Origin of the sequence: Microvirga solisilvae (assembly GCF_022808595.1) — a bacterium.
In the GTDB taxonomy this organism is placed as follows: domain Bacteria; phylum Pseudomonadota; class Alphaproteobacteria; order Rhizobiales; family Beijerinckiaceae; genus Microvirga; species Microvirga solisilvae.
In genome coordinates this window covers 165337-223007 of record NZ_JAKUCN010000004.1, presented here as the reverse complement: position 1 = coordinate 223007, position 57671 = coordinate 165337, and the positions used below count along the sequence as shown (strand labels likewise).

The window sequence follows — 57671 nt, the reverse complement described above, 5'->3', positions numbered from 1 at the left end:
GCTGTCCGCGCAGAATATCGAGAGCGGACAGACCGATCATGAGATGCTCGCTCACAGCGCGCTCGTAGAACGCATTCGCCGCGCCGGGCAGCTTGATCTCGCCGTGCAGCGGCTTGTCAGAGACGCAGAGCAGCGTGCCATAGGGAACGCGCAGACGATAACCCTGGGCCGCGATGGTGCCGCTTTCCATGTCCACCGCGATGGCGCGGGAGAGATTGATCTGGCGGCGCTCCTGGCTCCAGCGGAGCTCCCAGTTACGATCGTCGTAAGTCACAACCGTGCCGGTGCGCAGGCGGCGTTTGAGTTCATCGCCCTGCTCGCCGGTGACCTTCACGGCAGCGTCCTGCAACGCGACCTGGATTTCGGCGAGGGCCGGCACCGGAATGTCCGGCGGCACGGCGCCGTCGAGAATGCTATCGCGGCGAAGGTAACCATGCGCGAGAACGTAATCGCCGATGGATTGCGATTGGCGCAAGCCGCCGCAATGACCCACCATGAGCCAGCAATGCGGGCGCAGCACCGCAAGGTGATCGGTGATGTTCTTCGCATTCGACGGACCGACGCCGATATTCACGAGCGTGACGCCCTGCCCGTCTTTCCGCATCAGATGATAAGCCGGCATCTGGAATCGGTGCCACGGCGAGGACGCGATCAGCTCTTCGACCGCCGTCTCGCTCAAGCCCCGCTCGATGGTGATGCCGCCCGGCAGAACGAGCTTGCTGTAAGGCCCGCTCTCGTCTGCCAACTCCTTCACCGCCCAGCGGACGAACTGGTCGACATAGCGGTGATAGTTGGTCAACAGAATCCAAGGCTGGACCGAGCGCCAGTCGCTGCCGGTGTAATGCACGAGGCGGCGCAGAGAATAATCTACGCGCGCGGCGTCGAAGAGCGAGAGCGGACGTGGCCCGTCATCTTGAAAGATCCAGGTGCCGTCTGCAATCTCGTCGCCGACCTTCGCGAGAAGCGGCGTCGGGAAATGCTGCGCGAGCTCGGCGGCCGAATGCGCGCCGCGTCCCAGCTCATCGCCGCGTTCGAAAATGTAAGGGTAGGGAATTTCCTGATCGCTGACGCCGACCTCGATAGTGGCGCCGTAATCGCGCACGAGATAATTGAGCTGCTCAAGGAGATAGTTCTTGAAGAAGGCCGGTTGCGTGATCGTCGTCGCATGAATCCCAGGGCTCTGGAACTTGGCATAGGCGCGCTGTTTCACAGGCGGCACGGAGGTGGCCCGATAATCGACCCTCAGTTCGGGATAGCGGAAGCGCGAGCGCTCAAGGGGCGTGGGCGGAGTATGGGTCGCGAAGAAATGCTCAAGGGCATGACGCTGCGCGTCGACCGCGCTGTCATGGAGCTGGATCAGCCGCTCGACGGCTTCTTCAGGCGTTGCAACGGATTGGAAGGCTGGATTCAGATCAGTGGGCACGTGATAAGTCTCTTCTTATGTTTCGTGCCTCAAGGGTCATACACCTTTTTCGCAAAAAACCCAAATCGCCTGCATTTTCCTGCCCTCACCTCTTCCCTTGGCAAAAGCCATGGGGATCAGCTAAGTTCCCGATACGGTCGGAGGCGACCGGCAGCCCGCACCCTGAAAGGGGCATGGCGAATGCCTCCCTGTGATCTTACCCTGTCGTTTCAACGTCGGGCGAGGACGTCGGCAATGCGGGCACTGACGAAGACTTCGCCTCGATGAGGAACGACATGCGCGACCATCGCGATGCCAAAGCCATGGCCAAGACCCTGCGGGAGGCTTTGGCCGATAAAGACCTGCCCCTCTCCCACAGCGAAGCGCTTGAGATCGTCGCCCGGCAATTCGGGCTGGCGAACTGGAACATCCTGTCCGCGAAGATCGAAGAACCGACACGGGAAAGCGAGATCGTCTTCGAGCAGGCAATCCCCATCGTGCGGATCTTCGATGTGGCGAAGGCGCATGAATTCTATCTCGAATTCCTGGGCTTCACCGTCGATTGGGAACACCGCTACGGCGACAACTTCCCGCTCTACACGCAGATTTCGCGTGGTGGATTGCGGTTGCATCTGTCCGAACATGCGGGCGATGCAACGCCGGGCGGCAACATGGTCGTCTACATGAAAGGCATCCGCGCCTTTCACAAAGAACTTTCCGCGAAGAACTATCGCTACATGAAGCCTGGCCTGGAGGATGAAGGCGGACGCCTGGAAGTGGAAGTGACCGATCCGTTCAACAACCACATCCGCTTCATGGAGCTCAAAGGCTGATTAGCGCCTTCGCTCAACCGATTGGTAGTCGAGTATACATTCACCCACTTATGACCATAGGTAAGCGCACAGTAATAATCTTATGACACTTGCAGCAGAATGTGCCCATCGCTACTAGTACGTGTAATAGTACCTGAGGTGAATGATGGCTTATGGATATTTCAAACCAATCCCCAACTGGGAAGAGGTGATGCCAGCTGTGTTGAAGATGCTTTCACAAGGCAATTTCTCCACGGAAGACCTCGCCAATGGAATAGCTGACCAATTCCACCTCGACGATGAGCAGCGCAGTCGATTACTGCCGTCTGGCAGAGAGCGCACCGTCACCAATCGTGTGCGATGGGCAAGGTTTTGTCTTCTTCGAGCCGGATTACTGTCGCGCCCGTCCAGAGGCAAATACGTCATCAATGCAGCTGGAAAAGACCTTCTTAGCAGCGGCAAACCAATTACAGATTCGACCCTCCGGGAAATCAGCGAAGAGTACAGACTTTGGACTGAGCGTAGCTCGAACATTCAAGAGAGCACCGATGCCGGCGCCATGAATGTGAAGGAAGTGCCTTTAGATCCGTTGACGCCAGATGAACAAATTGACAGCGCCGTCCGAGAGCTCGAACTTGCAGTGCGAACTGAGCTTCTAGAGAGAGTAAAGGCTCAAAGTCCGCAGTTCTTCGAACAATTAGTTGTCAAACTTATGCTCGCAATGGGCTATGGTGCATCTTACGCAAGCGTGATGCAGCAAATCGGGCGTCCAGGGGACGGTGGAATCGACGGCGTGATCGATGTCGACATTCTTGGTCGCGATCGTCTTTACCTGCAAGCCAAGCGGTACACCTCGGGATCTGTAGGGCGTCCAGAGCTACAAATGTTCATTGGGGCATTAACAGGCAATGCCGCAAGAGATGGGGTATTCGTCACAACGTCCAGGTTTGCGCCGACTGCAACATCTTATTTGAGCACCGTGCCCTACAGAGTCGCCCTTATCGATGGAGAGAGACTTGCCGACCTGATGATCAAGTATGGTGTCGGAGTGAGAACAGAGCGAACGATTGACATGAAGCGGATCGACGAAGACTTCTTCACGACCGAAGAATGAAATGTCGTTCCCGCATTACTAAAAGTGGCGACCCATGAAGATAAAAGGCGCTCTCAGAGATAGCGCCTTTTTCATGTCAGCGCGTGAACTTCTTGTACTTGATCCGGTGCGGGATCGTGGAATCCGTGCCGAGGCGGCGCTTCTTGTCTTCCTCGTAATCGGCGAAGTTACCTTCGAACCATTCCACGTGGCTGTCGCCCTCGAAGGCGAGGATATGCGTGGCGATACGGTCGAGGAACCAGCGATCGTGCGAGATGATGACGGCGCAGCCCGCGTAATCCTCAAGCGCCTCTTCGAGAGCACGCAGGGTATCGACGTCGAGATCGTTGGTCGGCTCGTCGAGGAGCAGGACGTTCGCGCCCGACTTCAGGATCTTGGCGAGGTGCACGCGGTTGCGCTCACCGCCCGAGAGCACGCCCACCTTCTTCTGCTGGTCGGAGCCCTTGAAGTTGAATGCGCCACAATAGGCGCGGGCATTGATCTCGCGCTTGCCGAGATAGAGGATCTCGTTGCCGCCGGAGATTTCCTCATAGAGCGTCTTGTTGGGGTCGAGCGAGTCGCGGCTCTGGTCCACGTAGCCGAGCTTCACGCTCTCGCCGATGGTGATGGAGCCCTCATCCGGCTGCTCCTGGCCCGTGATCATGCGGAACAGGGTCGTCTTACCGGCGCCGTTCGGACCGATGATGCCGACGATGCCGCCGGGCGGGAGCTTGAACGACAAATCGTCGATAAGCAGCTTGTCGCCGAAGGCTTTCTTGAGCCCGTTGAACTCGATGACGTTGTTGCCGAGGCGCTCGGCAATCGGAATGATGATCTGAGCCGTCGTCGGGCCCTTCTCGTTGGCTTTGGCCACGAGTTCCTCATAGCGCTGGATACGGGCCTTCGACTTGGCCTGACGGGCCTTCGGAGAAGCCGACACCCATTCGCGCTCGCGCTCGATGGTACGCTGGTGAGCCGCGTCCTCACGGCCTTCCTGCTCGAGGCGCTTCTGCTTCTGCTCGAGCCAGGACGAGTAATTGCCCTCGTAGGGAATGCCGCGGCCGCGGTCGAGTTCGAGAATCCAGCCCGTCACGTTGTCGAGGAAGTAGCGGTCGTGGGTGACGATGAGGATCGCGCCCGGATAATTGCGCAGGTGGCCTTCGAGCCAGGCGGTGGTTTCGGCATCGAGGTGGTTGGTCGGCTCGTCGAGGAGCAGCAGCTCCGGCTGCTCCAAGAGCAACTTGCACATGGCCACGCGGCGGCGCTCACCACCCGAGAGCTTGTCCACCGGCCAATCGTCCGGCGGGCAGCGCAGCGCGTCCATGGCCTGATCGACCTGGGAATCGAGATCCCACAGGCCCTTGGCCTCGATCTCGTCCTGAAGGCGGGTCATCTCGTCCGCCGTCTCGTCCGAGTAGTTCATGGCGATCTCGTTATAGCGGTCGAGCAGCGCCTTCTTGGCGGCCACGCCCTCCATCACGTTCTCGCGGACATTCTTCGACGGGTCGAGCTGGGGCTCCTGCGGCAGGTAGCCGACGCGGGCGCCTTCGGCGACCCAGCCCTCACCGGTCCAGTCGGTATCGATGCCGGCCATGATGCGCAAAAGCGTGGACTTACCGGCGCCGTTGACGCCGAGCACGCCGATCTTGGCATCCGGGTAGAAGGAAAGGTGAATATTGTCCAAGACCTTCTTGCCGCCCGAATAGGTCTTGGTGAGGCCACGCATGTGGTAGATGAACTGACGGGACACGGGATAAAGCCCTGCTTTTTGAGATCGGTTGAATGGAGTTGGCCGTCAGTTAGCAGGGGCGGACGGCGGGAGCAAGGCGGGGAACGCCGCCCTGGCCGGTCAAAGCCCGAACGGATAGGTCTCCGGCATCCCCTTGCCATGAGCGTGGCTGAGCGGCCTCACGGCCCGGGTTTCATCGAACCAGACGAAGGCGTCGAACTGCTCGGCCATGATGGCCTCGAAGTAATGGCTGTAGAGTTCCGTGTCGGGCCGGTAGACCACGCCGATGGCGCGTTCCAGGCGTGGGCGGGACAAGGCGTCCTTCAGGTCGTCCTGGAAGTTCTCCCGCCAATCCGTGAGAAAGGCCTTCAGACCCGTATCGCGGAAGATCCGCTCGTGGCTGTCGGGCCGTGCCGGTAGAACGGTCTTCACCTGCATGGGCTCGTCCCAATCGTCGGCGGCGGCTACGGTGCCGCGATCCGTCCCGAAGCCGATCAGTACGGCCTCCTCGCGATAGGCCTTGCGGCAAAGCTCCCCGATATTGAACTCGCCCTGCCAGCCCATGGCGGTGGCGGCGGCATTGCCGATATGGGAATTGTGCGCCCAGATCACCGCCTTGGCATTGTCGCGCCGCGCCAGCAGGCTCTGGAGTGTGTCGAACATATGCCGGTCACGCAGGTTCCAGGACTCCGTCGCGCCCTCATACATGATGCGGTAGTAATGCTCCGCCGCGTGAACGATCTTGGCGTTCTGCACCGCGTCGAAGAATTGCTCGCTGCCGTCGTTTCCGAGATAGTCCATGCGCTTGTCGAGAATGTCCTGCAGCTGGTGCAGCAGCTTCTCGTCGCATGATTTCTTCTGGCCCGTGATGACGGCGCGGCCATAGCGCGCGGGATCGGATTGCCAGGGGCTCAGGCAGCCGTAACGTCCCCTCGCCTCTTTTGCTGCTTCCGGATCGACACGGTCGAGATACTCGATCACCGCGCGAATGGACGAGTTCAGGCTATAGACATCGAGCCCGCGAAACTCCGCGCGATCCTCATCGGAGCGATCCTTGTTGTAGGCACGCATCCAGTTGACGAAATCCGCCACCTCCTCGTTGCGCCACATCCAGGTGGGAAAGCGCTCGAACGCGGCATCGTCTGCATCAGGCACATGGCGATGGCGCACATAAGCATCGATGCGCGCAGCATCCGGCCAATCGGCCTCCACGGCCACGATGGTGAAGCCGTGCTTCTCGATCAGCCGCCGTGTGATCGCGGCGCGTGCCCGGTAAAATTCGGAGGTACCATGCGTCGCCTCGCCCAGCAGCACGACCTTGGCGTCGGCAAAGCGGTCGAACACCGCACCGAAGGCTTCTTCGTCATCGATGGGAGGCAGCGGCTCGCCGTGATCGCGCACCACGTCGATCGCCTCCTTGATGGAGGCATCGTTCTCGTTCTGCTTCCAGGAAAAGCGCGCCATCGCCGCACCTCGTCAAAGGGAGGGACCTCTCCCTTAACGATGGCTGGCGGCTCCCGTTCCTAAGATACTGCAGTCGCTTCCATGATCGCGGTGAAGGCTTCCTCGGCGGCGATCACGGTTGCCATCTGCACCGTATGCGCGAAACGGTAAGCGTCGCCGTAGATCGTCTCGTCGGGGAATTCCGTGATGAGGGTGAGCGGCACGGGATGGCGCGTCTCCGCCGTGATCAGGCATGGCACGCCGTTGATGATCTCATAGGGCTTGCCGCCCGAATGGATCGAGCAGATGTCGATCTGACGGCGATTGAACTCGGTCAGACCCGGAACGGCGGACAGGCCTTTCGTCACGGCCTCCACCAGCGAGCGCGCCGTGTCGGCCCATTCGGGATGATGGCGCATGATGATGAAGAAGCCTTTCGGAATCGACCAGAGTTCGAAGCCGCGCGGCAGATAACCGGTGAAGGGCCGCGTCCATTCATGCGCCGGATAACCGTGCAGATTGAGGTGCAGCTGCGCGCCGGACATGGCCAGCGCTTGGTGGCGCGCTCCGATTTCGAAGGGTGCATCCTCGCGCCCGAATTCGAGATCGTTGCCGCGCGAGGTGTAGCGCGCCGCGTGATGCATATGACGCGGGCTTCCTTCGCAGAGGCGGCCGTGCAGGGCATAACCGTCCGGGTTCTCGACCGGAATGAAGGCGACATTCGCCTCCGGGTTCGCCAGCAGACGGCGCACCGCTCTGAAGGCTCCGACCGGCGCGGAGGTTTCGTTGGCGTGCTGTCCGCTGGTGACGAGAACGGCAGGCCGCGAGCCGGAACGATAGATGCCACGGATCGGCCGTCCTTCGACGGAACGGCCTTCGAAGACCTCGCCGGACAAAGCCGCGAGTTCGCGATGAATCTGCGCGAGGCCGGGCGCGGCATCCGCCGTCTCCAGATCCTGCTCGGGACGAGCGGGATCAAGTGGCGGGCCGAAGCGGCGAAGCGCGACGCGCACATGGGCATCGCCCTCGCCCGAGCGAATATCCGGCACGATCTGTCCCGGCTGCAGGCCACGATCCTCGGGAGCGCGGCCCGAGCGGCGCTTGAAGAATTCGAGGATCGAGAAATAGAAATCCTCGTGCAGCGCCTCACGGGTGCTCATCACCTCGTCGCCGTAAGCGAGAGGTTGCTCGATGCCGGGGATCGTCACGTCGATGGCAAGCGTATCGACATAAGGCTCCTCGTCCGGCCATTCATGCGCGGCGAGCGCGACCATGACCTTGTGGAAGACGAGTTCGGCTTCCGTCTCCAGAGGCTCGTCGATGTCGGCTTCGCCATCGGCGCGGTCGGACATGATCAGCCAGCCCGTCGGCGAAAGATCGGTCTCTCCAAGATGGTTGACGCGCGTGCGATTGGGCGCGAACACGCTGTGCTCGGCGGTACGCCCATCCTCATAGGTGGCGCGTACGGTATAGGTGAGATCGGGCTCACCTGGCTCGAAGCTCGTCTCGACGCCGTCGTATAGCGCCACCAGCGGATAGGCTTCGGACAGGAAGCGCACGGGTGACGCTTCAGGATGCACCGGATAACGGATCGCGAGGCTCTTCAGTCCATCCGTCTCGATCTCTTCGAGGAAAGCATGGACGAGCGGCTTGTAGGCGCTGCGCAGGCGCGCGGTGACACCCACTTGCGCCAATTGCGCCTCGGCGGCACGGCGCGCGGCTTCGTCCTCGAACAGCCAGGCCTCCAGGCGCGTGCTGCGATGTTCTTCCTTGGCCCAGTCGCGCAGAAGGATATCGAGCGTGCGTGAAATGCGCTCGTCGAGCAAAGTCGTCATTTCGATGTCTGCCCCGTCGGATCGAGATAATCGCGCAGCCAATCGCCCAGAAGGTTCAGGCCGAGCACGGTGAACATGATGGCAAGCCCGGGGAATACGCTGACCCACCAGGCCGATTGCAGATAAGTGCGCCCATCCGCCAGCATGCCGCCCCAGCTCGGAATGAGCGGATCGACGCCCAGCCCGATGAAGGTGAGGCTGCTTTCCAAGAGAATGTTGTTGGCCACGTTCAACGTCATCAGAACGACGATGGGGCCGAGCACGTTGGGCAGGATATGCGTGAAGATGATGCGCAAATTGCCGACGCCGATGGCGCGCGCCGACAGGATGAACTCACGCTCGCGCAAGGCGAGCACGGAGCCGCGCACGAGGCGGGCATATTGCACCCATTGCGCGACGATCATGAAGAAGATCACCTTGTCGAGACCCGTGCCGAGAATGGCGAGGAACATGATGGCCACAAGAATGAAGGGCAGCGCGAGCTGGATATCGGCAAAGCGCATCAGCACCATTTCCGCGATGCCGCGATAATAGCCCGCCGCCAACCCCATCAGCGTACCCAGCGTCATCGCGCCGAGCATCGACAGCAGACCGACGGTCAGCGAGATCTTGCCGCCGACGATGACGCGGGCGAGCATATCGCGGCCGAGCGGGTCCGTGCCGAGAATGTGCGAGGCCTGCTGGAACGGCGGCACGAGGCGCGCCATCAAATCCATGCTCTCACCGCCATCGGGAAACAGGAGCGGCGACAACAGCACGGCAAGAGCCATGCCGCCCGCGAGCAGCGTGCCGAGAATGAGTTCGAACGACCGGAAGCGCCGGCGGCTTGAAGGAAGGGCTTGTGCCGTTGCCATGAGCCTCACTCCGTGCGGATGCGCGGATCGATGAGCCCGTAGGCGATGTCGATCACGATATTAATGAAAATGATGAACAGGGCGAGCACAGTGATCGTGCCCTGGAGCACGGGATAATCACGCGCGGCAATGGCGTCGAAGGCGAGCGTGCCCATGCCAGGCCAGTTGAACACCCGTTCCACGATGACGAGACCGCCGATGAGACCGCCGAATTGCAGGCCGATATAGGTGACGAGCGGGATCGCGGAATTGCGCAGGGCATGCTTGTAGAGCACCACCCAATCCTTGAGGCCCTTGGAGCGGGCCACCATGATGTATTGCTGCGAGAGCGTCTCAAGCATCGAGGTTCGCACCAGCCGCACATTGGTGGCGGTGAGGATGATCGCCATGGTGAGCGCGGGCATGATGAAGCTCTGCGGACCCTCCATTCCGCTCGGCGGCAGAAGGCCTAGCATGATGGAGAAGAACAGCACCATCATGATCGCAAGCCAGAAATTCGGGAACGACAAGCCGACGAGGGAGAGAATGCGGATCGTCTGATCCTGCCATTGGCCGCGCTTGACCGCCGCATAGACGCCGAGCGGGACGGACAGGACGATGGATGTGATGAGAGAGGCGAAGGCCAGCAGCAAGGTCGAGGGAAGCGCGCGGCCGATCAACTGCGACACGGGCGTTCCGCCCATGAAGCTTTTGCCGAAATCGCCAACGACGATGCCTTGAAGGAAGCTGAGATACTGGACGATGAAGGGCCGCTCGAGGCCGAGCGATTGGCGGATGTTCTGAAGGTCCTGCTCGGTGACGCTGCCCGCGCCGCCGACCATCATGACCGCTGGATCGCCCGACAGCCTGATCGCGAAGGATACGATCAAAGTCACGGCCAGGACCACGAAGACAGCTTGCAACAGCCGTTTGAGGATGAAGGCAGCCATTTCGTGATCCTGTTTCTTATTCTTCGTAAAGCTCGAACTTACTCAACCGTCACATTCGTGAAGCGGAAGCGCAGATCGGCAGGCGCGGTGAAGTTCTTCACGCGTTTGTTCAAGCCCACAATCGTGTTTTGGTTATAGAGCGGGATTTCGAGCGCCTGGTCGGCAACATAGCGCGCAACCTCCTGCAGGATCTTCTCACGCTCCTTCACGTCGTAGATCTTGCGCTGGCTCTCCAGAAGCTCGTCGAGCTTCTTGTCGTTGCCATAGGGGTTCCACTTCTCGCCCGAGTGATACATCAGGTAGGCGGTGTTGTCGTAGTCGAAGGTCCAGCCGCCCCAGGCATTGTGCCAGGCTTCGCCTGTCTTGCCGTTCGGGATGATGTCGTTGAGCAGCACCGCAGGCTCATAGGGTTGCACGGACGGCTTCAGGCCAAGAGCCTGGAAGAAGCCTGCTGCTGCCTGCGCGACTTCGCGGAAGGTGGCGTCGTTGCCGCGGAAGTCGATCTTGATCGGAGCGCCGGGCTGCACGCCCGCTTCCTGCAGGAGCTTCTTGGCGCCCGCGAGATCGAACGGAACCGGCTTCAGGTTCGGATCATAGCCGAAGGACAGCTCGGACTGGAAGCTCGCGATGGGCTTCGCGTGGCCGAGCAGCACGGCCTTGATGATCGCCTCGCGGTCGACAGCCATGTTGAGAGCCTTACGAACCTTCACGTCCTTGGTGATGCCGTCGCGGGTGTTGAGGCGAAGCGACACGACCGTCGGGCCGGTGATGCTGACGAGCTGCAGGTTGGAGGCCTGCTGCACGGTCGGCGTGAGGCCGAACGGAATGAGCGTCGCGAGATCGATGCGGCCAGCCTGCAGCTCGGCGATCTGCGTGTTCGCTTCGGCGATCATGCGGAAGACGACCTTGTCGAGCTTCGGCGCGCCGCCCCAATGCTCGGGGAATGCCTCGAGGGTCAGGTTGACCTTCGGGTTGTACTCCACGAACTTGAACGGGCCCGTGCCGACCGGATGGGTGTTGAAGTACTCGTCGCCCTTTTCCTGAATGTACTTCGGCGGCACGATCATGCCGCCATAGCCGGCGAGCTTGGTGAGCAGCACCGGATCAGGCTGCTTCATGATGAAGTCGACCGTGTAATCGTCAACCACATCCACCTTGGAGATAGAGTTGTAGTTCGACTGCTGCGGACCCTTCTTGCCCTCGTCGCCGAGAAGACGGTCGAAGGTGAACTTCACAGCCGCCGCATTGAAGGGCTCGCCGTTGTGGAACTTCACGTTCTGGCGCAGCTTGAAGCGGATGCGGCTGTTGTTGTCGAGGAACTCCCAGCTCGTGGCGAGGCCGGGCTGGAGCTTCATGTCGGGGCCGCGCGAGGTCAGGCCGTCATAGATGTTCGTGGCGGCGGATGCCCACGGCACGAGGAAGGTGTCGATCGGATCCCAGCTGCCGGGATCGATGGTGAGGCCCACCGTCAGCGTGCCGGCGGCCTGCGCGCTCGGCGCGGCGAAGGGCACTGCCATGGCAACGGCCATTCCCGCCGCCATGAAAAATTTCGAAAACTTCATGTCTCGTCTTCCCTCTTTGTGTTTGAGACTTACGCTGCGCCGCGAAGCGCATCGGCTTCCACGGCAACCCAATGCCCAGGCCCCACCTCGCGCATGCGATGGATGGCGGGCTCCTGCCCGACCGGGCGGACCGGGCTTGGAATTTCACCCTCGATCCGCATCTTCGCGCGCTCCCGCTGCGGATCGGCGATCGGCACGGCGGAGAGCAGCTTGCGCGTATAGGAATGCTGCGGGTTCTCGAAGATCGCTTGACGTGTTCCCAGCTCGACGATCTGGCCGAGATACATCACCGCCACGCGATGGCTGATCTTTTCCACCACGGCCATGTCGTGCGTGATGAAGAGATAGGAGAGATGCCGCCTCTCCTGCAGCTCCATGAGCAGGTTGACGATCTGCGCCTGGATCGACACATCGAGCGCCGACACGGATTCGTCCGCAATGATGAGGCGCGGATCGCTTGCGAGCGCACGCGCGATGCAGACGCGCTGACGCTGGCCGCCGGAGAACTCATGAGGATAGCGCTTGGCATGCTGCGGCTGCAGGCCCACATGCTCCAAAAGCTCATGCACGCGCTTCTCGATGGCCTTGCGGTCGCGGATCAGGCCATGCACCACGATGGGCTCCGCGATGCTGTATCCCACCGTATGGCGCGGATCGAGCGAGGCGAAGGGATCCTGGAAGATGTACTGGATTTCCTGACGCAGGCGGCGGCGATCACCATGGCTCATGGCGGCCATGTCGCGCCCATCGAAGCGCACCGTTCCGGAGGTGGGCTCGACAAGCTGCTGCAGCGTGCGGCCAATGGTGGATTTGCCGGAGCCTGATTCACCCACCAGTGCCAGGGTCTCGCCGGGATAGATGTCGAAGCTCACCTCTTCAACGGCGTGGACGCGATGCGTCACGCGGCCGAGGAAGGTCTTGCCCACATCGAAGCGGGTGGTCAGCTTATCGACCTGGAGAAGAGGCTTCGCGTAATCGGCGGTGTTCTGCACATGCGTCTCGCCGACCAATCTCGGTTCACCGCCATCCATCACCATGACGGGCGTGCGCTTGGGCAGAGGCTGGCCTTGCAGGCTGCCCAGGCGTGGCACAGCGGAGAGGAGCGCGCGGGTGTAGGGATGCTGGGGTGCTGCGAAAATGTCGCGCACGGGCGCCTGCTCCACCTTCTCGCCCTTCCACATCACCACCACGTCGTCGGCCATCTCGGCCACCACGCCCATGTCGTGCGTGATGAAGATGACGGCGGTGCCCATCTCCTGCTGAAGGTCGCGGATGATGTTGAGGATCTGCGCCTGGATCGTCACGTCGAGCGCAGTCGTCGGCTCGTCGGCAATGAGGAGCTTGGGATTGCATGCCAGAGCCATGGCGATCATCACACGCTGGCGCATACCGCCCGAGAGCTGATGCGGATAGCGGTCGAGCAGCCTTTCCGCATCGGGCAACCGCACCTTCTGCAGCAGCTCCTTCGCGCGCAGACGCGCATCACGGGCGTTCAGCCTCTCGTGCAGGACGAGGGTTTCGGCAATCTGGTTGCCGATAGTGAAGACCGGATTGAGCGACGTCATCGGCTCTTGGAAGATCATCGCGATGTCGTTGCCGCGAATACTCCGGAGCGTGTCGTCGGACGCCTTGGTCAGGTCGATCGCCTCGCCCTGGGCGGGGCGAAACATCACCTCGCCGCCGACGATCCGGCCGCCCGTGTAGTCGGTGAGCCGCATGATCGCCAGCGAGGTGACGGACTTTCCCGACCCGGACTCGCCGACGACGGCAAGGGTCTTGCCCGGCTCGACGTCGAAGCTGACGTCCTTGACCGCTTTGAACCCTGCCCCGAACTCGACCGAAAGCGAGCGAACCGACAGGAGAGGCTGATGAGAAGACTTCAGGTTAGGCGTGTTGTCCGACATCCATCCATGCCCATGGAAAAGCACCGACCTTCCCGAGCGGAAGGCCTGTACCTCTTTGATACCTGTCTTCCATCACAAGTCCAGACCTGACACGTCAAGCGCTTTAATTATGTGAAATCAGGCAGTTGTTTAGGAGCATAAGCTCAAGGCCGCGAAGAGCGCGAGTCCTTTCGTTACGAAGTTACCCATTCTCCACCGCGCATAAGAGGCTCAGCCCTTCCATCCTGGGTGATGCCGTCCACATCGACCTTATCGGAGCCGATCATCCAATCGATGTGGATCAGGCTCTTGTTGGCCCCACGGGAAGCAAGCTCCTCCTCGCTCATGTCGCCGCCGCCACGGACGCATTTGCTGTAGGCCTGGCCCAGCGCGATGTGGCTGGAGGCGTTCTCGTCAAAGAGAGTGTTGAAGAACAGCAGGCCGCTCTTCGATATCGGTGACGAGAACGGCACGAGCGCCACCTCGCCGAGACGCCGGGCGCCCTCGTCCGTGTCCAGCACCTTTCCAAGAACGGCCTCGCCCGTGCGGGCCTTGGCCTCGACGATGCGCCCGCCCTCGAACTTCACCTGGATGTCCTGGATCAGCGTGCCGTTATAGGAGAGCGGCTTGGTGCTGGTGACATAGCCATCCACGCGGTCCTTGTGCGGCGTGGTGAAGACTTCCTCGGTCGGGATGTTGGCGTTGAAGATAATGCTGTTCTTCGCCTTATTCGAACCGCCCGCCCATTGATGTCCATCAGCAAGGCCCACGCGCAGATCCGTGCCGGGGCCGGTAAAATGCAGCGTGGCATAGTTCTTCGCATTCAGCATGTCCCTGCGCGCGTGAAGGGCCGCGTTGTGCTTTTCCCAGGCCGCGATCGGATCGGGCGTGTCGGCGCGGGAGGCCGCGAAAATCGCTTTCCAAAGTTTTGCGACGGCCACATCTTCCGGATCGTTCGGGAACACGGTTCTAGCCCATGCGGGCGTTGCGGCGCCAACAAGCGTCCAGTTGATCACGGAATCCGCAATCAGGCTGAGCGCGGGCATATAGGCCTTCGAGCGCGCGCGGTTGGCGCGGGAGACCTTGTCCGGATCCTCCTTGGCGAGCAGCGACGGATCCTCGCCGACGACGGCAAGCCGCGCTGCGCCGTTCTTGAAGGCTGCCGCCATGCCGTCAAAGAGCCAGGCGGGGGCCGTGTCGAAGCTCTCGTCGTGGCCATGGCGATAGCGCATGAGGGTGGCCTCCTCGTCCGAGAACAACGTGGTCACGAGAGAGGCGCCGGCCTTGTAGGCGTGTTCCGTGATGCGGCGCACGAAGGCGACCGCATCGAGCGGAGCGGTGATGACGACCTCCTGTCCCTGCCTGAGGCCAAGCCCCACCCGCACCGTCACTTCCGCCAGGCGGTCGAGCAGCTGGTCGTGGGACATGGCATCGGAGGGCGTGCGGACTTGTTCGTTCATGGCGTCATCTCTCGCAAAAAGGGTTGGAGGCAGGCTACACGCCTGAGGCCACGGCGCAACCTTGCAGATGGAAGCTCACATATTTCCCATGCGCGGGGAGCCAAGGGCTTCGCGGTCGAATGCGACACTCTTGATGATGGCATGGACCGGCAGCCCCACCTTAAGGCCAAGCCGTTCCACGGATTTGCGCGTCACGCTCGCCACGATGCCGTCGCCGCCGCAATCGAGGGTCACATCCATGCTGGACGCATCCACCGGCTCGATGGCCGTGATCGTACCAGGAAGCACGTTGAGCGCGCTCATTCCGTCCGGCGGAGCAAGCGAGAGCATGATGTCCCTCGCCCGCAGGCGCACGCGCACAGGCGCGCCTAAAGGAAGATCGACGCGGGACACGGTGAGCGCACCGGCAGCAGCCTGCAGCACGGTCAGGCCATAAGCATCGTCGTGCCGGAGCACGCGCGTCTCGATCAGCGCGCCGGCCTCCGCAGGACCCATATGCTGAAAGAACCTCGTGTGGCGCAGGATCTCCGATGCCGGTCCCGAAGCCGTGACACGACCATCGTTGAGAACCACGACGGACGTGGCAAGCCGCGCAACCTCGGCGACGGAATGGCTCACGAGAACCATGGGCACGCCCGCTTCATCCCGCAGGCGCTCGATGTAAGGATAGATCTCGGTCTTCCTGTCTTCATCGAGCGAGGCGAGCGGTTCATCCATCAGCAGCAATTGCGGATCCGTGAGAAGGGCTCGACCGATGGCGACGCGTTGTCTTTCTCCACCGGAGAGCGTTGTAGGCCAACGATTCAGAAGATGCGCAATGCCCAGCATCTCGACGATGGCATCGAAACTCGACACGCGCTCGCGACGAGGCGTGAAGAAACGTCCGAACAACAAGTTCTGCCGCACGTTCAGATGCGGGAAGAGACGCGCCTCCTGAAAAACATAACCGATCCTGCGTCGGTGCCGCGGCACGAAGATGTTCTGCGCCGTGTCGATGAGGATGCGCTCCTTCACCGAGATGCGCCCAGCATCGGGACGAACGAGGCCGCCGATGATGTTGACGAGCGTGGTTTTGCCGGAGCCCGAGGGGCCGAACAAAGCGGTAAGGCGCCCATCCGATTGGAAGCGCGCCTCAAGCGTGAAGCTGCCCTGCCTGTGATGAAGATCGACGTCGAGGATCATCAGGCGATAACCTTTCGCCTGACGCGCCGCGCCATCCATTCGGACGCCCACAAGGCTGCAATGGAAATGACAACCGACACGAGCGTCAGACGCAGCGCGCCGCCCTCGCCGCCCGGCACCTGCGTGAAGGTGTAGATGGCCGACGGGATCGTCTGCGTCTCGCCCGGAATATTGGACACGAAGGTAATGGTCGCGCCGAACTCGCCCATGGCTTTGGCGAAGGAGAGAACCATGCCCGCGATGATGCCCGGCAAGATCAGCGGCAATGTCACGAACAGGAAAACCCAAACGGGATGTGCGCCCAACGTGCCTGCCGCATCTTCCAGCTTTCGATCCACCGTTTCGAGTGACAAGCGGATGGCCCGCACGAGCAGAGGAAAGCCCATGATGGCGCAGGCAAGCGCGGCCCCGGTCCATCGGAAGGACAGCACGATTCCGAAATGTTCGGCGAGAAACGAACCGATGGGACCACGCCGCCCGAACCCGAGAAGCAGCGTATAGCCCACGACGACGGGAGGCAGCACGAGCGGCAGGTGAACGAGCACGTCGAGAACTTGGCGTCCCCAGAAGCGGCTGCGTTCCAGCGCATAGGCAATGGCGATGCCGGGAATGAGGCTCGCCGCCATGGCGACGAGCGCGACCTTGAGGCTCAAGCCGACGGCTGTCCATTCCTCGGGAGACAACCAATCCGTCACGAGCACAGACCTGTCGCCCTGACGCAGGTACGCGTCCATAAGGCGCTTCTCATGCACGGTAACGCGTTCATCGGCTGCTCCTCACCCCTCCCCGCCCCGGCATCCTTACCGAAGCGGGCCGCAGCTTCAAGCCGGGCGGCGGCGAGGCGCGGGCTTCCTCCCCAGGGAGCGCACAAGACGATAGCCGAGGAGAACGGCGACGATAGCCGCATAGATCAGCGGTTCCAGCGGCCAGGACTTCACCACGAGGATGAAGTGGAGCGCGGCACCGATGGCGGCGAGGTAGACAAGCTTATGCAGCTTTGCCCAGGCCTGCCCGCCCAGACGGCGGATCGAGAGATTGTTGGAGGTGATGGCGAGCGGCACGAGAATGACGAAGGTCGCCATGCCGATGGTGATGTAGGGCCGCTTCACGATATCCGCGCCGATGGCCGCGAAATCGAGCCCCTGGTCGAGCACCGTATAGGTGATGAGATGCAGGAGCGCGTAATAGAACGCGAGCAGCCCGATGGCGCGGCGATAGCGCAGAAGATTGACGGAGAAAAGCTGGCGCAGAGGCGTGATCGTGAGTGTTGCGATGAGGAAGCGGAACGCCCATTCGCCGAGCTCCTGCTCCAGCGTGCGCATGGGGTCCGCGCCGAGCTGATCGGTGATGCCCGCATAGAACAGCCAGACAGCAGGAATGAAGCCGACGATGTAGACAAGGATCTTCGGCACCTGCGGCAGCGCGAAGCCCTTTTTAGCAGCCTGAACGGAAGCGCGTTCCTGCATCAGTAATACTTCTTCAGGTCCATGCCGTTATAAAGGCTTGCCACCTGCTCCGCATAACCGTTGAACATGAGCGTGGGACGGCGCTTGGCGAACAAGCCGCCCTCCCCGATCCTGCGCTCTGTCGCCTGGCTCCAGCGCGGATGGTCCACGTTCGGATTCACGTTGGCATAGAAGCCGTACTCGCTCGGTGTCTGCTTGTTCCAGGCCGTCTGCGGCTGCTTCTCCACAAAGCTGATACGCGTGATCGATTTGATGCCCTTAAAGCCGTATTTCCACGGCACTACGAGACGGATCGGCGCGCCATTCTGGTTCGGCAGCGTCTCGCCATAGAGGCCGACCGCGAGGATGGTCAGCGGATGCATGGCTTCATCGAGCCGCAGGCCTTCCGTGTAAGGCCAGTCGAGCACAGGAAAGACCGTACGCAGGCCCGACATCTCGTTCGGACGATTAGCGGTCTCGAACGCTACATACTTTGCGCTGCCCAGCGGCTCCGCGCGCTTGATGAGATCGGAGAGCGGGAAGCCGACCCACGGGATCACCATCGACCAGCCTTCGACGCAGCGCATGCGATAGATGCGCTCTTCGAGAGTGGATGATTTGATCAGATCCTCGATGCCGATCTCCTGCGGCTTGCCGACAAGCCCGTCGATCTTCACCGTCCAGGGCGACGTCTTGAGCGTTCCCGCGTTTTTCGCCGGATCGTCCTTGTCGACACCGAACTCGTAGTAATTGTTGTAGCTCGTCACGTCCTCGCGGCTCGTGAGCTTCTCGTCCGTGGAGAAGGGACTCTTGGCCGCCGATAACGGCGCAGCTTCCGCCCATCCTGGAAAGGCGGCTGCGAGGCCGAGCCCTGCGGCCCCGGCCATCCATTGCCGACGGTTGAGATAAATCTCCCGAGGGGTGATCTCGGAGGGAAGGATATCGGACGGGCGACGGATCAACACGGCGAAACCTCGTTTCAAACCTCTGATAGAGGTACACCCGGGAACGCCGATGGTGCCTTCACGTTTCCGTGTGTCCTTTAAGCCGTGGCGATGCGCTTGCCCTGCTCGTCGAAGAGGTGAGCCTGATGGGCAACCGGCTTCAGAGCCACCGCCTCACCGGGTTTCAGGGCGCAGCGTTCCCGCAGCACGACTGTCAGATTGCCGCCTTCCGCCTTCACGATCAAGGTGGTGTCGGAGCCGGTCGGCTCGATCACCGAGACAGTTGCCGGGATGGATCCGGGCGTTCCAGCAGGCGCGATCTGAAGATGCTCGGGACGGATGCCATAGGTGATTTCCGCGCCCAGATTCAGCTGCGGCTTGATGTCCAGCGGCAGCACCGCGCCGCTCGGCAGCACGATCCCCTCAGGCCCGAACCGGCCTTCGATGAAGTTCATGGCAGGCGAGCCGATGAAGCCCGCAACGAAGCGGTTCGCCGGACGATCATAGAGCTCCAGCGGCGCGCCGATCTGCTCCACGATGCCGTCATGCATCACCACGATCTTGTCGGCCATGGTCATGGCCTCGATCTGGTCGTGCGTCACGTAGATTGTCGTAGTCTTGAGGCGCTGGTGCAGTTCCTTAATCTCGGCGCGCATCTGCACGCGCAGCTTGGCATCGAGGTTGGAGAGTGGCTCGTCGAAGAGAAACACCTGCGGATCGCGCACGATGGCGCGACCCATGGCGACGCGCTGGCGCTGACCGCCGGAGAGCTGGCGCGGATAACGGTCGAGCAGCGGCGTGAGGCCGAGCGAGCTTGCGGCTTCCGCCACGCGCTTCTTCTGTTCGGCCGCAGGCACGCCCTTGAGCTTCAGCGAGAACTCCATGTTCTCGGCCACCGTCATATGCGGATAGAGCGCGTAGGACTGGAACACCATGGCAATATCGCGGTCCTTCGGCGGCACGTCGTTGACCACGCGCGAACCGATGCGGATGTCGCCGCCGGAGATATCCTCAAGCCCAGCGATCATGCGCAACAGCGTGGATTTTCCGCAGCCCGAGGGGCCGACGAGAATGACGAACTCACCATCCTGGATATCGACATCGACACCCTTGATGATCGAGACGGTACCGAAGGACTTTCGGACATCGCGGATCGACACATTGGCCATTCTGGTCTCCCTTATGGGTTCCGTGCTTCTGCGGCACGGACGAATTTCTTGGTGATTTCGCGCGGATTGGTGATCATCGTTCCCACCACCACCGCATGGGCGCCGCGCTTGAAGGCTTCAGCCACAAGCTCAGGCGTGTCGAAACGGCCCTCCGCCACGACCGGCGCGGGAATGGCTGCGGCAAGCGCCTCCAGCAATTCCAAGTCGGGGCCCTCGCCTTTGCGCGAAGCTGTCTCTTCCGTGTAACCGGAGAGCGTCGTCGCCACATAGGTTGCGCCATAGGCGTGTGCGGCCTTGCCTTCATCGAGCGTAGAAATATCGGCAAAGACTTCCTTGCCGAGTTCGCCGCGAATGCTAGCGATCAGGCGATCCACCGGCTCGCCGTCGCGGGGGCGCACCGTGGCATCGAGGCCGATGATATCGGCGCCGGCCTTCGCAATGCGGGCAGCATCATCGAAGCCCGGCGTGATGTAAACCGGGAAGCGGTCGTTCCACACTTTCGCAATGCCGATGATCGGCAAGCTCGTCACAGCACGAATGGCAGCGATGTCCTCGACGCCATTGGCGCGAATGCCCTTCGCGCCGCCAGCCTCCGCGGCGAGCGCCATGGCGGACATGTAGACAGGGCCGTGCAGCGGATTGTCCGCACGGGCCTGGCAAGATACGACGAGAGCGCCTTTCGGAATCGGCATCTTACTTCACCGCTCCCGCCGTCATGCCCTGGATGAACTGGCGCGACAGGGCGATGTAGAGAAGCGTGATCGGTGCAGCCGCGATAGTCAGGCCCGCGAACAGCATGCCCCAATCGGTGGTGTACTCACCCATGAAAGTCGTGAGGCCCTGCGGCAGCGTCTTGTAAGCATCGGTCTGGATGAACACGAGCGGGAAGAAGAAGTCGTTCCAGATCGGCACTGCATTCTGAATGGCGGCGATTGCCATGGGCGGGCGCGCGAGCGGCAGCATGACCGACCACATGATGCGCGGCTCCGACGCACCGTCGATGCGCGCAGCATCCTCCAGTTCAGAAGGCAGCGAGCGCAGGAAGCCCGCCATGATGAACACGGCCGATGGCAGGCCGATGGCCGTATAGGTGACGATGAGGCTCCAGCGGCTGTCGAGCAGGTTGAGGTCGCGCAACAGGATGAAGAGCGGGATCACCGCGAGCTTCAGGGGCAGCATCAGGCCCGCGAGGAAGAACAGCAGGATGAAGGTGTTGGTGCGCGATTCATAACGCGCCACCGCATAGCCCGCCATGGTGCCAAGCACGAGGATCAGGATGATCGATGCGCCCGTCACGATGATCGAGTTCATGAAGTAGGTCGGCATCGAGGTTTCGCCGAGAACCTTGGCGAAGTTGCCGACTTGCGTGAAATTGGGCAGCGCGAAGGGATGCTCGAAGATCTCGCCCGTGGATTTGAAGGCGGAAAGCACCATCACCACGACCGGATAGAGCATGATGAAGGAATTCGCGATCAGGATCACCTGCGCGAGAAACGCGAAGGAGATGGGCTTGCGCGATGCGGAGGAACTGGCCAGGGCGGTCAAAACTGAATCTCCCGACGGCGCAGCCACAGGGTAAGCGTGGACGCGAAGACGACGATGAAGAGGAAGATGAGGGTGGCAAGCGCGGAGCCCAGGCCGAAGTTCTGGATGCTGGCGCTCTGGTTGCCGAAGGCCGTGCGGTAGAAGACGAGGCCGAGCACGTCAGTGGTACCGAAGGGCGAACCGTCGAGACCCACCATTACATACGGAATTTCGAACCAATTGAACGCGCCGATGAAGAGCAGCGTGAACAGGATGGTGGTGCTCGGCGCCACAAGCGGCCACACGATGTTCTTCAACAGCTGCCACTCGCTCGTACCGTCGAGCCGCGCCGCCTCGATGATCTCGGACGGGATGCGTTGCATGCCGGCCAGATAGACGAGCGTGGGGAAGCCCACGAAGTGCCACGCATTGGCGAGGATGAGCGCGCCGAGCGCGGTCGATGAATCGCCCAGCCACGGCTTGGCCCATGAATCGAGGCCCAAGGAATAGAGCGCCTGATTGATGATGCCGAAATTCGGATTGAGGAAGAGCTTCCAGAGGAAGCCCACGATGATCGTCGACAGAACCACCGGCACGAACACCGCCACGCGATGGAAACGGAAGCCGAAGGGCTCTTTGTAGAGCAGCCATGCGAGCAAGAATCCGCCGCCGTTCTGGATGATCATGAGCGCAATGAGCGCATAGACATTGTGCAGGAAGGCATTCCACACGGTAGGCGCCATGGTGGCGCCGAACAGCACTTCCTTGAAGTTCGCCAGCCCCACAAATTCGCCTCGCGCCATCCCGCGCCATTCATAGAAGGCGTAAGCGAAGGCGGACAGGATCGGATAGACCACGAACAGCGACATGAAGACGATGGGCGGGACGACGAGAAACGCCACCCAGCTGCGATGCTTCAGCGTGCGGGCCTGTTTGGGCGAGACGGGCATGGATGTGCAAACCTTACGGATTGCCTCCGCCTTAGCCTCATCCTGAGGAGGACCGGTAGGTCCGTCTCGAAGGACGAGGCGTCTCCAGCGTTCACTGGATCATCCTTCGAGACGCCTGCTGCGCAGGCCCTCAGGATGAGGTGGAGGTTTGTAGAACCTTCGAGAGCGGCGGCAAAGCCGCCGCTCCCTTGCCGAAACCTTACTTCTGGAACGGCTTGTAGTAGGTCGCGATGCCCTTGTTGATCTCGGCAGCGGCCTGCTCAGGCGTCTGCTGACCGGCGAGCATCTTCTGCACGTTCGACTGCAGCAGCACCGAGCCGCTCGGCTCGTTATAGCGGAAGCGCACGAGCATCAGGTAGGACATGGCGTTCTCGGTGAGCTTAGCCACATCCTGCGTGATCGCGTCCTCGATCTTGATACCCTTGATCGGCGACAGGTTCTTCAGGGTGTTGGTGAAGGACGTGCCGTATTCCGGCGTGGCGAGGAAGCGCACGAACTTCAGCGCAGCGTCCTTCTTCTCGCTCTTCGCGTTCACCGCATAGCCGCCATCGTAATAGGTAGCGACAAGCGCCTGATCGCCAGCCTTCAGGACAGGCGCCGGGAACACGCCGAGATCGAGCGTGGGGTTCTGGTTCTTGAAGTTCGCGACTTCATAGGAGCCGCCAGCGAACATGGCCGCGCGGCCAGCCACGAAGAGCTGCTGCGAGGACGGGTAATCGACGCCGGTGAAGTTCGGCGAGAAGTACTGGCTCACGTCCTTCAGCTTTGTGAGCGCATTCACGAAGCGCGCATCGGTGAAGTTTGCCTTACCGGACACGATGTCCGCCTCGAATTGCTGGCCGAGCATCGACGACAGCAGGCCGCCGACAATGGTCTCGTTCTGCCAGGCGGTCGCAGTGCCGTTGCCGAACGGCGTGATGTTCTTGGCCTTCAAGGCCTGTGCGAGCGTCATCAGCTCGTCCCAGGTCTTCGGCGGGTTCAGGCCGTTATCCTTGAAGATCTTCTTGTTATAGACCACGAGCTGGGTCTGCATGGCGAACGGCACGGCATAGACCTTGCCATCGGCGCGCAGCGTCTCGGCGGCGAGAGCAGCCTCGGGGAAGTTCGCCAGTTCCGGCACGTTGGTCTTGTCGAGCGCAAGCAGATAGCCTGGGGTCGCGATGGTCTCGAGGTTGCCGTAGGCGCGAACCTGGATCACATCCGGGCCGCGGCCGGCAGCGAGCGCGGTCGAGAGAATGGTCTGGTAGTTCTCAGGAGCGTAGGTCTCGAACTTGATCGAGATGTTCGGCTCCTTCGCCTGGAACTTCTTGATGGCGTCCTGGTAGAACGCCTTGTCTTCCTGGCGCCAGCTCCAGAAGGTGAGCTCGGTCTGCTGCGCCATGGCGGCGCCGGCAGAGAAGATGAAGCTGCCGGCGGCAGCGCCCATCAGAATGCGTCGGGTGAGTTTCATTGTGAGATCCCTCATTGTTAAGTCCTTAGTCCTCCCACCGAAGAGCGCTTTTGAGGATCGCCCTTCGGAATTCTTGTCAGCCGCCTGTCTCGGCTGCGATCACGAGCACTGTCGCATCATCGTGCATTTTGACACGCGGGTAAGCTCCCGAGAGGGAGTCGCCACGCTCCAGTGCGCGTAATTCCTCGATCAGATCGTCTCCCCTGCCCTCTTTCAGAGCGGCATGGAGAGTGCGATCCGTGTAAGCTGAAAAAACATCGACGAGGCGCATGAAGCCATCGGTCGCGAGAACGATGATCTCGCCCGCCTTAACGTCAGCCTCGAACCGCAGCTCATGGCCCGCCCATGGATGGCACGGGCTCACGACCCAGTAACCTTCCGGCTGGTTGAGCTTGGTGCGGTTCTCGAAAATTTGCTGTCTCACCGCCTCGGGCATCTGGCCGGGCTCATGGCCTCCGGCCTCCAGCGCCGCGAGGGTCTTCCGCTCGAAGGGCTTGGCGCGCTCATCCGTCCAGCGCACGATTCCCTGCTCCGTCGGAACCAGGGCCACTACGTCGCCAAGGAAAGAGCCTTCGACCCGCACCTTTCCGGCACCGCCTGCCTGCGCACGAACAAAGCCGAGGCATGCCGAAGGGGCATGATGCAGATGGTGACCCGGCAGATGAGCGGTCACCTCCTTGAACAGCCCTTCGACCTCGGATTCAAGGCGCTTCAGGTATTCCGCGCCGGCTCGGTCGTCGCTCGCGAGCCGCTCCAGGGTTTCCCCGATGGTGCCCGCGAGCCAAGCGGCATCGCTGCCGCCCTTGGTCAGCTGTTCGGTGGACAAACCCGTGGCGCCGTCGATGATCCAGGCGCAAGGCCCAAGCAGGCCCAGCCCGTCCTCATTGATACGGGAGCCTGCCAATGATTGCCGGTACAAGGACCGGAAAAGGGGTTCAGGGCCAGTCGGGTTCACCCCTAACTGGTCTCATATTGGTCGCCTTCTGTCCATACTGGTCTTAGGGACTGTTCACACCCCTGAGAGCCTAGATGGGAAGGCCCGTATAGTTCTCGGCCAGGGACCGGGAGGCGGCCTCGGAGCTAACCAAATAGTCGAACTCGGTCCGCTGCATCCGACTGCCGAAGGCATCGGTCTCGGGGAAGGTGTGGAGGATCGAGGTCATCCACCAGGAGAAGCGCTCCGCCTTCCAGACCCGGGCGAGCACCCTCGCCGAGTAGCCGTCGATTCCAGCCGGGGATCGCTCCTGATAATATTCGGTCAGCGCCTCCGCGAGCGCGCCCACGTCGCTGGCGGCGAGGTTCAGCCCCTTGGCGCCCGTGGGCGGCACGATATGAGCGGCGTCGCCCGCGAGGAACAGGTGCCCGAACCGCAACGGCTCGGCCACGAAGCTGCGAAGTGGCGCGATGGATTTCTCGATGGAGGGACCGGTGACCAGCTTCTCTGCCGTCTCCTCGTCCACACGCCGGCGCAACTCGTCCCAGAAACGTTCGTCCGACCAGGCTTCGACCTTTTCGTCAGACGGCACCTGTACGTAATAGCGGCTGCGCGTCGGCGAGCGCATGGAGCAGAGCGCAAAGCCCCGCGCATGATGCGCATAGATCAGCTCATCCGCTACAGGCGGGCGGTCCACTAGCACACCCAGCCAGCCAAAGGGATAAACACGCTCGAAGGTGGTGAGCGCACCTGCCGGCACGCTGGCGCGGCAAACGCCGTGGAAGCCATCACATCCGGCAATGAAATCGCAGACAAGTTCCTGCTGCACGCCATCCTTGACGAAACGCACCTTCGGTGTGTTGCCATCGAAATCGTGGATCGACACATCATCCGCCTCGTAGATCGAGACGGCTCCGGACGCGTCGCGCGCGTGCATGAGATCGCGCGTCACCTCCGTCTGGCCATAAACGGTGACCGTGCGCCCGATCAGCTCGCGGAAGTTGAAGCGATGCTTGTCGCCATCGAAGCAAAATTCCACGCCGTCATGCACCAGCCCCTCGGCATGCATGCGCTCGCTCACGCCCGCCTTTTCGAGAAGCTCGACGGTTCCCTGCTCCAGCACGCCGGCACGGATGCGGCCCAGCACATAATCGGGGCTGCGGCGCTCGATGATGATGTTGTCGATTCCGGCTTTCTGCAGAAGCTGGCCAAGCAGAAGGCCTGCAGGTCCTGCACCGATGATCGCAACTTGGCAGCGCATTGTCATTTCCTCCTGCTGCGTCTGAAGCAGCGCTTTGTTCTTGTCAGTGCACGCTCTTCAGCGCTCGCATTCCCGAAGCGAACCGCTGCGTGACATACGGCGTTCCTCCTGCAACGGAGATGAAGCGATGGCTGAAGAGGACAGAAAAAATCCCGGCGATGAAGATGCACCCGGCACAAAGCAGACCGGCGAGAACATCTGCCCCACCTGCAACGGTTCTGGCGAGTTGAACCAGAAACCTTGTCCCGATTGCGATGGAAGTGGCAGGGTGACTGTCATCGTCGGCGATGCCTAATGCTTGGGTGCCTGTGAGGCCACAAAGCTCATACTGCCGATCAAGGCCTGCGCCTTGTTCAAGCCCGCAGCCGTGGCCCCCACCATCTGCGGCAGAACCATCCATTCCAGCGTCCAGGCCGCGCCCGAACGCTCGTTCTCATGCACGAGTGCCTGATGCAGCGTGCCGAGCAGGCCTGCATTGAAGCGTGCCAGCGTGACCAGCAGTTCGGCTTGAACGGGATTTGACTTGTGCGGCATGGCGGATGAGCCACCGCCGGAGGCAAGGCGCACCTCGGCCACTTCGTTCTGCGCCATCAGCGCCACATCCTGACCGATCTTGCCGAGAGTTCCCGACAGAAGTGACAGCAACGCCGCGAATTCACCGATACGGTCGCGCTGGGAATGCCAGGACGGCGCAGAGCCGAGACCAAGGCGCTTTGCCATGACATCCGCCACCGCATCGCCACGGCCCTCAAGCTCGCCACGCGTCCCGATGGGACCGCCGAGCTGGAGAACAAGCAGGCGTGGTGCGAGGGATCGCAGAGCCTCTTTGTGACGCTCAAGGGGATGCAGCCACGTATCGACCTTGTCCGCAGCGGTGAACGGCAACGCCTGCTGCATTCGCGTATGCGCCATCAGGCGAACCGAACCGTCGCGCTCTTTAAGCGCATGAAGCGCCTCGCTCAAACGAGCGATTCGCTGTGCGATGATATCGACGACACTCTTGAGGCGCAGGATAAGCGCCGTATCGATGATATCCTGGCTTGTTGCGCCGTAATGAATGGCCTTGGCATGCGGTTCACCGACAGCGGCCCGCAATTGCTTGACGAGTTGCGGAACGACCACGCCATCCTGCGCCAGGCCTTCAGCAAGTTTCGGCCAGTCGGGCGTGAAGCTGCGGCAGACATCCATGATCCGCGTGGCTGCCTCCTTGTCGATCAGACCGGCCTCTCCTTCCGCCTCCGCCAAAGCGGCTTCCGCGCGCAGCATGGCGACGAATTCGGCCTCATCCGAAAACAAGGCCTCCACTTCCGCGTCGCCGACAAGAGCATGGAGCAAGGGATGTGGATGCATCTGCGTTATCTCAAACTGCTTCAAGCGCGATGGCGATGCCCTGGCCGACACCGACGCACATGGTGGCAAGCGCCCGCCTCTTCGTCTTCAGCTTCAGCTCCAATGCCGCCGTGCCGGTAATGCGCGCCCCCGACATGCCGAGCGGATGGCCGAGCGCGATCGCCCCGCCATTCGGATTCACATGCGCCGCATCCTCCGCGATGCCGAGCTCGCGCAAAACCGCGATGCCCTGGCTGGCAAACGCCTCGTTCAGCTCCACCACATCGAAATCGCTCGGCTTCAGCCCAAGACGCGCGCAGAGCTTCTGCGTTGCCGGGACCGGTCCGATGCCCATGATACGCGGCGGAACGCCTGCTGCTGCTCCGCCCACGACACGCGCAATGGGCTCCAGGCCGTATCGTCGCACCGCATCCTCGGAAGCGATGATGAGAGCCGCCGCGCCATCATTCACGCCCGACGCATTGCCTGCCGTCACCGTGCCGTCCTTGCGGAACGGCGTCGACAGCTTGGACAGCTGCTCCAGCGTAGTGTCGCCGCGCGGATGCTCGTCCTTGTCCACGATCACCGGATCGCCCTTGCGGCGCGGGATGGTCACGGGAACGATCTCCTGCGCGAAACGCCCGTTCTCCTGCGCGGCAGCGGCCTTCTGTTGCGAGCGCAGGGCAAACGCGTCCTGATCCTGACGCGACACGCGATAATCCTCGGCCACGTTCTCGCCCGTCTCGGGCATGGAATCGACGCCGTATTGTTGCTTCATCAGCGGATTGATGAAGCGCCAGCCGATGGTGGTGTCATGGATCTCGGCGGCACGGGAGAAGGCAGTTTCGGCCTTGGGCATCACAAAAGGCGCACGCGACATGGATTCGACGCCGCCCGCGATCATCAGTTCGGCCTCGCCAGCCTTGATGGCACGCGCCGCCGTGATCACCGCATCCATGCCGGAGCCGCAGAGGCGGTTGATGGTTGTGCCGGGCACGGAACCGGGAAGCCCCGCCAGCAGCAGGGCCATGCGGGCGACGTTGCGGTTGTCCTCGCCCGCCTGGTTGGCGCAGCCGAAGATCACATCGTCGACAGCTTCGAAATCAACCTTCGAGTGACGCTCCATTAGCGCCTTCAACGGCACGGCGCCGAGATCGTCCGTGCGCACGCTGGACAGGGTGCCGCCGTAGCGGCCGATGGGCGTGCGCACATAGGCGCAGATGTAAGCCTCACGCATATCACAGCTCCGGAACGATCAGGTCAGCCACGGGACCCTTGGTAAACAACTCGGCGCCGGTCTGAGCTTGCAGCGCCTCAAGCGACAATGCGGGCAGCTTCTCGCGCAGCACAAAATGGCCGCCCTCGATGTCGATCACCGCGAGGCTTGTATAGACACGCGTCACGCAGCCGACGCCGGTCAACGGGAGGGTGCAGCTTTTCACCAGCTTGGGCTTGCCGTCCTTCGTGACGTGATCGGTAATCACCGCCACTCGCTTGGCGCCGTGGACAAGGTCCATCGCCCCGCCGACGGCCGGAACCCCTTTAGGTCCGGTGCTCCAGTTCGCCAGATCGCCATTCTCGGCCACCTGATAGGCGCCGAGGATCGCAACATCCAAATGCCCGCCCCGCACCATGGCGAAGCTGTCGGCATGATGGAAGAAGGCGGCGCCCGGATTGAGCGTGACGGCCTTCTTTCCGGCGTTGATCAGATCCCAATCCTCGCTCCCCTCCGCGGGAGATTCACCGAAATTCAAAATGCCGTTCTCGGTATGAAAGATGGCCTGCCGACCGGGAGGCTGATACTGGGCCACCATTTCCGGGAAACCGATGCCAAGGTTGACATAGGCGCCATCCTGAATGTCCTGCGCGGCACGCCAGGCGATCTGTGCGTTGGAAAGCTTGAGAGTCATGGATGATGCGCTCCAGCGCGGTTCAGGACTTCTTCCTGTTGAGGATCGAACACCTCGACGAGGCCCTGCACGAAGATTCCGGGGGTCACCACATGCTCGGGATCGATGCTGCCCGGCTCCACGATGCGCGTGACCTGCACGATCGTGGTCGCGGCCGCCATGCACATCAGCGGATTGAAGTTCCGTGCGGCCTTGTTGTAGGTCAGGTTACCCTGCCGATCCCCCAGATGCGCCTTCACCAGCGCAAAATCGGCCTTGAGCCAGCGCTCCTGCACGTAGGGCCGTCCCTCGAATTCTGCGATCACCTTACCTTTAGCGAGATCGGTGCCATAAGCAGTCGGCGTGTAGAAGGCCGGAATGCCCGCCCCGCCCGCGCGGATGCGTTCGGCCAGCGTGCCTTGCGGAACCAGTTCCAGCTCGATTTCTCCGGCCAGATACTTCTCGGTGAAGACACGGGGATCGGCCGAGCGCGGAAAAGAGCAGATCAGTTTTTGCACCATTCCGTGTTCGATCAATGCTGCAAGCCCGACATGGCCGTTGCCTGCGTTGTTGTTCACCACAGTCAGGTTTCTTGGACTGCCGGTCTCGCGGAACCGGTCGATCAGCGCATGGATCAGCTCGATCGGGGAGCCCGAACCACCGAAGCCGCCGATCATCACCGTTGCGCCATCACCGATTTCCGCAACGGCCTCGGCCAGAGTGCTGATTGTCTTATCCATTCGAGGCTCCTCCCGCTTCCGGAACCGACGCTTTCTCTCGAAAGGTCGCCCGCCTTGCGGGGTTCAAATATCGAAAAACACAGTTTCCTTCTCACCCTGCAGATGGATGTCGAAGGTATAGGTGGGCATGCCGTTCTCCTCGCTGCGCGAAGCGATGAGGGTCGGCACCCTCACCTTGTGCTCGATGCGCGCGAGCACGGGGCATTCCCCGTTGGCCTTTTCCTCGTCGCCGAAATACATGCGGGTATGAAGGCCAATATTGATGCCCCGCGCCACGATCCAGAACGTGATGTGCGGCGCCATGAGGCGACTTTCCTTGTAAGGAACGCGGCCCGGCTTGATCGTCTCGAACTTGTATTCGCCCGTCGTTCCGTCCGTCGGCTGCCGCCCCCAGCCTGTAAAATGCGGATCGGCTTTTCCGCGTTTTTCCTGCGGGCTGTTGTAGAGGCCTTGCGCATCCGCCTGCCATATCTCGACCAGCGCATCTTTCAGCGGCGTTCCGCTGCCGTCGAAGATGCGGCCTTTCACGATGATGCGCTCGCCCTTGGTCTCGGGCGCAACGAGAACGAGGCCGAGATCCTCGTTCCACACGCCCGTGATCTCGACCCAGTTCGGCGTCGCGCCGATATGGACATAAGGTCCTGCCGTCTGCGAGGGAGTTTCCTTCAACCTGTCGAGTTTCTGGACCATCAGTTCCCCTCCATACGGTTTTCGAACATGGTCGAGCGGCGGCCGCGCAGCACGATGTCGAACTTGTAGGCGAGAGCATCCATCGGCAGCGTGTTCTCGCGGTCGAGCGCTGCGATCAGCCGCTCGATGGCCTGCTTGTCGGGAATGGTCGAGACGATGGGACATTGCCAGATCATCGGATCGCCCTCGAAATAGAGCTGCGAGATCAGGCGCTGCGCGAAGGCATGGCCGAAGACCGAGAAATGGATATGCGCGGGTCGCCAGTCGTTGACGCCGTTCGGCCAAGGGTAAGCGCCGGGCTTGATGGTGCGGATCCAGTAACGCCCTTCTTCGTCCGTGATCACGCGTCCGCAGCCGCCGAAATTTGGATCGAGCGGGGCAAGATAGGTTTCCTTCTTGTGCCGGTAACGCCCGCCCGCATTCGCCTGCCAGAATTCCACGAGCGCACCGGGCACGGGACGCGCGTTCTCATCGAGCACGCGGCCATAGACGATGATGCGCTGGCCGATGGCATCGCCCGTCTTGGCGAAGTTGCGGATCAGGTCGTTGTCGAGCGGCCCGAGCTTGTCGTGCCCGAAGACAGGTCCCGTCAGTTCGGAGATCGTGTTCTCGAGCGAGAGCAGCGGATATTGCGGGGAACGCAGGATGGAGGTCTTGTATTGCGGCGTGAAGGCCGGCGGATGCCAGCTTCTGTCCCGCTGATAGAATGATCCTTGATCCGACATGGCTGCCTCCCTGCAGAACGCCGTTGTTATTGCGCCTCGGCCTTGTCCATTTCCTCAAAGGTCTTCTTCACAATCTTGAAGGCGTGATTGGCCGCAGGCACGCCCGCATAGACCGCCACGTGCAGAAGAGCCTCGCGAATGTCGTCCTTCGTCGCGCCGGTATTGCGCGTGGCGCGCACATGCATGGCGACCTCTTCGTCCTGCCCCAGAGCCGCGAGGAGCGCGATGGTGACGATGGAGCGCTCGCGCTTGGAAAAATGCGGGCGCGCCCACACCGAGCCCCAGGCGCCTTCGGTGATGAAGGTCTGGAAATCGGCATCGAACTCCGTCATCTGCGCGCTGGCGCGATCCACATGTGCATCGCCGAGAACCTGACGGCGGACCGCCATACCGGCCTTGTAGCGTTCGCTTTGATCAGACAAGGCCAGCCTCCTGAAGATGGGATTGAATGAGCTGCGTGAGAGCCGCAGGCTTCTCGATGCAAGGAATGTGCCCACAGCCATCGATCAGTTTGAAGCGGGCGCCCGGAATGAGATTGGCCGTGCCCTGCACTACATCGGCAGGCGTGGAGCCATCCTGATTGCCCGCTACGCAGAGGGTCGGCACCGCGATATTTCCGGCATCCGATGTGAGGTCCGCATCGCGGATGGCGGCGCAGGTTCCGGCGTAGCCGTGAGCGGGCATGCGCACCAGCATGTTGCGCCATCCTGCCAGTTCGTCCTTGCGGGCCTCGTGAAAGGCCGGCGTGAACCAGCGCTGCAGAACGCTCTCAACGATGGGTTCGATTCCGCTCTGCTCCACGGCACCGATGCGCTGAGTCCAGAGTTCCGGCGTGCCGATCTTCGCCGCCGTGCAGCAGAGCACGAGAGCCTTGACGCGTTGGGGGGCTATGATTGCGGCGCGCTGCGCGATCATGCCGCCGACGGACAAGCCGATGAGAGCGGCGCTCGCGATCTTCAGATGATCGAGAAGTGCGAAGAGGTCATCCGCATGATCGTCGATGCTATAGGGCGCAGGCGGCGCATCGGAGAGACCGTGCCCGCGCTTGTCATAGAGCACGACGCGGAAACGGTCGGCGAAGTGAGGCGCGACATCCTGCCAGATGCGAAAATCGCTGCCGAGCGAGTTGTTGAAGACGAGCGCAGGCGCATCAGGCCGCCCGATGACCTGGTGATGCAGAACGACGCCATTTACCCGTACGAATGCCATGTCCACCCTCAATGCAACGAGCCGACGCCGATGTAATGCTCGATCAGGCCGCTCTCGCTCCTCAAAGTCTCGCTCGCGCCCTGCCAAACGATGCGGCCTCTTTCCAAAATCAGAACGGTCTCGGCAAAGTCGAGCGCGCTCTCGAGACGCTGCTCGACCAGCAGCACCGTCATCTCTCCGCTGGAGGCCAGGCGCGTGAAGGCCGTCATCAACTCCTCGCAGATCACGGGAGCGAGGCCTTCAAGCGGCTCGTCGAGAAGCAGGACAGACGGTTTCCCTAAGATCGTGCGCGCCGTGGAAAGCATCTGCTGCTCGCCGCCGGACAATTGCCAGCCGAGATTGTTGCGGCGCTCGTAGAGACGCGGAAACATGTCGTAGGCTTCCTGGATGACGCTGCGTGGGCGATCCTTGATGCCGACGATGAGATTTTCCTCCACGCTCAGCGAACGGAAAATGTCTCGCGTCTGCGGCACGAGGCCGACACCCTGGCGGGCGCGCTCCGAACTCTTCAGGGATGAGAGATCCTTGCCGCCGACGAGGATCTCGCCGCCATAGCGCCGGTTCATGCCCATCAACGTCGAGAGCAACGTGGTCTTGCCCATGCCGTTGCGGCCGAGGATCGAAAGGCGCGCGCCGGACGGTACGGAGAAGGACACATCCTCCAGCACCACTGTCGGGCCATAGCCCGCGCTCAAGTTGCGCACTTCAAGCGACGCTGCGGGCATGAGCGTAATTCCCCAAATAGGCTTCGCGGACTTTTGGATCGGCTGCGACTTCCGACGGCGCTCCCTCGAAAATGATCTCGCCCGCCGCCAGCACCACCACGCGCTTGGCGAAGCGGAAGACAAGGTCCATGTCGTGCTCGATCATCAGAACCGCGAGGCTCGACGGCAGACGTTCCAGCGCCTGCTCGATGCGCGGTGTATCGACGGAGGGCACGCCTGCGGCGGGCTCGTCCAGCAGCAGCACTTTCGGCTTCAAAGCAAGCGCGATGGCGATTTCGAGAAGACGTTGCTGGCCATAGGCGATCTGGCCGACCTTGCGGCGGGCGACTTCCAACAGGCCCAACGCGCCGAGAATATCGTGCACCTCGTCTGCCACGCCGGAATTGCCGCGAAAACGACTCAGGATGCGCGAAGCCTTTCCCTCGCGCTGCAGCACTGTGAGGGTGACATGTTCCTCGGGCGTCAGCTCGGAGAAAAGTCGCGTCACCTGGAAGGTGCGCACCAGCCCTTTGCGTACACGCCGCACGGCTCCAAGCTGCGTGACATCCTCACCGCCGAGGATCACGCGTCCCGCGCCGGGCTTGAGCTGGCCCGTGACCAGATTGACGAAGGTCGTTTTGCCCGCACCATTCGGGCCGATGAGCGCCAGACGCTCGCCTGCAGCCATGGAGAGAGAAATGTCGCGGCTGACCGCCAGACCGCCGAATGACTTGGAGAGGTTCTCGACGCGGAAGAGATCGCTCATGCCTTCTCTCCCCTGACCTTCTCGACAAGGCTGCTCAAGCCTCCGGGCGCTGCCAGCACCACGGCGATCAGCAACGCGCCGACCATCGTCATCCAATGGAACGGGTTGATGGACGAGACCACATGCTCGAAGCCCATGAAGATCACGGTGCCGATGAGCGCGCCGTAAAGCGTGCCAAGGCCGCCGAGCACCAGCATCACGAGCGCATTGGCGGAGAGCTCGAAGCTGACGCTGTCGAGGCCGACAACCTGCGTGGAGATGGCAGCCAGCGCGCCGCCCATGCCCGCCACCGCGCCGGAGATCACGAACATCTTCAGAAGAACGGGGAAGACGAAGGCACCCATGGCGCGGATGCGCAACGGATCCTGCTTGATGCCACGGCAGAGCATGCCGAAAGGCGACGAGACGACGAACTTGAGCGCGATGAAGACGAGAAGCAGCAGGGCAAGGCCCATGAGATAGGCCGTCTTGCCCCACAGATCGAACTCGAAGATGCCGAAGAGCGGACTTATCATCAATCCGGCGAGGCCATCGCTGCCGCCCGTGATGGAGGATGCCTTGTTCGCAGCCTCATGGAAGAGCTGCACGATGGCGATGGAGAGAACGAGCTGTGCGAGGCCATGCGCGCGCAGCATAATGGTGCCCATCAGAAGGCCCGCAACAGCACCCGCAGTGCCGCCGATGGCGATCAGCGTCATCGGTTCCGTGACACCGTTTACGCAGGCGATGCCTGCCGCATAAGCGCCCGCGCCGAACAGAGCCGCTTGGCCGAGCGTGGCCACGCCGCAATAGCCGACGATGAGATCGATCGACAGCACGAGAAGAGCAACCGCGATGATCCGCGTGAGCAGCGCGAGGTTGTCCGGAAAGAGCCAGTAGCCGACCGCTCCCGCGATGACGATGGCGAGAATACCGATCACGTCGCGCAGCCAAGGGCGTCTTACCGAGTGGACCTTCGTTACAGCTCCGGTCTGAACCAATGTCTGCATCTTACTGCGCCCTTCCGAAGAAACCGCGGGGGAACAGGCAGACGATGAGGATCACCGCCGCGTAGAAGAAAAAGTTGCCGAAATCGGGCATGAGATAACGCCCCGTCGTATCCACCAGCCCGAGCACAAGACATGCGATCACCGCGCCGAGGATGGAGCCCGCGCCGCCGACCGAGACGACAACGAGGAACATCACCATGTAGCGCAGGGCATAATAGGGCTCGATGGGCAGGAACTCCGCGCCGACCACGCCGCCGAGAGCCGCAAGGCCGATGGCGATGGCGAAGCTGATGGCGTAGACCACCTGCGTGCGCACGCCGAGCGCATCGCTCATGGCCGCGTTGTCGACGGTCGCGCGCAGTTTGATGCCGAAACTCGTGCGCTCGATGAGATACCACAACCCGCCCGCGACCACCGCGCCGCAGGCGATCACGAAGAGACGATGCGCGGCGATTGTGCGAAAGCCCAAATCAACGGGCTGGCTCAGAGCCTGAGGCAGCGGAATGGTCTTCAGCGTCGGGCCGAAGAAGTAATTGGTGATGCCGATCACGCAGAAGGTGATGCCGATGGTCATCAGCACCTGGGTCAGTTCGGGGCTGCCATAGATGCGGCGATACAGGAACCGCTCCAGCGGGATGGAGATGACGATGGTGCCGATGATGGCGAGAAAGATCGCAACCGCATAGCCGAGGCCGAGATCGCGCGCGGCATAGGAGGCAATGTAGCCCGCGATCATCGCGAAGGCGCCATGGGCGAGATTGACCACCCGCATCAGTCCCATCGTCAGCGACAGACCGATGCAGATGATGAACAGCACCATGCCGAAGGCCAGGGCGTCGATGCCTATGCTGAAGATCGTCTGCATCACAAGGTTCCGCTCGCGCGCTTGGTAGGCTCGAAAAGGAAAGACGATGAGCGCAACCGGACGATGGTTGCGCTCATCCAGAATCCGGTCGCCTTACTGCGTGGCGAGACCGGGATCCTTCTGGTTCGGGAAGGTCTGCACTTCCTTGTTGATCAGCTTGCCGTCCGAACCCTTGGCAACCTCGCGCAGATAGATGTTCTGCGTGATGTGGCGCGTATCGGGTTCGATACGCACAGGTCCGCGCGGGCTTGTCCAGGACAGGCCCTTCACCGCGTCAACGGCCTTCTGCGCGTCCTGCTTGCCGTCGGTGGCTTCGATCATCTTGTAGATGACATGCATGCCGTCATAGGCGCCGACAGACGGGAACGAGAGCTGGTCCGCACCGCCGATAGCCTTGGTGGCGGCCTCCACGAACTTCTTGTTCTCCGGGCTGTCATGCGACACAGCGTAGTGGAAGCTTGTCTTCAGGCCTTCCGCCGCCTCGCCGAGCGCGGGCAGATCGGATTCCTGTGTGAGATCGCCCGGCGCATAGAACTTGATGCCGGCCTTCTTCAACCCCGTCTCGTTATACGCCTTCGTGAAGCCGAGAGTCGGCGGGCCGGAGGGCAGGAACGCGAAGAGACCGCCTGCGCCTGAATCGCGCACGCGCTGCATGATCGGGCTGAAATCGGTGGTGTTCATCGGCATGCGGATGGCTTCCACCACCTGCCCGCCGGCTGCTTCGAACGCCTTCTTGAACGCGTTCTCCGCATCCACGCCGGGGCCGTAATCGCTGACAATGGTGATGGCCTTCTTCACACCCTCATCGATGGCGACCTTGCCGAGAGGCGTCGTCGTCTGCGCGGTGGTGAACGAGGTGCGCACCACCAGCGGCGAGGTGTTCATGATGGCGGAAGTCGCCGCGTTGAAGATGACGAGCGGGGTGTTGGCTTGGGCGAGCAGCGGCGTGATCGCCATCGCATCCGGCGTGAAATAGACGCCGCCGAGATACTGCACCTTCTCCTTCACCACGAGTTCCTGCGCGAGCGCGCGGGACTGCGCGGGGTTCGCTGCCGGAAGGTCGCGATAGATGACCTCGATAGTGTGGCCCTTCGCGGTCTTGCCGTTGAGCGCCATGTAGGCTTCCACGCCCGCCTGGAAATTCTTGCCCTGCAGGGCGAACGGACCCGAGAACGGGCCGATGATGCCGACCTTGATGGTGTCGGCCTGTGCCGAGACGGAGCCTATCAGCAACGCACCGATGGCTGCGCCGAGAATTCTCTTGCCTGCTGTCATCCTCGTTTCCTTCCCTCCGAGTCGCCGTGTCTCTTTATGCCGGACCGGGATCTCACTGTTTGCACGGCAACCATCTTGTGCGCATTGCGAACATTGATTACCATATCGAACATCAAGGACGATTCAGGGGTGTTGTGTCAAGACGCCTTGAGTCGAAGACCGCACTCTTTGGAGAGCATCATGCAGGCCGAGGGCGCCGACAATCAGGGCAGTGAGGACCGCGATTTCGTCGCGAGTCTCGAGAAGGGCCTTCTGGTTATCGAAGCCTTCGATGCCAGCCGCCCTCGCCTGACCCTGTCGGACGTCGCCAAGATCACAGGCATCACCCGCGCGGCGGCACGGCGGTATCTGCGCACCCTCACCCGTCTCAACTATGCCGATTTCGACGGGCGCCATTTCTCCTTGAGCCCGCGCATTCTCAGGCTCGGCTATGCCTATCTCTCCTCCACCGCCCTGCCGACGCGCCTTCAGCCCTTCCTGGAGCGGATCTCGGAGGAAACGGGCGAATCGAGTTCGGCCGCGGTGCTGGATGGGGATGATATCGTCTACATCGCCCGTTCCGCCACGCGCCGCATCATGTCCATCGGCTTAGGCGTCGGCAGTCGCCTGCCCGCCTATTGCACCTCCCTGGGGCGAGCGATCCTGGCCTACCAGCCTCCCGATACGGTCGAGGCCTATCTCCAGCGCGTGCGCCTGGAGCCCCGGACGCCGAAGACCATCACGGACAAGGATGCGTTTCGCGCCGTGCTGGAAGCAACGCGCCAGCAGGGCTACGCCATCGTCAACGAGGAGCTGGAATTCGGCCTGCGCTCCATCGCGGTGCCGCTGGTGCTGAAGAATGGCCAGGTCACCATCGCCCTCAACATCAGCGCCCAGGCGGCCCGCGTGCCCGCTTCCGAGATGGAGGAGCGCTTCCTGCCCGCCCTGCAATCCGCCGGAGAGGCCCTGCGCTATACGTTGTAAGGTTCTCAAGCCTAAGCTTGATTGATCGAAACGCCACGATGCGCGTTAGCAGATGATCAAGCCATGAAGGACACACCAATGGTGACCCTGGAAATTGCCGGCAAGGCGGTTGCCGTAACCAATGCCCAACAGGATCAGGCCCAGGATCTCTTTTTGAGCGAGAGCTTTAAAGATGACCTGAAGTCGTTTAAGAGCGAGGGCCGCTTCCTGTGGGACGGCTCAGCTGCCTTGACAACCAGACCGGCATCCGAGGGTGAAATCGATGCCTTCTACGAGGTTCTGGACGAAGAGGACGAGGACGAGATCGAAGACGACGACGATTCAGGCGATATCAATATCGATGTCGTGTTCCTGGTATCCATCGACGAAATAGACGACGGCGCTGCCTCTGGCTGATCACATTTATCGAAGTCGCGACAGACTTCCTCCAACTGGTTCAGCCCTGTTTCATGCCCTTTCCTAAATCCAATCCCAGCCTCGATCGCGCTCTCGCCGACAAAGGCTATAACGACCCCACTCCGGTCCAGGCCGCCGTTCTCGACGAAGACGCCCTCGACCGTGACCTTCTCGTCTCCGCTCAGACCGGCTCCGGCAAGACGGTGGCCTATGGCCTCGCCATGGCCTCGACCCTTCTCGGCGATGCGGAACGCTTCGGCGCGCCGCGCGAGCCGCTGGCGCTGATCATCGCGCCGACCCGCGAGCTGGCGCTGCAGGTGAACCGCGAGCTGATCTGGCTCTACGGCCCTGCCGGCGCGCGCGTCGTTTCCTGCGTCGGCGGCATGGATGTGCGCCGCGAGCAGCGCGCGCTCGAAGACGGCTGCCACATCGTCGTCGGCACGCCGGGCCGTTTGCGCGACCACCTGGAGCGCGGACGCCTCGACACCTCGAAGATGAAGGTGGTTGTGCTCGACGAAGCCGACGAGATGCTCGATCTCGGCTTCCGCGAGGATCTCGAATTCATTCTCGATGCGACGCCGGAAGAGCGCCGCACGCTGCTCTTCTCCGCAACCCTGCCGAAGAACATCGTCGCTCTTGCGCGCCGCTATCAGCGCGATGCTCACCGCATCGACACGCTGGTCGAGAACCAGTCGCATGGCGACATCGAATATCGCGCCGTCCGCTGCGCGCCGAACGAGGTCGAGCTCGCGACGGTCAACCTGCTGCGCTTCTATGAGAGCCGCGCTACGATGGTGTTCTGCCATACGCGTGAGGCGGTGCGTCATCTGCATGCGAGCCTTGTCGAACGCGGCTTCGCGGCGGTCGCCCTCTCCGGCGAACTCAGCCAGAGCGAGCGCAGCCATGCGCTGCAGGCTTTGCGCGACGGACGCGCCCGCGTGTGCGTTGCCACCGACGTCGCTGCACGCGGCATCGACCTGCCTGATCTCGGCCTCGTCATTCACTTCGATCTGTCGAACGATCACGAAACGCTTCTGCACCGCAGCGGCCGCACGGGACGCGCGGGCCGCAAGGGCGTGTGCGTGATGCTCGTGCCCTATACGCGCCGCCGCAAAGCCGAGCGCCTGATCGATCAGGCCGGCATCGACGTGACGTGGGACGGGCCGCCGTCAGCAGACGACATTCGCAAGCTCGACCGCGAGCGGTTCATGCAGGACCCGATCTTCTCCGAGGAAAGCACGGAAGAAGATATCGCCACGGCGCGCGTGCTGCTTGAGCAGAAATCCGCCGAGGACATCGCCAACGCGCTGGCGCGCTTCCACCGCTCGCGCCTGCCCGCCCCCGAAGAAGTCTTTGATCCGGGCGAGAGCCGCCCGACGCGGGAGCGCAAGGACAAGCGCGAACGCCAGGACGAGCGCGCCAGTGGCGGCAAGAGCTGGGGTCGCGGTTCGTCGGAGGATGGTGCTTACGGCTCGTCGGAAGACATGGTGTGGTTCCGCATGAGCGTCGGACGCCGCAACAATGCGGATCCGCGTTGGCTGCTGCCGATCATCTGCCGTCTCGGCCATGTGACGAAAAAGGAGATCGGTTCGATCAAGATTTTCGACCGCGAGTCGAAATTCCAGATCGCGCAATCCCACGCGCCGAAATTCGCAGCCGCCGTGCGCAAGGCCAATGACGAAGACATCCGCATCGAGCCGGCGGATGCGCCGCATAGTGGTGGCGGCAAGTCCTTCGACAAGCCTGCGGGCGGAAAATCCTTTGGCGGGAAATCGTCGGGCGCGAAATCCTGGGACGGGCCCAAGAGCAAGGGCCCCAAGGAAAAGGGTGAGTTTGGGGAGCGCAAGTCTTTCAAGGACAAGCCCTTCAAGGAGAAGCCTTTCAAGGACAAGGGCGAGTTCTCCGAACGCAAAGGCCCGAAGGGAAAGGGCGAGTTCTCGGAGCGCAAAGGCCCACGTGACGACAAGCGCGCTTATGACGACAAGCCGCCTCGCGCCCATAAGGGGCCCAAGGATCACAAGGGCCCTAAGGATAAGAAGCGCGCCAACGACAAGCGCCGCTGAGGAAGTGTTCAGGCCGGAGCGGAAACGTTCCGGCCTTACATTTGTGACCTATGAAAACCTCAAGAACAGCTAAGCTGAAAGCAGGGCGAATACGCTCCCATCTATAGTAACATAATCCACTCTCTAGCTGGAGAGCAGACAAGGTTCGACGGATTCGCTAAGTTCTTCTCAACAACGAACGTAGGGGCAGAACAATGAAACCTGACATGGACCTGATCGGCGCGCTCACCAGCTTCTCCGTCGGCACGCTCGACGGCCGCGACGCGATGATGGTGATCGAGATGGCATCGACGCCGGAGGAGTATGAGAGCGGCGTGCGCCGGCAGCTGCCGGTGGCGATGACGCCGGAGCATGCGCGCGAGCTGGGCGAAGCGCTGCTCTTGGCCGCCAAGGCCGCGCTCATGGGCGATACTCCCTCATACGTTCTCAATTAAGAGCAGGTATGTATTCCGGCCAATTATCGGCGGAATACAAGCTTTTGACGATTTATTGCACCGCACCATAAATTTTTGCATTGCAACGTATTGCTGCTTCCGGTGTTATCCATCTCTCAATTGCCGAAGATGGATAACACCAATGCAGCGCTTAGGGACCATGATCCACCAGTTGGCCCGCTACCGGAACCAATGGGAAGGATTGATGAAAGCCTCGGCTGCGGATGCAGCCTCTCAGGGGCCCTCCCCGACGGCTCCGAGCCGCCTCACTGAGGTGCGCGAGTTCGGCACCAATCCCGGCAATCTGCGCATGTTCACCTATGCGCCGCAGGAACTCTCCGCCTCGCCCGCTCTCGTCGTGGTTCTTCACGGCTGCACGCAAAATGCCGCGGGCTACGATTACGGCTCCGGTTGGTCGGTCCTGGCGGAGCGCTACGGCTTCGTCGCGCTCTTCCCCGAGCAGCAGGAAGCCAACAACCCCAAGCGCTGCTTCAACTGGTTCCAACCCGCCGATACCGAACGTGGCGCGGGTGAGGCCGCTTCGATCCGCGAGATGGTGGAACGCGCCGCCCGCGACCACGGCATCGACCGCTCCAGGATTTTCGTAACAGGCCTGTCGGCGGGCGGCGCCATGACAGCGACCATGCTGGCCACCTATCCGGAAGTCTTCGCAGGCGGCGCGATCATTGCGGGCCTGCCCTATCGCTGCGCCACGAGCGTGCCGCAAGCCTTCGAGTGCATGTTCCAGGGACAGTCACGCCCCTCGCGGGAATGGGGCGATCTCGTTCGCCGCGCTTCATCACATCGCGGCCCCTGGCCGAAAGTTTCCGTCTGGCACGGCAGCGCTGATGCCACCGTGAAGCCGCTCAATGCGGGCGAGATCATCAAGCAATGGACGAATGTTCACGGTTTGCCTCCCCTTCCGAGTCGCAGTGAAACGGTGGACGGTTACCCGCGCCGCATCTGGACGAACGATGCCGGTGAGGATGTGATCGAGGAATATGTCATCACGGGCATGGCGCATGGAACGCCGCTCGCGACAGGCGATGGCGACAACCATTACGGCGTCGCAGGCCCGTTCCTGTTGGAGGTCGGAATTTCCTCGAGCTACCACATCGCGCAATTCTGGGGCCTCACGACAGATGCTGCACCACGTCGGCAGCCACGCGAGACACCACAGGCCATGCTGCGCGAGGAGCCTGCACAGGCTCATCCGAAGCAAAGCGAGGAGCGCGCGGAGCCGGTGTCGTCTTCCATTCCGGATGTGGGCAGCGTGATCACACGCGCCTTGAAGGCGGCGGGCCTCATGCGCTGAGGCTTGGCGCGCCTCGTCAGCGACTTCTCAGGGATCGCTTTCCGCGCCAGGATCCTCGCCTTCCTTCTTCTTTTCACCGGTTGCGCAATTCATACGCGACACAGCGGGGATGATATTCGAAGAGAAGCTCTCATTGCCCGCGACCTCGCGCATGATCTTCGTGCGGATCACCATGGCGAATTGCTCGGCATCGTGAAGGGGCATCACGAAAGAGCCCGCGCCGCCAATGACGCATTCGCGATAATAGGTATCGAGCCCCTCCATCTCCGAATTGCCTCCGGTACGCGCGAACATGATGGGCAGGCCATTGATGATGATACCCTCGGCAACCGCCTCGTCCCGCGCGAAAACGACCCTGCGCCCGTCATTGCTGGGACCATCGCCGGAGATGTCGATGACGCGCCTTGCCGAGATGCGACCGAGTTCCGAGAAAAGACCGCGGCTGAAATCGATGACGCCGGAGATCGACGTCATGCCGGCCTGGCGGATGGGTTTGCTGGCGAGATGGGCGGCAAAGGCTTTCGCCTTGTCGGGACCGTCGATGACCATCCATGGAACGAGCACAACCTGATCCTTGACGCCCGACCACTCGACATAGGTCACCGCGATGCGCCCTGTCGCACCGTTTCGAATGGCCTCATGCACCAGGGAGGAGCGGAAGGCCTCGACGAAGCCGGCCCGTTGCAATCCCTGCTCGTCGGCCTCCATGGATGACGACACGTCCACCGCGATCACGAGGGCGACATCAAGCTGAGGATCGGCGAACGCTGTCCCCCTGATCAAAAAACAGAAGGCCAAGACAAGGCACGCAAGACAACACCGGAAAAGACGAAGCATGACGACCTCCGCCCCCTGCGCCCAGCGGATAGGGTCCAGCACCCCTCTCTCAACGTCTCAAGCTGCACTTTGATACGCTTGGACCACGAATAAAGATCGGCGCCTTTCCCCATGCAGGCAGAAGGCGTCGCCTGAACTCGCTCAAGCGTAAGCTTCAAAGAGGACCATGGCCTTTGAAAGGCAGCAGCGATCTTGTCCGCCCTTAAGCGGCGAAAGCGGATTTCTTGAGAGGACTGCCATAGACGGGAAGGCCGCTCTCATCCATCGGCGCATCGATGGTGCAAACGACGCCGCCCGGCGCGAAGTCGATCATGACATGGCCCTGAAGATCGGAAGCAAGGCTCCGCTCAATCAGTCGCGTTCCGAATCCGCGTCGCTGAGGCGGCCTGACCGGCGCGCCACCCTTCTCCTCCCAGCGCAGATGCAGGCGGGCGGGTTGGGATGTCTCGTCGAGGGACCAGATGATGGCGACCTGTCCCGATCCATTGGCAAGCGCTCCATGCTTCGCGGCATTGGTCGCCAGTTCCTGCAAGGCCATGGAGAGAGCAAGCGCCATGCGTGGCGACAAACGCACCTCCGGCCCCTCGCCGCTCACACGCGTTTCACCTAGCCCGCGATAGGGCTCGATGGATTGAGCAACGATTTCGCGCAAGGAAGCGCCTTCCCAGTTCTCGCGCGTCAGAACGTCATGCGCACGCGACAGCGCGAACAAGCGCGCCTCGAACGCCATGCGCGCCTCCTGGGAAGCGCCTGCATTGCGCAGGGTCTGGGCGGCGATGGATTGAACAGTCGCCAGAGTGTTCTTCACGCGATGGTTCAATTCATGGATGAGCAACTCGCGATGCTCCTCCGCATTCTTGCGGTCGGACACATTGCGGAAATAGGTCGACAGGCCGCCGTCGGCCGTGGGGAAGATGCTGATCTCCAGCCATTGCTGAGTGAGCGGCGAGATGGTTTCCAGGCGCATGGGAACCCGACTCTCCATCGCAAGGATGTGCGCCTTGTGGATCTCGCTGCCGGCCATGTCGGGAAATTCATCCCAGAAGACCTTGCCCATCAGGTCTTCGCGCTTCCGGCCCCACAACTCTTCCGTTTTCTGGTTGATGTAGGTGAAGCGCCAATCCTTGCCGACCGCATAAAAAGCGTCGTTGATGCTCTCCAGGATATCGCGCATGCGCTCTTCGCTTTCGCGCAGGGCAGTCTCGACGCGCGCACGCTCGACAGCGTCCCATGTCCGCTCGGCCACCTGTCGCACCAGAACTTCTTCGTCCTCGCGCCAATGGCGCGGATCGACCTGATGCACGAGAAGGGCTGCTCCGATACGGCCTCCCTTGATGAGAGGAACCGTGATGCCTGACCTTGCGCCGATGGCGGCATAAGTTGCAGCAATCCCCTCGCCTGCCGTCAGCTGATCGTCGAATGCATCGTGCAAGCAAACCGTGTTGCCGGCCCTTAGCACCTCGACCAGAGGTGCGCCGAAAGACTCGACAGGATAGCGCCCGACGAGGCTCGGAGCCTTCCCGTCGGTCCAATCGCGCTCGACAACGAAGATCTCTCCGTCCGGCGTGTCCTCGATATATCCGTAATTGACGCGCGAGGCATTCATGTGCCGTCCGAGCATTTCGGCCGTGGCAGCCATGACTTCACGCGGATCGTTGATGTAGCGCAGGCGCTGATCGAGCTCGAGCCTGAAGCGCAGATGCTTTTCCGCGCGCTCCTGCGCGACGCTCGCGCCGTAGATCCAGAGCGTGCCCTGCACGCGCCCTTTCTCGTCATGAATGGGAGAGCAGGAGAAACTGTAAGGCACTTCGCCCGAATAGCCCGTGCGGCGCAGGACGAATGTCAAATCGTCGAAGTGGGCTGCCTCGCCTGCGCAGGCCTTGCCGATGATCGCCTCGGCTTCCTGCACGTGCTCCGGCCAGACCTGGGCAAAGGGCTTGCCCAAAGCCGTCGGGTGACGCTGCTCGAGAATGGGGGCATAGCCTTCGTTGTAGAACATGATCCGATCCGCGCCCCACAAGATGAACATGGGTTGGCGGGAGCCGAACATCACGGTGACGAGGGTTCGCAGATATTGAGGCCATGCTTCCGGCGCGCCGATAGGCATTCGGCCCCAGGAATAAGCCTCGGTCACAAGGGGCGCCTTCTCACCGGCGCTGCGGCCGGGAGTCTTTCTGTGGGGCGGAAGGCTCATGCCTCTCCCCAGATCGGACTCCGAGACCAGCTGCTAACAAGCCTCACCCACACAACCGAATGCCCCTATGGTTCGAAATCTCTAAGCCTTGCAGAATGATCGGGAGCGACGCCTCTGCTCCCACCCTCTTCGGATAATCTTTATAACATAATATTACCTTGGGTGAATGTCACGAGAATCTCTTGCGGCATTTAAGATCGATCCAAGGTTTCATCGACTTCCCAAAGTCCCTTCCTCTTTGTCACCTGCAACTATCCGCTCGAGAAAATGCGAGAATAATTTGGCCTCAACCCCTTATTTTCATTCAATTTTGGCGATGTAACACAATCCACTCTCTGGGCGGAGAGCAGACAGGGTTTGCGGGATTCGGTAAATACTTCCCAACAACAAACGTAGGGGCAAAAACAATGAAACCTGACATGGACCTGATCGGCGCTCTCACCAGCTTCTCCGTCGGCACGCTCGATGGCCGCGACGCGATGATGGTGATCGAGATGGCCTCGACGCCGGAGGAGTATGAGAGCGGCGTGCGCCGGCAGCTGCCGGTGGCGATGACGCCGGAGCATGCGCGCGAGCTGGGCGAAGCGCTGCTCTTGGCCGCCAAGGCCGCGCTCATGGGCGCCACTCCCTCATACGCCGTCAACTGAGGCCGTCAGGGCTTCCTCACCGACAGGCGCGATAAGCGCCCATGTCGAAATGAAAGTGATCACGGTGCGCCTCATTATAAGCGGGGCTGAGGACGACATCGAAGATCTCACAGGCGCCATCGCGCAAGGCACGCAAGAAGGCCGCGCGTGGCGCATCTTTTCCATTCCAGTCGCGCTCCAACGTGACTTCTCTCCCATCCGTCAAAACGAAGCCGGCAATGTCGATGGCATTGGCCGTCGCATGCTCGCTGCGCCGCCCGTCGGAACGATGATTGATGTTGCGGCAGGCATAAGTCCCGACATGGACGACGCGCGCCACATCCTGTCCGAGATGCCGGCGCGCCGCAGGGCCGAGGACATGCTCGTCGAACATCGCCCACGCTACGGCGAGCGGGCATGAGGCCGTAAAGCTGCGGCTCAAGGCGCGCGAAGCCTCCCTCACCTCGACCGCATTCTGCAAGGAACAGCCCTCACCTCCCCGGCTTTCCGGAACAGGCCTGAAGGCAACATCAGAATTCGTCAGCACCGCGAGGCATTGCGGGCCGCTCCGCTCGAGTCGCGCGACCTTGATCCGCGTCAGCCAGTTCACCTCATCTGCCACGCGCAGAGGCGTGAAGGGGTTGAGATGATTGGGGACGGCAATCGCGCCGCCCCAGACGAGCCCCGACAGGATGAGAAGCCCGAGCAGGACTGCAAGAGCGAGCCGGCCGACAAGGGTCGGGAGAAGACGCGTCCTGCGTCGTGGTGGGGGCGAAGAATCCTGCACGGCGAGGATGTAGGGCCGGATCGCTCAGGACCAAGCCGAAGACGGAGTTAAGCGAGCAATCCCGCAATCTGGCTCGCCGGCTGAGGCCGTCCCAGGCCGTAGCCCTGCCCCTCGTCGCATCCGGCCTGGCGCAGCGCCTCGATCTGCTCGGGCGTTTCGACACCCTCGGCCATGAGGCGCATATCGAGGCCCCGGCCCAGGGCGATCACGGCCTGCACAATCGCCATCGATCCCGCATCGTTCGGAATGTCGCGAACGAAGGAGCGGTCGATCTTGATCGTGTCGATGCTGAATTCGCGCAGATAGCTCAGCGACGAATATCCTGTTCCGAAATCGTCGAGGGCGAAGCTCACGCCCTTGGACCTCAGAACATCCATCGCGCGACGGACTGCGCCATTTTCCTGAATGAAGATCGTCTCCGTGATCTCGAGAACGAGCCGGTTCGCAGGCAATCCCGTGAGCGTAAGAATTTTCTCGACCGCCTTCGCCAGATCTCCCCGTGCGAACTGAACCGGGGAAACATTGACGGCGACCTTGATCGGTTTGGGCCAGGACGCGGCGTCCTTGCAGGCCTCGATGAGAACCCATTCTCCGAGCGCCTCCATCAAGCCGATTTCCTCCGCGACCGGGATGAATTCGGCAGGAGAGACGAGGCCCCGCTCCGGATGCTGCCAGCGCAGGAGCGCTTCCACGCCAACGAGTGTGCGTGTCTTCAGATCGTATTGCGGCTGATAGGCGACATGGAACTCCTGGCGCGTCATGGCCTCCCAGAGTTCCGTCTCCATTTTCTGGCGCGCGCGCAGGCTTGCCTCGAGCGAAGCCTCGTAGAAGCAATGAACGCCCTTGCCGGTTTTCTTGGCGCGATAGAGCGCGACATCAGCCTTCCTCATGAGAGATTCGGCGTCCTCTCCGGGCTCGATCATCGCGATGCCGATGCTGGCGCCGATGGCGAGGCGGTTACCGTTGATCTCGTAAGGATCGCTCAGCTGCTCGATCAGCCGGCTTGCCAATACATCGAGCTCGTCCTTCAGATGCGGGCCGCGCCAGAGTACGGCGAACTCGTCGCCTCCGAAACGGGCGAGAAGATGAGGAGAAGAGATGATTTCCAGTCCACGGCGCGCGACTGCCTGCAAAAGCTGGTCGCCTGTCGCGTGGCCGAACGTGTCGTTGACGGTCTTGAACCTGTCGAGATCGAAATACAGCACGCAGCCGGAAGGCCGCTCCGCATCGGCGAACTTGGCGGCATCGCGAAGGCTTTCCATGAAATGATTGCGTCCGGAGAGGCCTGTGAGCGTGTCATACCGCGCCTGATATTCCAGGCGCTGCTCGGCCGCACGACGCTCTGTGATATCCCTGAAGCTGACACTCACGGCGAACCTGTCACCGGAAGAAGACGGATCACTTTCCAAAGTTTCTAGCTTGGATGGCGTGATAATGTACTCGATCACCCGCTCCTGATTGCCGTCGACGCGCAGATGCATTTCGCGCGGCGTATGCGCCTGCCATGTGCCCTTCTGGCACTCCGTGATCGCATCCCTCATGGCATTCGCCATCTCGGGCGGCACAAGTTCCTTCGCCGGAAAGCCGATCCAGTTACGGCGTCGGCGCGGCTGAAGAATCTGCGCGGCCGATCGGCTGATGGATTGGACGACGCCCTCGTCATCGACAACGACGATGCCATCGAAACTGTCGGCGACGACCTGATCGAGAATGGTCTTGATATTGGCGCGGTCCCTATTCGCCAGAACGAGAAGAATGCGGCGCAAGTCGATCTCGCGCCCGACCGCAACCACCGCATAGCCAAGCAAGGCCACATGCCAGGCGGATGTATCGACGACCAGCGGCTTCATGACTTGAAGGGCAAGCGCGAGGACTTCGAGGCCTGCAGCGCCGCTCAAGAGAACCAGCAGCACATGGCTCCATCGAAACCGCGCGATGGCCATGGCGAAGGCCGCCAGCATGATAAGGCCGACGATTGTGACCCATTGGCCCGTCATCTGCAGCGCGCGCTTCTGCAGCAGCGCCTCCGCGCCGATCGCCTGCAAAAGCGAGCCGGAGATGAGGCCGTGGCTGGGCACCTGGAAAATGTCACGCAGTTCGATCGCGCTTGCGCCGACGATGACCTTGCGACCTTTGACGTCAGCCTCCTGGGCGCGACCCTGCAGAAGATCGATCACCGAAATGCGCTCGATCCGCTCGGCGGCGATGCTGTAATCGATAACAAACGATCCATCGGCCGCCGCAACGCCGCCATAGAGAGAGCCGATGGAAGGCATTAGCTTTCCGTCGATCACGGCGCCATAGGGATAACGCCGGATCGCACCATCCGAATCCGGTTCCACATTGACCGTTGCGAGCCAGGCATGATCGCGGAAGCGGGTCAAGGGAAGATTGGCGACGATGCTAGTCTCATCTGCGTCGGATGTCGCCTTCTGGTGGAAGGTCGCAAGCGTCACCGAGCTTCGCGCTTCTCGCAGAGCGGCTTCCAAGGCCGCATCGTCGGCTTCGCTGGAACGTGCGCTGAAATCGATATCGAGCGCGATCTCGGATGGATCGAGGCGGTCGATGGCGCGAATGAGATCGGCATGGATCCTGCGCGGCCATGGCCATTGACCGATGGCCGCGATGCTCTTGGCATCGATCTCCACCACCACGATGCTGCCGGTGGGATTGCGGGGCGCCGCAGAAAAACGCAGCTCCGTCAATGCATCGTGCATCGGCTTGAACGCGCCGCTCGCCTGCAGAAGCCCTGCGGCGACAGTGACGATGCAGATGACGAGCGCGTGTCGGAGCACGTGTCCCTCGCAGGTGAGAAGCGTGAGGATCGGTATCAGCGACAGCTGAAGGATGTCGCTGAATGTAATGCGAGGCTAGCGGTCACGTCCTTTTCCGCCACCGCCACCGCCGCCTTTGCCGCCGTCGGAACCGCCATTGCCGCCTTTGCCACCACCGTTGCCATTGCCGTCGGAGCCGCCCTTACCGCCGCCGTTGCCACCAGAGCCGCCGTCGCTTCCCTTGCCGCCACCATTGCCGCCGGAACCGCCATTGCCGCCCTTGCCGTCAGAGCCGCTATTGCCGCCTTTGCCACCACCGTTGCCACCGGAATTGCCGCCGCCATTGTTTCCACTGGAGCCGCCATTACCGCTGTTGCCGCCCTTGCCACCGCCGTTGTCACCGGAAGAGCCGCCGCCACCTTTGCCGCCGGAGCCGCCGCCATTACCGTTATTGCCGCTGCCGCCGGAAGAACCGCCCTTACCGCCACCGGCATCGCCGGAAGAGTTGCCGCCTTTACCGCCGCCCGCGCTGCCGCTGCTGCCTGCTCCCGAGGATCCGCCTTGGCTGCCCCCACCGGACTTGCCATCGGTTCCCTTGCCGCCACTGGACTGGCCTTTTCCTTTTCCAGCGTCATCAGCGTCGCGGCGTGCCTTGCGTTCGTCCGGCGTGAATCCTCCACCCGTCACCTGCGGGCCGCGTGCATCGCTGGTGCTGACAGTCGCCCTTTGGCCTGAGCCGACATCGGCGGATGATCCATTCCGGAGATCGGAAACCTCCACCAGACCGCGCGACACCTGAACATCGGCGGTGGTGGCGGTAACGGAGACGGTGAAGCGAGTGCCTTTCACGACTGCCGCCAGCAGAGGCGTCTTCACCGTGAAATGCTTGACGTTACGCTTCTCGACTTCGAGTTCGATGCGTCCCGTCTGCTGATGAATGGTGGTCGATGTGCCGAAGAATGTTGTCGATTGAGGCGAGATGGTCGTGTTCGGGCTCACGAGAATGGACTCGGGCCCACGCTCCAGCTGCGCCCGTCCGTTGTGGCGTGTCGAGAAGGTCGCTCCGTCCGGGATCGGCATCCCGGCCGTAGCACGGGCTGGCGATGCGTTCGGAACCGCAATCCAAGCCTCTCCCGAGACCTTGGCGACGACCCAATCCTCCGCGAGCGCAGGAGCCGTGCTCAAAAGCAGCAGGACGGGAAACAGAAACAAGCGACGCAGCCGGATGAAATTCATTGCCAGGAAGTCTTCAGTAACAGAAGGAACGATCTTTAAACATTATAACATATATGGAATCCTGTCGATTCAGGATTTCGCGAAAATCGAAGGTTTCTCCGGGGTTTGACGCTTGCAGACAGTGCCGCTACGACATGCGGCAACTCTAAGAGAGTCTCGGAAGGATCGGGCTAAACCCAGAATAGTCCTAGCTTGGCAATCATCGTGCGCCGCTTCCTCAATTGGCCTGCGCGATGCCCCGGCAATGGAAGCCGATCACGCGCGGGGCTCCACCGAGATAATATTCCTCCATGTCGTGAATGGAGAACCCCGCCTGCGTGAGCAGATCCGCCACGGGGCGCGTGAGGTTGCAACCTACCGCGAGGGAGCGCCAGATCGGGTTGAGCCGATGCTGCCAGCGCGCCACGTCCTCTTCTGGCGACAATCCGTGCTCCAGGAACAGCACCCTGCCCTCGGGCTTCAGCACACGACGAATTTCCTTCAGGGCCTGTTCCGGATCGTCCACCGAGCAGAGGGTATAGGTGATCACCGCCGTATCGATGGAGCCGTCCTCCAGCGGCAGCGCCTCCGCCGGCGCACGGACAATGTCGACCGGCACCCTACTCGAACGCTGCCGCTCCTCACCGAGATGGAGAAAAGCATCGTTCGGATCGACGCCGATCACCTTCGTGACGAGAAGCGGATTGTAGAACGGCAGGTTCAGCCCCGGCCCCATTCCAATTTCGAGCACCACGCCACGAGCCAGAGGAATAACCCGCTCGCGCTCCGCGGTGATGTCGTCCATCCCGCAGAGACAGCTGACGAATTTCGGCCCGATATAGCGAGAGTAGATGCCCATGATGGTTCTCCAGTGCGGCGGGAAAGCGGTATCAGTGATGCCGGCCGGATCCGCGCCAGCCGTAGTAGACGTCGAAGGGTTCGAGCCCGATATCGTTCAGCATGCGCATATCGAACTTGGCCATATGACGGCGATCCCGCTCATGCGTGGCCGCCTCCTTCATCTGCGAGACGAAGCAGCGGACGGATGCGGCGGTGCTTTCAGCGACGGCCCGCATGAACCATCCCGAATGAGCGAAGTGGAAGCCGTGAAGAGATGACGTGTTCTGCATCATGGCATGCCTCCCAGGACATTTGATGCTAGACTTGGCCGGATACGGTCCGGCCTTTGCCGATGAAGGGATGTCAGTTCCGCCCATCATCGCCAGTGATGATGCCTTGCGGTTCTCTTTCCTTCTGTGACCTTCGTCACAATGCCGCCGTTCGTCACTCTTTCGAAAGGCCCGTTCATGGCTGAGCCGCACAACCTCGCCCTTCTGCTCAAGGTCAATCCCTTCTTCGCGGGCCTGGGCGACGAGGCTATCGAAGCCATTGCCGTGTTGTGCGTGCTGCGCCGGCTCGATGCGGGTGAAACACTCTTTCTCAAGGGCGATCCGGGCGATGCGCTCTATGCGGTGCGGCGCGGGCAGATCCGCATTGCGACGGGCAGCGCATCCGGCAGGCGGCTGACCTTCAATCTTCTCGGTCCGGGCGATGTCTTCGGCGAGGTTGCGCTGCTCGATGGACGCTCGCGGACCGCCGATGCCGTGGCGGTCGAGCCGACGGAGCTCTATACCGTGCTGCGGCGCGATTTCTTCGGCCTCCTCGAAAAGCGCCCTTCGGTGGCGATCCGCATCATCGAGCTCTTGTGCGAGCGCATCCGCTGGATGAGCGCGCAGATGGAAGAGCGCGCCCTGCTGCCGCTGGAGACGCGGCTTGCCCATAGGCTCGTCGCGTTGAGCGAGGATTACGGCCATGAGCTGCATGTGAGCCAGGAGGAATTGGCGATCTTCGTCGGCGCCAGCCGCGAAAGCGTGAACCGCCAGCTTCAGAATTGGCGCCGCAGGGGATGGGTGGAGCTGAGCCGCAACCGCATCCGCGTGCTTCATCCCGCGCACCTTTTCTCTGCCGATACGGATGGCGCCGGCAGCTCCGTGTGATCCCGGTCACAGATGAGAATCTTCTTTCCCGTCAGTGTCCACCGCCACATCGTTGCCATCTGCGAGGCGTGCAATCCGCTTGCGGACTTCGCCTCAAGCCATGCTCAGCAGAACCGAAAGGTTTCGTGAATCCATCGCTCCCAAATTGTCCTTTTAATTGAAGGGCAGCTTTATATCGAAACTACCCCTTAAGGGGCGTGAGAATGCGAAAGAGTTGGGAACGGCAGGATCAGGGCATTGTATGGTTTGAGACGCGAAACTCACAAGCAAGGCATAGGCCCGCGGCACGTGTGAGAAGGACAAGAGTCCGCCAGCGGCAAACGAACGTTCACGCGATCGGAATATGCCATGTCACGACGTTTCGAACAGGCACCTCGAGGAATGCGGCAGGCGACGCTTGTCCGTCTCCTTCTGTGCGCCCTCGTCATGCTTTTCATGCCAGCTCTCGCCCTGGCGCAGGAGGGCTCGAAGAAAGTCCTCCATGTGGATTCCTATCATGCCGGGAACGAGTGGAACGACCGGATCGTCGCCGCGCTTCAGGAAACATTGTCCGCCAAGAATGTCGAACTGCGCGTCTTCCATATGGATACGAAGCGCCGCTCGTCAGAGGCCGATATTCGCGTTTCCGCTCAAGCTGCGCTGAAAACGATTGAGGATTTCAAGCCGGATGTGATCACCACCAGCGACGATCCCGCCGCGCAATATCTCGTCATGCCGTATTTGCGCGATGCCGCGATCCCGGTCGTGTTCTGTGGCCTGAACTGGGATGCCTCGACCTACGACCTGCCCTATCGCAACACCACGGGCATGGTGGAGGTCTCGCCCATTCCGCAGATCTTGCGGCTCATGCAGCGCCATGCGCGCGGCACAAGGATCGGCTTCCTCTCGGAGGATACGCCGGTCAAGCGCAAGGAGCTGACCTATCACGAGCGCCTCTTCGGCATCACCTATGACAAGGCGTATTTCGTGACGTCGCACGCGGCCTGGAAGGAGGCCTTCCTGCGCGCTCAGAAAGAGGTCGACATGCTCATGATCCTGGGCGTCGGCGCTCTGCCCGACTGGAATCTTACTGACGCCACGCGCTTCGTGGATGAGAAGAGCGAGATTCCCAGCGGAACGGATTTCGAATGGCTGACCGCGATCAGCCTCTTCGGAGTCGTGAAGAGCCCGCAGGAACAGGGACGCTGGGCCGCGCAAGCCGCGCTTCGCATTCTCGAAGGCGTTCAGCCCAGTGACATTCCCGTTTCATACAACCGCGAAGGCGCGCTGTTCTTCAATGAGCGGATCGCCCGCAGGCTCGGCATCAAGGAACTTCCCGCTCTCGCCAAGGCGGTGCCATGACAAGTATCGACCGTGTCGAACCCCGCAAGATCACGAGTCCGAAGCGCTCGCTCACGCTTCTGACGCTCCGAAAGATCGCGATCCGCATCAGCCTCGTCGTGGCCGCGGCCACCATCATGAGTTATTGGCATGTGAAGACGGGTTTCGAGCAACAGGCGGTCGAGAACCTGGAGCGCTATGTCGAACAAAGGCGCGTGCGCGAAAGCGCGATCTTCGATCTCGCCAGCAGCAATACCCGCACCTTCTCCGATGCCTATCTGCGCGAGATCAGCCAGATGGATCCGCAAAGCGCGGAACAGCGCTTTGCCACGCTCTTCGAGCAGAACCGCGACGGAACCACGCGGCTGACGGAGAATGTCTTCAAGACCTATGGCGTGACGGGCTTCATCGGCAAGCATGTGATGATCGAACGTGATCTCAAACGCCGTCTCGTTGTCGCCTTCGATCTCATTACCCAGTTCGGGCCGGCCTGGAAAAGCCAATTTGCCAATCTCTACGTCATGACGCCGGAGGGCGCCGTGATCATGTATTGGCCGGAGCAGCCCTGGGCCCTGCGCGGCGGCGATTGGGAGATTTCGGGCAAGCTGAATCTTCTTGCCGGGAAAAAAGATGGCGTTCTCGTCGCCACCACAGGCTCCATCGTCGACAGCGTGAAGGAGCATTGGTCGGAGCTTTACTACGATTACGGGATCAACGATTGGCTCGTCTCCGTGACACGCCCCGCGCTGGTGGATGGACGCCCCGCCGTCCAGATCGGCCAGGACATTCTCGTACACGATCTGATCGGCCGCGCCATGAACACGGATCTGGGCGGCGCGTACAACATCCTCTTCTCAGATGAAGGCAGGATCATCGCCCATCCGCGCTTCATGGATGCCATCCAGGCGCGCAGCGGCTCGCTTCCGATTGCGGAAACCGGCGACGCGAGGCTCGAAGAGATTTACCGGATGGCGCGGGAGCGCTCTCCGGAGGAGACGGTTCTGCGCGATCAGGGCGACGACGAGGTGATCGCCGTCACCAAGCTCAGCGGACCGGGCTGGACGCTTGCCACCGTTTATCCGCTGGACCTCGCATCCGCGAGCGCGTGGAAGACCGCGCGCCTGATCCTTCTCATGGGCGCTCTCGCGCTGCTGCTCGAAATCGCGATCTTAAGCTCCACGTTGAGAAGCCAGATCGCGGTTCCCCTGCGCCTCCTGGTGCGGGCCACGAGTTCGGTGGCGAAGGGCGAGTTCAAGACGCATCTCAACCTGCGGCGCAACGACGAAATCGGTGAGCTGTCGGATGCTTTCACCATCATGGCCCGCCAGATCGATGCGCGGGAAACCGCGCTCAACGAGCGCAGCGCCAGCCTCGCCAAGCTGAACGACGAACTTGCTCATGAATTGGCCGAGCGCGAGAAGGCCGAGCGCGAACTGGCCCGGCACCGGGAACTGAACGCGCTTCTTGACACCATCGATTATGGCATTCTTTTCTTGAGTCCCGACCTGAAGATCCGCCTCGCCAATCGCGCCTACAAGGAAATGTGGGCGGTGCCCGAGCAGCAGCTCGCCAAGGGCACGCCGATCCGCGACGTGATCGCCCATCACAGCCATGTCCTGGGCATCGAGAATGCCTACGAGGACGCGTTCATCGAGCGCAGCATGGCCGAGATCAGGGGCTGCGACGAAGGCCCGATCGAGATTCTGGCGCCCGGCAACCGGGTACTCCGTTATCACTGCGTCTCCCTGCCCGACGGCGGACGCATGCTCACTTATGTGGACATCACCGAGCAGAAGCGCGCGCTCGATGCCATCGCTCTCGCCGAGCAGCGGCAGAGGCGCCTGCTGGAACTCGCCCCCTTCCCGCTCGTCGTGACCCACATGGCGGATGGCATCATCCTCTATGCCAATGCACGCACCGCCGAGGCGATCGGCGTGAGGCCCGATGGATTGCGGGGAACGCCCGCTCCGAACTATTACGCCAATCCCGTGGACCGCGAGCGCATCCTCAGCATCCTGACTCAGGAAGGCCGCGTGCAGGACGTGGAGGTTCTTCTCCAGAGGCCTGACGGCTCGCAGTTCTGGGCCCTGGTGAATGCGACCTTCGCCGATTACGAGGGGCACCCCGCTCTTCTCTTCGCCTTCAACGACATTTCCGAGCTGAAACAGCGCGAGACGCAGCTCAAGCAGGCCAAGAAGGAAACGGAAGCGGCGCTCCGGGATCTCAATGCCGTACTCGATACCATTCAGTATGGCATCCTGTTCCTCGATCCCGATTCCCGCATCCGCCTCGCCAACCGCGCCTATCGCGAAATCTGGGATCTGCCGGCGAGTTATTACGAGGAGCCGCGCTCTCTCGAGGAGGACATGGAGAAAAGCCGCCAGCTCGGCCGCTACGATGTGTCAGACGCTGAATGGCAATCCTACAAGGAGAGACGCATCGGCGAGATCAGGAGCGGCGGCCCCGTCACGACCGAGATGCGCCTGAAAAACGGGCGCGTTCTCCAATACCGCATCATCGCCCTGCCCGATGGCGGGCGCATGCTGACTTATTTCGACATCACCGACATGAAGCGGTTCGAGGATGTGCTGCGCCGTCACCTCGCCGCCATGGAAGCGGCCATGGACGGCATGGCCATCCTCGACGGCGACTACGAATACCAATATCTCAACGAAGCTCATTTGAGGATCTTCGGCTACGAGAAACCGGAAGATCTTGTGGGCCGAAGCTGGAAGGACCTCTACAGTGATGATGAGCGCGCGCGCATCGAGGAGGTGGCCTTCCCGAGTGTCTTCCGGGATGGGCACTGGAACGGCGAGGCTGTGGGCCGGAAGCGCGACGGCACGCTCTTCCCGCAGGATATTTCCCTCACCATCATCCAGGATGGAGGCCTGATCTGCGTGGTGCGCGACATCACCGAGCGCCATGCCCGCGACGAGGCCCTGCGGCAGGCGAAGGAACATGCTGAGGATGCGAGCCAGGCGAAGTCCCGCTTCCTCGCCAATGTGAGCCACGAGCTTCGCACGCCGCTCAACGCCGTGCTCGGGTACACGGAACTTCTGATCGACGGGCTCTACGGCAGCCTGCCCGACAAGGCGCATGGCGTTCTCACCCGCGTGCAAGTGAACGGCCGCCATCTGCTGGCGCTCATCAACGATATTCTCGACCTGTCGAAGATCGAAGCGGGTGAACTCCTGATCGCCGCCGAACCCTATTCCATCTCCGACCTCATTCATGCCGTCGTCGCTACGACTGAACCGCTTGCGAAGGCGAAAGGCCTTGCGCTTCGCGTCAGAGTTCCCGATGGTCTTCCCCTCGGCAGTGGCGACGAGCGGAGGCTAACTCAAGTGCTCGTCAATCTCGTCGGCAACGCCATCAAGTTCACGGATCAGGGATCCGTCGAAGTCTCGGCCCAGGTCGAGAAGCGGCGGCTCACCATCGCCATCAAGGATACGGGCGTCGGCATCGCGCCCAAGGACCAGAAGCTCATCTTCGAGGCGTTCCAGCAGGGCTCCAATGCGGTGAATGGCGGCACGGGGACAGGCCTTGGCCTCACTATCTCCAAACGCATCGTGCAGATGCATGGCGGCACCATCAAGGTTCGCTCTACATTGGGGCAAGGCTCGACCTTCATCATCGATATGCCGCTCGAAGTCCGCTCCGTGACGGAGGCTGCGTGATGAGCAAGCGAATCCTGATCGTGGAGGA

53 protein-coding genes (2 of these 53 only partly in view) are annotated in these 57671 nt (G+C 61.7%); 13 read left to right on the top strand and 40 right to left on the bottom strand.

Features of this window, described 5'->3' with window-relative positions; all coding sequences use genetic code 11:
- Nucleotides 1–1423, bottom strand: partial view of an AMP nucleosidase gene (locus MJ639_RS10795; protein WP_423790782.1) — the 5' portion only. Its footprint begins 56 nt before the window's first position; the window shows 1423 of its 1479 coding nt (coding positions 1–1423); its start codon is at nucleotides 1421–1423; the stop codon falls past the left edge of the window.
- 275 nt (nucleotides 1424–1698) lie between these two features.
- Between MJ639_RS10795 and MJ639_RS10790 the strand changes: the two genes are divergently transcribed.
- Together MJ639_RS10790 and MJ639_RS10785 are read left to right on the top strand one after the other, a co-directional pair.
- The gene (locus MJ639_RS10790; RefSeq protein ID WP_243371567.1) at nucleotides 1699–2235 is read left to right on the top strand and encodes a glyoxalase superfamily protein; all 537 of its coding nucleotides are present in this window, start codon (nucleotides 1699–1701) and stop codon (nucleotides 2233–2235) included.
- A gap of 142 nt (nucleotides 2236–2377) precedes the next feature.
- Nucleotides 2378–3328 carry a restriction endonuclease gene (locus MJ639_RS10785; RefSeq protein WP_243371564.1) on the top strand — a complete coding sequence of 317 codons (951 nt, stop codon included), beginning with the start codon at nucleotides 2378–2380 and terminating at the stop codon, nucleotides 3326–3328.
- A 76-nt stretch (nucleotides 3329–3404) separates the two neighbouring features.
- Here the strand turns inward: MJ639_RS10785 and ettA are convergent, their stop codons facing one another.
- The 19 genes from ettA to pobA all read right to left on the bottom strand — a co-directional run bounded on the left by ettA (nucleotide 3405) and on the right by pobA (nucleotide 25861).
- Nucleotides 3405–5057 (bottom strand): energy-dependent translational throttle protein EttA, encoded by a 1653-nt coding sequence (gene ettA, locus MJ639_RS10780; protein WP_243371556.1) that lies wholly within the window; start codon nucleotides 5055–5057, stop codon nucleotides 3405–3407.
- Between the two features lie 99 nt (nucleotides 5058–5156).
- Nucleotides 5157–6500: an erythromycin esterase family protein gene (locus MJ639_RS10775; RefSeq protein ID WP_243371553.1), complete on the bottom strand. Its 1344-nt coding sequence runs from the start codon at nucleotides 6498–6500 to the stop codon at nucleotides 5157–5159.
- A gap of 59 nt (nucleotides 6501–6559) precedes the next feature.
- A complete protein-coding gene (locus MJ639_RS10770) occupies nucleotides 6560–8314 on the bottom strand; it encodes a M14 family zinc carboxypeptidase (RefSeq protein ID WP_243371551.1) in 1755 nt (584 codons plus the stop codon).
- Nucleotides 8311–9168, bottom strand: a complete 858-nt coding sequence (locus MJ639_RS10765) for an ABC transporter permease (RefSeq protein ID WP_243371549.1) — start codon at nucleotides 9166–9168, stop codon at nucleotides 8311–8313. The genes MJ639_RS10770 and MJ639_RS10765 overlap by 4 nt, the downstream gene beginning before the upstream one ends.
- Nucleotides 9169–9173: 5 nt before the next feature.
- Nucleotides 9174–10097, bottom strand: a complete 924-nt coding sequence (locus tag MJ639_RS10760; protein ID WP_243371545.1) for an ABC transporter permease — start codon at nucleotides 10095–10097, stop codon at nucleotides 9174–9176.
- A gap of 38 nt (nucleotides 10098–10135) precedes the next feature.
- A complete protein-coding gene (locus MJ639_RS10755; RefSeq protein WP_243371542.1) occupies nucleotides 10136–11659 on the bottom strand; it encodes an ABC transporter substrate-binding protein in 1524 nt (507 codons plus the stop codon).
- A 29-nt stretch (nucleotides 11660–11688) separates the two neighbouring features.
- Nucleotides 11689–13563, bottom strand: a complete 1875-nt coding sequence (locus MJ639_RS10750; RefSeq protein ID WP_243371540.1) for an ABC transporter ATP-binding protein — start codon at nucleotides 13561–13563, stop codon at nucleotides 11689–11691.
- A 173-nt stretch (nucleotides 13564–13736) separates the two neighbouring features.
- Nucleotides 13737–15002, bottom strand: coding sequence for an aminopeptidase (locus MJ639_RS10745; protein ID WP_243371538.1), 1266 nt, complete (start codon nucleotides 15000–15002; stop codon nucleotides 13737–13739).
- 75 nt (nucleotides 15003–15077) lie between these two features.
- The gene (gene modC / locus MJ639_RS10740; protein ID WP_243372024.1) at nucleotides 15078–16184 is read right to left on the bottom strand and encodes a molybdenum ABC transporter ATP-binding protein; all 1107 of its coding nucleotides are present in this window, start codon (nucleotides 16182–16184) and stop codon (nucleotides 15078–15080) included.
- On the bottom strand, nucleotides 16184–16918 hold the full coding sequence (gene modB, locus MJ639_RS10735; RefSeq protein WP_243371535.1) for a molybdate ABC transporter permease subunit: 735 nt from the start codon (nucleotides 16916–16918) through the stop codon (nucleotides 16184–16186). The genes modC and modB overlap by 1 nt, the downstream gene beginning before the upstream one ends.
- 87 nt (nucleotides 16919–17005) lie before the next feature.
- Complete coding sequence (msrQ, locus tag MJ639_RS10730; RefSeq protein ID WP_243371532.1) at nucleotides 17006–17650, bottom strand: protein-methionine-sulfoxide reductase heme-binding subunit MsrQ; 645 nt, start codon at nucleotides 17648–17650, stop codon at nucleotides 17006–17008.
- Nucleotides 17650–18594 carry a protein-methionine-sulfoxide reductase catalytic subunit MsrP gene (gene msrP, locus MJ639_RS10725; protein ID WP_243371530.1) on the bottom strand — a complete coding sequence of 315 codons (945 nt, stop codon included), beginning with the start codon at nucleotides 18592–18594 and terminating at the stop codon, nucleotides 17650–17652. Before msrP ends, msrQ begins: the two co-directional genes overlap by 1 nt.
- Before the next feature lie 77 nt (nucleotides 18595–18671).
- Complete coding sequence (locus tag MJ639_RS10720; RefSeq protein WP_243371528.1) at nucleotides 18672–19742, bottom strand: ABC transporter ATP-binding protein; 1071 nt, start codon at nucleotides 19740–19742, stop codon at nucleotides 18672–18674.
- Between the two features lie 11 nt (nucleotides 19743–19753).
- A complete protein-coding gene (locus MJ639_RS10715; protein WP_243371526.1) occupies nucleotides 19754–20434 on the bottom strand; it encodes an N-acetylmannosamine-6-phosphate 2-epimerase in 681 nt (226 codons plus the stop codon).
- A gap of 1 nt (nucleotide 20435) precedes the next feature.
- Entirely contained in the window at nucleotides 20436–21287 is an 852-nt protein-coding gene (locus tag MJ639_RS10710) for a carbohydrate ABC transporter permease (RefSeq protein WP_243371524.1), read from the bottom strand.
- Nucleotides 21284–22216: a carbohydrate ABC transporter permease gene (locus MJ639_RS10705; protein WP_243371522.1), complete on the bottom strand. Its 933-nt coding sequence runs from the start codon at nucleotides 22214–22216 to the stop codon at nucleotides 21284–21286. Before MJ639_RS10705 ends, MJ639_RS10710 begins: the two co-directional genes overlap by 4 nt.
- Nucleotides 22217–22415: 199 nt before the next feature.
- Complete coding sequence (locus MJ639_RS10700) at nucleotides 22416–23666, bottom strand: extracellular solute-binding protein (protein WP_243371520.1); 1251 nt, start codon at nucleotides 23664–23666, stop codon at nucleotides 22416–22418.
- 76 nt (nucleotides 23667–23742) lie between these two features.
- On the bottom strand, nucleotides 23743–24570 hold the full coding sequence (locus tag MJ639_RS10695) for a hypothetical protein (protein ID WP_243371518.1): 828 nt from the start codon (nucleotides 24568–24570) through the stop codon (nucleotides 23743–23745).
- Nucleotides 24571–24691: 121 nt separating this feature from the next.
- Nucleotides 24692–25861, bottom strand: a complete 1170-nt coding sequence (pobA, locus tag MJ639_RS10690; RefSeq protein WP_243371516.1) for a 4-hydroxybenzoate 3-monooxygenase — start codon at nucleotides 25859–25861, stop codon at nucleotides 24692–24694.
- 127 nt (nucleotides 25862–25988) lie between these two features.
- Here pobA and MJ639_RS10685 point away from each other — a divergent pair, with 127 nt between their 5' ends.
- The gene (locus tag MJ639_RS10685) at nucleotides 25989–26156 is read left to right on the top strand and encodes a hypothetical protein (protein ID WP_243371514.1); all 168 of its coding nucleotides are present in this window, start codon (nucleotides 25989–25991) and stop codon (nucleotides 26154–26156) included.
- On the opposite strand, the gene MJ639_RS10680 is transcribed toward MJ639_RS10685, so the two are convergent.
- From MJ639_RS10680 to MJ639_RS10620, 13 genes are all read right to left on the bottom strand, one after another.
- Nucleotides 26153–27211, bottom strand: a complete 1059-nt coding sequence (locus MJ639_RS10680) for a 3-carboxy-cis,cis-muconate cycloisomerase (RefSeq protein WP_243371512.1) — start codon at nucleotides 27209–27211, stop codon at nucleotides 26153–26155. The two genes, MJ639_RS10685 and MJ639_RS10680, sit on opposite strands and share 4 nt — an antisense overlap.
- 10 nt (nucleotides 27212–27221) lie before the next feature.
- Nucleotides 27222–28427 (bottom strand): 3-oxoadipyl-CoA thiolase, encoded by a 1206-nt coding sequence (gene pcaF, locus MJ639_RS10675; protein ID WP_243371510.1) that lies wholly within the window; start codon nucleotides 28425–28427, stop codon nucleotides 27222–27224.
- A 1-nt stretch (nucleotide 28428) separates the two neighbouring features.
- A complete protein-coding gene (locus MJ639_RS10670; protein WP_243371508.1) occupies nucleotides 28429–29100 on the bottom strand; it encodes a 3-oxoacid CoA-transferase subunit B in 672 nt (223 codons plus the stop codon).
- A complete protein-coding gene (locus tag MJ639_RS10665) occupies nucleotides 29097–29819 on the bottom strand; it encodes a 3-oxoacid CoA-transferase subunit A (RefSeq protein WP_243371506.1) in 723 nt (240 codons plus the stop codon). The genes MJ639_RS10670 and MJ639_RS10665 overlap by 4 nt, the downstream gene beginning before the upstream one ends.
- 63 nt (nucleotides 29820–29882) lie before the next feature.
- Nucleotides 29883–30509 (bottom strand): protocatechuate 3,4-dioxygenase subunit alpha, encoded by a 627-nt coding sequence (gene pcaG, locus MJ639_RS10660; protein WP_243371503.1) that lies wholly within the window; start codon nucleotides 30507–30509, stop codon nucleotides 29883–29885.
- A complete protein-coding gene (gene pcaH / locus MJ639_RS10655; RefSeq protein WP_243371500.1) occupies nucleotides 30509–31234 on the bottom strand; it encodes a protocatechuate 3,4-dioxygenase subunit beta in 726 nt (241 codons plus the stop codon). The genes pcaG and pcaH overlap by 1 nt, the downstream gene beginning before the upstream one ends.
- Nucleotides 31235–31260: 26 nt before the next feature.
- Complete coding sequence (pcaC, locus tag MJ639_RS10650; protein WP_243372022.1) at nucleotides 31261–31623, bottom strand: 4-carboxymuconolactone decarboxylase; 363 nt, start codon at nucleotides 31621–31623, stop codon at nucleotides 31261–31263.
- Between the two features lie 25 nt (nucleotides 31624–31648).
- Nucleotides 31649–32443, bottom strand: a complete 795-nt coding sequence (gene pcaD / locus MJ639_RS10645) for a 3-oxoadipate enol-lactonase (protein WP_243371498.1) — start codon at nucleotides 32441–32443, stop codon at nucleotides 31649–31651.
- Between the two features lie 8 nt (nucleotides 32444–32451).
- Nucleotides 32452–33168 (bottom strand): ABC transporter ATP-binding protein, encoded by a 717-nt coding sequence (locus tag MJ639_RS10640; RefSeq protein ID WP_243371497.1) that lies wholly within the window; start codon nucleotides 33166–33168, stop codon nucleotides 32452–32454.
- Complete coding sequence (locus MJ639_RS10635; protein ID WP_243371495.1) at nucleotides 33149–33913, bottom strand: ABC transporter ATP-binding protein; 765 nt, start codon at nucleotides 33911–33913, stop codon at nucleotides 33149–33151. Before MJ639_RS10635 ends, MJ639_RS10640 begins: the two co-directional genes overlap by 20 nt.
- Nucleotides 33910–34902: a branched-chain amino acid ABC transporter permease gene (locus MJ639_RS10630; protein WP_243371494.1), complete on the bottom strand. Its 993-nt coding sequence runs from the start codon at nucleotides 34900–34902 to the stop codon at nucleotides 33910–33912. Before MJ639_RS10630 ends, MJ639_RS10635 begins: the two co-directional genes overlap by 4 nt.
- A 1-nt stretch (nucleotide 34903) precedes the next feature.
- Complete coding sequence (locus MJ639_RS10625; RefSeq protein WP_243371492.1) at nucleotides 34904–35767, bottom strand: branched-chain amino acid ABC transporter permease; 864 nt, start codon at nucleotides 35765–35767, stop codon at nucleotides 34904–34906.
- A 93-nt stretch (nucleotides 35768–35860) separates the two neighbouring features.
- On the bottom strand, nucleotides 35861–37042 hold the full coding sequence (locus MJ639_RS10620; protein ID WP_243371490.1) for an ABC transporter substrate-binding protein: 1182 nt from the start codon (nucleotides 37040–37042) through the stop codon (nucleotides 35861–35863).
- 180 nt (nucleotides 37043–37222) lie between these two features.
- Here MJ639_RS10620 and MJ639_RS10615 point away from each other — a divergent pair, with 180 nt between their 5' ends.
- The 5 genes from MJ639_RS10615 (at nucleotide 37223) to MJ639_RS10595 (ending at nucleotide 42213) form a co-directional block, all read left to right on the top strand.
- On the top strand, nucleotides 37223–38005 hold the full coding sequence (locus tag MJ639_RS10615) for an IclR family transcriptional regulator (RefSeq protein ID WP_243371488.1): 783 nt from the start codon (nucleotides 37223–37225) through the stop codon (nucleotides 38003–38005).
- A gap of 78 nt (nucleotides 38006–38083) precedes the next feature.
- A complete protein-coding gene (locus MJ639_RS10610) occupies nucleotides 38084–38401 on the top strand; it encodes a hypothetical protein (protein WP_243371486.1) in 318 nt (105 codons plus the stop codon).
- Nucleotides 38402–38454: 53 nt separating this feature from the next.
- Nucleotides 38455–40464, top strand: coding sequence for a DEAD/DEAH box helicase (locus MJ639_RS10605; RefSeq protein WP_243371484.1), 2010 nt, complete (start codon nucleotides 38455–38457; stop codon nucleotides 40462–40464).
- A gap of 194 nt (nucleotides 40465–40658) precedes the next feature.
- A complete protein-coding gene (locus MJ639_RS10600) occupies nucleotides 40659–40898 on the top strand; it encodes a hypothetical protein (RefSeq protein ID WP_243371482.1) in 240 nt (79 codons plus the stop codon).
- A gap of 142 nt (nucleotides 40899–41040) precedes the next feature.
- Entirely contained in the window at nucleotides 41041–42213 is a 1173-nt protein-coding gene (locus MJ639_RS10595; RefSeq protein WP_243371480.1) for an extracellular catalytic domain type 1 short-chain-length polyhydroxyalkanoate depolymerase, read from the top strand.
- A gap of 27 nt (nucleotides 42214–42240) precedes the next feature.
- On the opposite strand, the gene MJ639_RS10590 is transcribed toward MJ639_RS10595, so the two are convergent.
- Together MJ639_RS10590 and MJ639_RS10585 are read right to left on the bottom strand one after the other, a co-directional pair.
- Nucleotides 42241–43050 (bottom strand): DUF1194 domain-containing protein, encoded by an 810-nt coding sequence (locus MJ639_RS10590; RefSeq protein ID WP_279306591.1) that lies wholly within the window; start codon nucleotides 43048–43050, stop codon nucleotides 42241–42243.
- 202 nt (nucleotides 43051–43252) lie between these two features.
- Nucleotides 43253–45244: a PAS domain-containing sensor histidine kinase gene (locus tag MJ639_RS10585; RefSeq protein ID WP_243371470.1), complete on the bottom strand. Its 1992-nt coding sequence runs from the start codon at nucleotides 45242–45244 to the stop codon at nucleotides 43253–43255.
- 407 nt (nucleotides 45245–45651) lie between these two features.
- Here MJ639_RS10585 and MJ639_RS10580 point away from each other — a divergent pair, with 407 nt between their 5' ends.
- On the top strand, nucleotides 45652–45891 hold the full coding sequence (locus MJ639_RS10580) for a hypothetical protein (protein WP_243371468.1): 240 nt from the start codon (nucleotides 45652–45654) through the stop codon (nucleotides 45889–45891).
- A 16-nt stretch (nucleotides 45892–45907) separates the two neighbouring features.
- Here the strand turns inward: MJ639_RS10580 and MJ639_RS10575 are convergent, their stop codons facing one another.
- The 5 genes from MJ639_RS10575 to MJ639_RS10555 form a co-directional block, all read right to left on the bottom strand.
- On the bottom strand, nucleotides 45908–46657 hold the full coding sequence (locus MJ639_RS10575; RefSeq protein WP_243371466.1) for an extensin-like domain-containing protein: 750 nt from the start codon (nucleotides 46655–46657) through the stop codon (nucleotides 45908–45910).
- Nucleotides 46658–46704: 47 nt separating this feature from the next.
- On the bottom strand, nucleotides 46705–49452 hold the full coding sequence (locus MJ639_RS10570; RefSeq protein ID WP_243371458.1) for an EAL domain-containing protein: 2748 nt from the start codon (nucleotides 49450–49452) through the stop codon (nucleotides 46705–46707).
- Between the two features lie 75 nt (nucleotides 49453–49527).
- Complete coding sequence (locus tag MJ639_RS10565) at nucleotides 49528–50667, bottom strand: FecR domain-containing protein (RefSeq protein WP_243371450.1); 1140 nt, start codon at nucleotides 50665–50667, stop codon at nucleotides 49528–49530.
- 217 nt (nucleotides 50668–50884) lie between these two features.
- Nucleotides 50885–51505, bottom strand: coding sequence for a class I SAM-dependent methyltransferase (locus tag MJ639_RS10560; protein WP_243371448.1), 621 nt, complete (start codon nucleotides 51503–51505; stop codon nucleotides 50885–50887).
- 31 nt (nucleotides 51506–51536) lie between these two features.
- Complete coding sequence (locus MJ639_RS10555; RefSeq protein WP_243371446.1) at nucleotides 51537–51779, bottom strand: hypothetical protein; 243 nt, start codon at nucleotides 51777–51779, stop codon at nucleotides 51537–51539.
- Between the two features lie 174 nt (nucleotides 51780–51953).
- On the opposite strand from MJ639_RS10555, the gene MJ639_RS10550 reads away from it, so the two are divergent.
- The 4 genes from MJ639_RS10550 to MJ639_RS10535 all read left to right on the top strand — a co-directional run.
- Nucleotides 51954–52643 carry a Crp/Fnr family transcriptional regulator gene (locus tag MJ639_RS10550; RefSeq protein WP_243371444.1) on the top strand — a complete coding sequence of 230 codons (690 nt, stop codon included), beginning with the start codon at nucleotides 51954–51956 and terminating at the stop codon, nucleotides 52641–52643.
- Between the two features lie 348 nt (nucleotides 52644–52991).
- Nucleotides 52992–53984 carry an ABC transporter substrate-binding protein gene (locus MJ639_RS10545; RefSeq protein ID WP_243371442.1) on the top strand — a complete coding sequence of 331 codons (993 nt, stop codon included), beginning with the start codon at nucleotides 52992–52994 and terminating at the stop codon, nucleotides 53982–53984.
- A complete protein-coding gene (locus MJ639_RS10540; RefSeq protein ID WP_243371440.1) occupies nucleotides 53981–57643 on the top strand; it encodes a PAS-domain containing protein in 3663 nt (1220 codons plus the stop codon). Before MJ639_RS10545 ends, MJ639_RS10540 begins: the two co-directional genes overlap by 4 nt.
- A protein-coding gene (locus tag MJ639_RS10535; protein ID WP_243371438.1) for a response regulator crosses the window boundary here: on the top strand, nucleotides 57643–57671 show its 5' portion. Its footprint extends 337 nt past the window's final position; only the first 29 of its 366 coding nucleotides appear in the window; it begins with the start codon at nucleotides 57643–57645; the stop codon falls past the right edge of the window. Before MJ639_RS10540 ends, MJ639_RS10535 begins: the two co-directional genes overlap by 1 nt.

Coding starts and splice junctions, on each gene's coding strand:
- MJ639_RS10540 (WP_243371440.1), top strand. CDS start 53,981: ATGACAAGTATCGACCGTGTCGAACCCCGCAAGATCACGAGTCCGAAG.
- MJ639_RS10705 (WP_243371522.1), bottom strand. CDS start 22,216: ATGCCCGTCTCGCCCAAACAGGCCCGCACGCTGAAGCATCGCAGCTGG.
- MJ639_RS10770 (WP_243371551.1), bottom strand. CDS start 8,314: ATGACGACTTTGCTCGACGAGCGCATTTCACGCACGCTCGATATCCTT.
- MJ639_RS10580 (WP_243371468.1), top strand. CDS start 45,652: ATGAAACCTGACATGGACCTGATCGGCGCTCTCACCAGCTTCTCCGTC.
- MJ639_RS10620 (WP_243371490.1), bottom strand. CDS start 37,042: ATGACAGCAGGCAAGAGAATTCTCGGCGCAGCCATCGGTGCGTTGCTG.
- pobA (WP_243371516.1), bottom strand. CDS start 25,861: ATGCGCTGCCAAGTTGCGATCATCGGTGCAGGACCTGCAGGCCTTCTG.
- pcaD (WP_243371498.1), bottom strand. CDS start 32,443: ATGGCATTCGTACGGGTAAATGGCGTCGTTCTGCATCACCAGGTCATC.
- MJ639_RS10750 (WP_243371540.1), bottom strand. CDS start 13,563: ATGTCGGACAACACGCCTAACCTGAAGTCTTCTCATCAGCCTCTCCTG.
- modC (WP_243372024.1), bottom strand. CDS start 16,184: ATGATCCTCGACGTCGATCTTCATCACAGGCAGGGCAGCTTCACGCTT.
- MJ639_RS10625 (WP_243371492.1), bottom strand. CDS start 35,767: ATGCAGACGATCTTCAGCATAGGCATCGACGCCCTGGCCTTCGGCATG.
- MJ639_RS10555 (WP_243371446.1), bottom strand. CDS start 51,779: ATGATGCAGAACACGTCATCTCTTCACGGCTTCCACTTCGCTCATTCG.
- MJ639_RS10685 (WP_243371514.1), top strand. CDS start 25,989: ATGGCTGAAGAGGACAGAAAAAATCCCGGCGATGAAGATGCACCCGGC.
- MJ639_RS10615 (WP_243371488.1), top strand. CDS start 37,223: ATGCAGGCCGAGGGCGCCGACAATCAGGGCAGTGAGGACCGCGATTTC.
- MJ639_RS10600 (WP_243371482.1), top strand. CDS start 40,659: ATGAAACCTGACATGGACCTGATCGGCGCGCTCACCAGCTTCTCCGTC.
- MJ639_RS10635 (WP_243371495.1), bottom strand. CDS start 33,913: ATGAGCGATCTCTTCCGCGTCGAGAACCTCTCCAAGTCATTCGGCGGT.
- MJ639_RS10565 (WP_243371450.1), bottom strand. CDS start 50,667: ATGAATTTCATCCGGCTGCGTCGCTTGTTTCTGTTTCCCGTCCTGCTG.
- MJ639_RS10595 (WP_243371480.1), top strand. CDS start 41,041: ATGCAGCGCTTAGGGACCATGATCCACCAGTTGGCCCGCTACCGGAAC.
- MJ639_RS10760 (WP_243371545.1), bottom strand. CDS start 10,097: ATGGCTGCCTTCATCCTCAAACGGCTGTTGCAAGCTGTCTTCGTGGTC.
- MJ639_RS10590 (WP_279306591.1), bottom strand. CDS start 43,050: ATGCTTCGTCTTTTCCGGTGTTGTCTTGCGTGCCTTGTCTTGGCCTTC.
- pcaH (WP_243371500.1), bottom strand. CDS start 31,234: ATGTCGGATCAAGGATCATTCTATCAGCGGGACAGAAGCTGGCATCCG.
- msrQ (WP_243371532.1), bottom strand. CDS start 17,650: ATGCAGGAACGCGCTTCCGTTCAGGCTGCTAAAAAGGGCTTCGCGCTG.
- MJ639_RS10785 (WP_243371564.1), top strand. CDS start 2,378: ATGATGGCTTATGGATATTTCAAACCAATCCCCAACTGGGAAGAGGTG.
- MJ639_RS10640 (WP_243371497.1), bottom strand. CDS start 33,168: ATGCCCGCAGCGTCGCTTGAAGTGCGCAACTTGAGCGCGGGCTATGGC.
- MJ639_RS10790 (WP_243371567.1), top strand. CDS start 1,699: ATGCGCGACCATCGCGATGCCAAAGCCATGGCCAAGACCCTGCGGGAG.
- MJ639_RS10755 (WP_243371542.1), bottom strand. CDS start 11,659: ATGAAGTTTTCGAAATTTTTCATGGCGGCGGGAATGGCCGTTGCCATG.
- modB (WP_243371535.1), bottom strand. CDS start 16,918: ATGGACGCGTACCTGCGTCAGGGCGACAGGTCTGTGCTCGTGACGGAT.
- MJ639_RS10665 (WP_243371506.1), bottom strand. CDS start 29,819: ATGGATAAGACAATCAGCACTCTGGCCGAGGCCGTTGCGGAAATCGGT.
- MJ639_RS10630 (WP_243371494.1), bottom strand. CDS start 34,902: ATGCAGACATTGGTTCAGACCGGAGCTGTAACGAAGGTCCACTCGGTA.
- MJ639_RS10700 (WP_243371520.1), bottom strand. CDS start 23,666: ATGAAACTCACCCGACGCATTCTGATGGGCGCTGCCGCCGGCAGCTTC.
- MJ639_RS10545 (WP_243371442.1), top strand. CDS start 52,992: ATGTCACGACGTTTCGAACAGGCACCTCGAGGAATGCGGCAGGCGACG.
- MJ639_RS10765 (WP_243371549.1), bottom strand. CDS start 9,168: ATGGCAACGGCACAAGCCCTTCCTTCAAGCCGCCGGCGCTTCCGGTCG.
- MJ639_RS10605 (WP_243371484.1), top strand. CDS start 38,455: ATGCCCTTTCCTAAATCCAATCCCAGCCTCGATCGCGCTCTCGCCGAC.
- MJ639_RS10715 (WP_243371526.1), bottom strand. CDS start 20,434: ATGCCGATTCCGAAAGGCGCTCTCGTCGTATCTTGCCAGGCCCGTGCG.
- MJ639_RS10745 (WP_243371538.1), bottom strand. CDS start 15,002: ATGAACGAACAAGTCCGCACGCCCTCCGATGCCATGTCCCACGACCAG.
- MJ639_RS10680 (WP_243371512.1), bottom strand. CDS start 27,211: ATGCATCCACATCCCTTGCTCCATGCTCTTGTCGGCGACGCGGAAGTG.
- MJ639_RS10670 (WP_243371508.1), bottom strand. CDS start 29,100: ATGACTCTCAAGCTTTCCAACGCACAGATCGCCTGGCGTGCCGCGCAG.
- MJ639_RS10550 (WP_243371444.1), top strand. CDS start 51,954: ATGGCTGAGCCGCACAACCTCGCCCTTCTGCTCAAGGTCAATCCCTTC.
- MJ639_RS10610 (WP_243371486.1), top strand. CDS start 38,084: ATGGTGACCCTGGAAATTGCCGGCAAGGCGGTTGCCGTAACCAATGCC.
- pcaF (WP_243371510.1), bottom strand. CDS start 28,427: ATGCGTGAGGCTTACATCTGCGCCTATGTGCGCACGCCCATCGGCCGC.
- pcaC (WP_243372022.1), bottom strand. CDS start 31,623: ATGGCGGTCCGCCGTCAGGTTCTCGGCGATGCACATGTGGATCGCGCC.
- MJ639_RS10560 (WP_243371448.1), bottom strand. CDS start 51,505: ATGGGCATCTACTCTCGCTATATCGGGCCGAAATTCGTCAGCTGTCTC.
- MJ639_RS10585 (WP_243371470.1), bottom strand. CDS start 45,244: ATGAGCCTTCCGCCCCACAGAAAGACTCCCGGCCGCAGCGCCGGTGAG.
- pcaG (WP_243371503.1), bottom strand. CDS start 30,509: ATGGTCCAGAAACTCGACAGGTTGAAGGAAACTCCCTCGCAGACGGCA.
- MJ639_RS10775 (WP_243371553.1), bottom strand. CDS start 6,500: ATGGCGCGCTTTTCCTGGAAGCAGAACGAGAACGATGCCTCCATCAAG.
- MJ639_RS10720 (WP_243371528.1), bottom strand. CDS start 19,742: ATGGCCAATGTGTCGATCCGCGATGTCCGAAAGTCCTTCGGTACCGTC.